This is a genomic window from Yersinia intermedia, assembly GCF_900635455.1.
Lineage (GTDB): Bacteria > Pseudomonadota > Gammaproteobacteria > Enterobacterales > Enterobacteriaceae > Yersinia > Yersinia intermedia.
In genome coordinates, this window is sequence record NZ_LR134116.1 from 1326446 (window position 1) to 1384116 (window position 57671).

A 57671-nucleotide genomic window follows, 5' to 3' on the forward strand; every position below is an offset into this window, starting at 1 on the left:
CATTGCGGATCTGGCGCTGGCTGAACAGAGCGATGTTGTGGCCTCCGCTTATGGTGAGCAAGATTTGTCCTTTGGCCCTGAGTACATAATTCCTAAACCATTTGACCCACGCCTGATTGTAAAAATTGCACCGGCAGTGGCTAAAGCGGCGATGGACTCTGGTGTGGCAACCCGGCCAATCGCAGATTTCAGTGCTTACATCGAAAAGCTGTCTGAATTTGTCTACAAAACTAACCTGTTTATGAAACCTATCTTCTCGCAGGCGAAGAAAGAGATGAAACGGGTGGTATTGGCGGAAGGGGAAGAAGAGCGGGTGCTGCATGCCACTCAGGAGTTGATCTCGCAGGGGTTGGCTTATCCTATTCTGATTGGTCGCCCGAGTGTGATTGAGACCCGACTGAAGAAGTTGGGCCTACAAATTACAGCGGGTAAAGACTTTGAAGTGGTTAACAACGAATCCGATCCGCGTTTTAACGAATACTGGCAAGAGTATTATCAAATCATGAAACGCCGTGGCGTTTCGCAAGAGCAAGCCCGCCGCGCCGTGATTGGTAATCCAACGTTGATTGGTTCGATCATGGTGCACCGTGGTGAAGCTGATGCGATGATTTGTGGCACTATCGGTACCTATCATGAACATTACGATGTGGTAGAGAAAGTGTTCGGTTTCCGTGAAGGTGCTCATGTGGCGGGTGCGATGAATGCACTGTTGCTACCCACCGGTAACACCTTTATTGCAGATACTTATGTCAACGATGATCCGACACCTGAGCAGTTGGCTGAGATTACCTTAATGGCTGCTGAAACCGTGCGTCGCTTCGGGATTGAACCGAAAGTGGCACTGTTATCTCATTCAAGTTTTGGCACCTCAGACTGCCCAGCCGCACGTAAAATGCGCCGCACGTTGGAGTTGGTTAATCAGATGGCGCCAGAGCTGGAAATTGACGGTGAAATGCACGGTGATGCCGCGCTGGTGGAAAGTATTCGCCATAACCTGATGCCAGACAGCCCATTGAAAGGTGCTGCCAACGTGTTGATTATGCCGAATATGGAAGCGGCCCGTATCAGTTACAACCTGCTGCGGGTGACATCATCTGAAGGGGTAACGGTTGGGCCAGTGCTGATGGGCGTGGCGAAACCGGTGCATATTTTGACGCCAATTGCTTCGGTGCGCCGGATCGTGAATATGGTGGCGTTAGCGGTGGTTGAAGCGCAGACCGAACCTTTATAAATACGCTTTTTCCTTAGCATTGCCGCGTTGTTAGCGGCAATGCTCACCCGAATTACTTACCTCAACCCGCTTCGGCGGGTTTTTGCTTATAGGCTTCTGGCCGCTTGCTGTAACCACTTATCCAGTTCGTTGGCAAATTGCTGGCGGTCACGCTGATTTAAAGTGTTAGGCCCACCGGTTTGAATACCGCTGGCGCGCATGGTATCCATAAAGTCACGCATATTCAGCCGTTCACGGATGGTATCTGGCGTATAGCGCTCACCCCGTGGATTCAGGGCGATACCGCCTTTTTCAATCACCTCTGCCGCCAACGGGATATCTGCGGTTATCACCAGATCATTTTTCTCCACCCGCTGCACAATTTCGTTATCGGCAACATCAAAACCGGAGGCGACTTGCAGGGTACGGATAAATTTTGATGGCGGGGTTTTCAATGGCTGATTAGCCACCAGCGTGACCATCATGCCGGTACGATCTGCGGCACGGAATAACACCTCTTTAATCACATTCGGACAGGCGTCCGCATCAACCCAAATTTGCATCAGTGTTGTTCTCCGATCGCTAGCCACTCTTTTACTGGCAGAAAATCGCGATACAACGCCGCTTCAGCGCTATCTTCTGCCGGCTGATAGTTATATTCCCAGCGCACCAATGGTGGCAGAGACATTAAAATAGATTCGGTGCGACCACCGGTTTGCAAACCGAACAAGGTGCCGCGGTCCCACACCAGATTAAATTCTACATAACGCCCACGGCGATAAAGCTGGAACTGGCGCTCCTGCTCACCCCAACTCAATGCTTTGCGCCGTGCAACAATTGGCATATAAGCGTCAAGGAAACCATCGCCCACTGCCTGAGTGAAGCGGAAACAGGTATCAAAATCAGGGCTATTCAAGTCATCGTAAAACAGGCCGCCAATGCCACGCGCTTCATTACGGTGCTTGATATAAAAGTAATCGTCACACCATTTTTTATAGCGCGGGTAGACTTCTTTGCCGAAAGGTTGGCATAACTGATGGGCGGTCTGATGCCAGTGAATAGCATCTTCTTCAAAGCCGTAGTAAGGGGTTAAATCGAAACCGCCACCAAACCACCATACTGGATCTTCGCCGGGTTTCTCAGCAATAAAGAAACGCACATTGGCATGGCTGGTGGGCAGATAAGGGCTTAGCGGATGAATCACCAGCGACACCCCCAATGCCTGAAAACTACGACCGGCCAATTCGGGGCGATGTGCGGTAGCGGATGCGGGTAATGCTGCACCTGACACATGAGAGAAATTCACCCCTGCCTGCTCAAATACTGCTCCATTAACCAATACTCGGCTGCGCCCACCGCCACCTTCTTCGCGGGTCCAGGTCTCTTCTGTGAAGGTCGCCCGGCCATCGGCATGTGTCAGTGCGGCACAGATTTTATCCTGCAAAGCCAGCAGGTAGGTTTTGATTTGAGCGATATCGGGTGAATTCATCAGCGGGGGTTCTATTAGCTTGCAAATATTTAGGGGCCAAGTATACCTCGATTCGCCGCCATTATTGTACTTTCTGTGTGGATTCGCGGGTATTAAGCCGCAAGATCGGCAAGATTTATCTGCTTCTTCTCAAATATCATTACTCACTATCACAGTGGGAAATATCACTTTAATATTGCGTGATATAATATTGCCACGATAATCAGAATATCCATATTACTCAAGGGTGCGAACATCCATGGAAATCCGCGTATTTCAGCAAGACGATTTTGAAGAAGTGATTCTGCTGTGGGAGCATTGCGACTTGCTGCGGCCTTGGAATGATCCAGAAATGGATATTGAGCGTAAGTTGAATCACTCGCCCGAACTGTTTTTAGTGGCGGAAGTGAGCGGTGCCATTGTGGGTTCAATCATGGGCGGTTACGACGGTCACCGTGGCTCGGCTTATTATCTGGGGGTCCATCCTGATTTCCGTGGTCGTGGCTTTGCCAATGCGCTGATCAGCCGTTTGGAAAAGAAACTCATCGCCCGTGGCTGCCCAAAGCTCAACATTATGGTGCGCGAAGACAATGATGCAGTGATCGGCATGTATGAAAAACTTGATTATGAAACCCAAGACAGCATCATGCTGGGCAAACGGCTGATTGTCGATCAGGAGTATTAAGGTTGGTCTTAACCTTAATATGACAATAACCCTATCCCCAAAAGCTGATAAAGCAGCAGAGGATAGGGTAAAGATTAATTACTTAATCTTGGTAATACTTTTCACATCAACTTCTACCGAATTCCAGTCTTTATCAACTTTCCCTTCGATTTGTATTTTATCTTGTGGCGTGATGGTTTGGCCGTTCCAGCGTTTGTTATCAATATCAACGGTGATGGTACCGGTGCTGTCGCGGAAAGTATAAGTATCGTGACCTAAACGCTCAACGATATTCCCTTGCAGAGTGACACGAGTGTCATCACGCATCGTTTTGACTTTGTCTACCGTGGTATTGGTTACACTTGGGCCAGAGAACCCACCCTGAGTTGCTGGCTGTGTCTGTGTTGCTGCCGGGCCGTCGAAGCCCCCTTGCGCGGTATTGGTCGCACTTTGCGCCAATAACGGCGTGCCGCATAACATAATTAAGGTTGCCGCTAAGGTTAATTTCTTCATTTTATTGCTCCTTCAATGAATGAATCATTACGTTTGAAAACAAAAACTGCACAAGCCTCTGTGGTACCCAATAGTAGACCAAATTTGCGTTAAGGCGTGCTGAAGTATTGCAATACCGTGGCCGCAAGTCTATTCGATTAGACCCGTCATACTTCAAGCTGCATGTGCGTTGGCTACACTAAATAACCCGAATCACTTACGACAGTAAGCTCATCGGGACTCTCTCGCTTGCCGCTTTCCTGCAACTCGAATTATTTAGGGTATAGACCTATTTACTGGTTATAACAATTAAAGCCGGTAGCGTTAGGGCACTTTTTTAACTGTGTGGACTCAAACCACTGGTTATCATTTTTAAACTGCGCATGTAGATGCCCTCTGTACCTTGTACAATGCAGAACAGCTTACCGGATGCGGTGGTTTTATAAGGAGCTTTAGATGAATATTCGCCCACGGTTGTCTGGGGTGAGATTGTTATTACTGGGTGCCCCTTTGTTGTTAGCCGGGTGCTCAACCATGTCAGGTTTTTCCTGGTCTAGTCTGTCGCCACTCAATTGGTTTGGCAGCAGCAGTATGCAGGTGACTGATCAGGGTGTCGGCGGCGTTACCGCCACTACTGCGTTGACTGAGAGTGACATCAAAGAAGGGCTAAAAGGCGATTATCGGTTGCGTAGTGGTATGGCGACCAAAGACGGTAAATTGATTTCCTTCTATCAGGCGATGAAAGAGGGCCAAATCAAGCTGGTTATCTCTGGGCAGCAGAAAGGCACGGTAGAACGCATTGATGTTATGGATAAGGCTATTCCCAGCCAGTGGGGGGTGACGGTTGGCACACCATTTAGCGAGCTATATAAAAAAGCCTTTGGTGTTTGCCGTAAAGGCAGTGGTGATGATAGCGCACAAATAGAGTGTGCGGCACCGGACAGCAAGCACGTCAGCTATTTGTTTGATGGCGACTGGCATGGTCCTGAAGGTTTAATGCCATCCGATGATACATTGCAAAGTTGGAAAGTGAGCAAGATTATCTGGCGAGCTAAAGGCGAGTAACCGCCTCTTCTTCCCTGGCGTTACAGCAGTGTTAGCGGCACGCATTACTCGGCCCATTGCCTGGGCCTGCTAAGGTGAGGCCGCTGCAAGCCACGTTCAAATCGGCTTCTGGCAGTTTTATCCTTCGTTTGCTGTCTTGCTGTAACGCCAATAATGTAGGGCGGTATTGTTTATCATTGCTTTGGTTCTCTTTTGTGAATTAGCTAATAATATTCCCACCTGTGGTATCACTTCCTCTGCCTAAATTTATTTTGCGTTGTCGCAAGGTAATCCTAATCGGTTCCGCTATTATATTCGCCATAATCAACACCGATATTTTGTGAGGAACCAAACATGACTCAAGTTCAGAGTGGCATTCTGCTGGAACATTGTCGTTTTGCCATCTTTATGGAAGCAAAAGTACAGGGCGAGCTAGATGCTATTCGTCAGGGATGCAAGCAATTCTGTCAATCATTGCAGGAATTACAGCAAGAATTTCCTAACGAGCATTTAGGCGCTGTCATTGCTTTTGGTTCTGATATTTGGCATGACCTATCCGGCGGTAAAGGGGCTAATGAGTTAAAACCCTTTGTGCCATTAGGCAAAGCGCCAATCGTCGCCCCCGCAACACAACGCGATTTGTTGATTCATATTCAGTCATTGCGTCAGGATATCAACTTTACTTTAGCGCAGGCTGCGGTGGCCGCTTTTGGTGATGCGATTACCGTTGAAGAAGAGACACATGGCTTCCGCTGGGTAGAAGAACGTGATCTTACTGGTTTTATTGATGGCACCGAAAACCCGCAAGGGGATAGCCGCCCGGAAGTGGCGGTGATTGCGGACGGTGAGGAAGATGCCGGTGGCAGCTATGTGCTGGTACAGCGTTATGAGCACGACCTGAAAAAATGGCAGCGCATTCCTGAACACAAGCAAGAGCAAATTATCGGGCGTACCAAACATGGCAGCGAGGAGTTGCCGTCGGATCAGCGCCCGGAAACTTCCCATGTCAGCCGCGTCGATTTAAAAGAAAATGGCAAAGGGCTGAAAATTTTGCGCCAAAGCTTGCCTTACGGTACCGCCAGTGGCAAACACGGGTTGTACTTTATTGCTTATTGCGCGCGCTTACATAATATCGAACAGCAATTATTAAGTATGTTTGGCTCAATAGACGATAAGCATGATCTGTTATTAGGTTTCAGTAAGCCGGTGACCGGCAGTTATTACTTCGCCCCGTCGCTGACTCAATTATTATCGCTGTAAGTACGTAAGGCTGGGCGTCAGGGGTTTGGCAACCGACAATATTTACCCATAAGTCTTTTCTATCACCCGGTGCAGGTTGGCCGGGTTTTCAATGGGCAAAAGGGAGTGGCTGGCGACCAGCGCGGTTGCTGGCTTAGAGCATTTGATACTTGAACATCACTAAACGGTATATAAAAGCATTATAGGTATGCACCTAGTTATAAATACACTGAACATATTACAGGCACTGCTCACATTTAATGACATGCCTGTCGGATGAACTCAGTGAATAAGGTGCAGCATGAAACAGACTTCAGTGAAGAGCGCTACGCATAAAGGATGGCACCGTGTTGCCTTATTAAGCGCGTTAATTTTCGGCAGTGCAACTGCCTCTGCCACTGAGTTACTTAACAGCTCTTATGATGTTTCCCGCGAGTTATTCACGGCACTCAATCCAGGCTTCCAGCAACAGTGGGAGCAGCAGAATCCCGGCGACAAGCTGACCATCAAACAATCTCATGCCGGGTCGTCTAAACAGGCTTTGGCTATCTTACAGGGCTTGAAAGCAGATGTAGTGACCTATAACCAGGTCACCGATGTGCAGATCCTACATGACCGCGGCAATCTGATCCCGGCAGACTGGCAGGCGCGTTTACCTAATAACAGCTCACCGTTCTATTCCACCATGGCGTTCCTGGTACGTAAGGGCAATCCAAAGAATATCCACAACTGGGATGATTTGGTGCGTGAAGACGTCAAACTGGTGTTCCCGAATCCAAAAACTTCTGGCAATGGCCGTTATACCTATCTGGCAGCCTGGGGCGCTACCCAACAAGCGAATGGCAAAGATGAGGCCAAAACCCGCGACTGGATGAAGCGTTTTCTGACCAATGTGGTGGTGTTTGATACCGGTGGCCGTGGTGCTACCACCACCTTCGTCGAACGCGGGTTGGGTGATGTGCTGATCAGTTTTGAATCGGAAGTTAACAATATCCGCAAAGAGTATGGCAGTGATAAATACGAAGTAATTGTCCCGCCGGTAGATATTCTGGCTGAATTCCCAGTGGCCTGGGTGGATAAGAATGTCGAGAAAAATGGCACTGAGAAAGCGGCTAAAGCTTATCTCAACTATCTCTACAGCCCGCCAGCGCAGCAAGTGATCACCAGCTTCAATTATCGGGTTTACGACAAAGCGGCAATGGAAGCAGCTAAGTCCCAATTCCCACAAACCAAACTATTCCGTGTTGAAGATCAATTCGGTAGCTGGCCGCAGGTGATGAGCACCCATTTTGTGACTGGCGGTGTGCTGGATAAATTGTTAGCGCAAGGGCATCAGTAATGTTGTCGGCATCCAGTAAACGGGTTCTGCCCGGATTTACCCTCAGTCTTGGGAGCAGCCTGCTTTACACCTGCCTGATCTTATTATTACCGCTCAGCGCGTTAGTCATGCAGGTTGCACAGATGAGTTGGGCCCAGTACTGGGAGGTGATTACTAACCCCCAAGTGGTCGCTGCTTATAAGGTGACCTTACTGGCCGCAGGCGTTGCCAGCATATTTAATGCGGTTTTTGGCATGTTGATGGCATGGATCTTGACCCGCTATCAGTTCCCTGGCCGCAGTTTGCTGGATGGTTTGATGGATTTACCGTTCGCCTTACCCACGGCAGTGGCGGGTTTGACACTGGCAACGCTGTTTTCTACTACGGGCTGGTACGGTGCCTGGTTAAACGAACTAGGGATTAAAGTTTCCTTTACCTGGTTGGGGATTGCCGTAGCGATGGCATTCACCAGTTTGCCGTTTGTGGTGCGCACCGTACAACCGGTGTTGGAAGAATTGGGTCCCGAATATGAAGAAGCCGCAGAAACTCTCGGTGCCAGCCGTTGGCAGAGCTTCCGGCTGGTGGTGATGCCAGAACTGGCTCCGGCGTTACTGGCAGGCACTGCTTTATCCTTTACCCGCAGTCTGGGGGAGTTTGGCGCAGTTATCTTTATCGCCGGTAACATTGCCTGGAAGACAGAAGTCACCTCGCTGATGATCTTCATCCGGCTACAAGAATTTGATTACCCGGCTGCCAGTGCCATTGCTTCCGTTATTCTGGCTGTTTCACTGGTATTGCTGTTTGGTATTAACACGTTACAAAGCCGCTTTGGTCGGCGGATAGGCGGGCACTGATGGCTGATATCACTGAATTTAACGGCGTGGCCCGCCCACCCATCAATTGGGGCAAATGGACCCTGATCGCCATTGGCGCGGTGTTCTCATTTTTACTGTTAGTGATCCCGATGGCGTGGATCTTTATCACCGCTTTTTCCAAAGGAATTGCGGTGGTTGGGCAAAATTTATTAGACCCAGACATGCTGCATGCCATTTGGCTGACTGTGCTGGTGGCACTGATTACGGTGCCGGTGAATTTGGTGTTTGGTGTAGTACTGGCATGGTTGGTGACGCGGTTTGTATTTCCCGGCCGCCAGTTATTGATGACCCTAATTGATATCCCGTTTGCGGTCTCACCGGTAGTTGCCGGCCTGATGTACCTGCTGTTTTACGGTTCAAATGGTGTGGTGGGCGGCTGGTTAGATTCTCACGATATTCAATTGATGTTCTCCTGGCCCGGTATGGTGCTGGTCACCATTTTTGTCACCTGCCCATTTGTGGTGCGTGAACTGGTGCCGGTAATGATGAGTCAGGGCAGCCAGGAAGATGAAGCCGCAGTATTACTTGGGGCATCTGGCTGGCAGATGTTCCGTCGGGTGACGTTACCGAACATTCGCTGGGCGTTGTTGTATGGCGTGGTGTTGACCAACGCCCGCGCTATTGGCGAGTTCGGGGCCGTCTCGGTGGTATCCGGTTCTATTCGTGGCGAAACCTACACCTTGCCACTGCAAGTTGAGTTGTTGCATCAGGATTACAACACCGCAGGGGCATTTACCGCCGCCGCGTTACTGACCCTGATGGCAATATTGACCCTTTTTCTGAAAAGTGGCCTGCAATGGCGCTTAGCGCGTCAGGTTGTTCGTCTCGAACAGGAGCAAAAGCATGAGCATTGAGATTGATAATATCAGCAAGTATTTTGGTCGTACCAAGGTACTGAATGACATCCGGCTTGATATTCCTTCTGGTCAGATGGTGGCCTTGCTTGGTCCTTCCGGTTCGGGGAAAACGACCCTGCTGCGCATTATCGCCGGGCTGGAGAACCAGAACGCCGGGCGTTTAAGTTTCCATGGCACTGACGTTAGCCGCCTGCATGCCCGTGATCGACGTGTCGGGTTTGTTTTCCAGCATTACGCCCTGTTCCGCCATATGACAGTGTTCGATAACATTGCATTCGGTTTGACAGTGTTACCGCGCCGCGAGCGGCCGAATGCGGCAGCCATCAAGCAGAAAGTAGAACAACTGTTAGAAATGGTGCAGTTAGGGCACCTTGCCAGCCGTTATCCATCACAACTTTCTGGTGGGCAGAAACAGCGTGTGGCCTTGGCGCGTGCGTTGGCCGTCGAACCCCAAATCCTGTTACTGGATGAGCCATTCGGTGCGCTGGATGCACAGGTGCGTAAAGAGTTACGTCGCTGGTTACGCCAGCTACACGAAGAACTGAAATTTACCAGCGTATTCGTTACCCACGATCAGGAAGAAGCAATGGAAGTTGCTGATCGGGTGGTAGTGATGAGCCAGGGTAATATCGAGCAGGTCGGGACACCAGATGAAGTGTGGCGCTACCCTGCGACCCGCTTTGTGTTGGAGTTTCTGGGTGAAGTTAATCGCTTGAGTGGGGAGATTCGAGGCTCACAACTCTATATTGGCGCGCACCACTGGCCGCTGGATTTGGCACCGATGCATCAGGGCAGTGTTGATTTATTCCTGCGACCGTGGGAGATGGAAGTCAATACACACGCCAGTGCTCGTTGCCCGCTACCGGTTCAGGTGCTTGAAGTCAGCCCGCGTGGGCATTTCTGGCAATTGACGGTGCAACCTATTGGTTGGCATCAGGATCCTATCAGTGTGGTACTGCCGGAAGGCGAAATTGACGCCCCGGTGCGCGGTAATCGTTATTATGTGGGCGGGTTAAATGCACGCTTATATTCTGGCGACCAATTATTACAACCCATTGCGTTAGCGCAAAGCGCCTGATAAGTTTTTCTTCTTTTGGTAAACATAGAATTATACCCAACGTCATTGGAGTGGCAGCAAGGCAGCTAACGAGCGATAAATTGGTTGTAAACCATTTTGAACAGCGCTTGCGCTGGCCCGTAGGGTGAGCCTCAATAAGGCTTATAATCCCGATGAGCTTACATAAGTAAGTGATTCGGGTTCGTGAGAGCAGTGAACATAGCTGCCGCTTCAAGGAGAAAGGGTATTGAATAGGTATTTACAGTGACAACCCTCGAACACTGCATTGGCAACACCCCACTCGTCAAACTGCAACGTTTAAGCCAAGGGCTGGATGCGCAGATTTGGGTCAAACTGGAAGGCAATAATCCGGCAGGCTCGGTCAAAGACCGCGCGGCACTGGCAATGATCCAACAGGCCGAATTACGTGGTGAAATAGCACCGGGTAATGTGTTGATCGAGGCAACCAGCGGTAATACCGGTATTGCGCTGGCGATGATCGCGGCCATGAAGGGCTATAAGCTAAAGCTGCTGATGCCAGAAAACATGAGCCAAGAGCGGCAGGCTGCAATGCGTGCCTACGGTGCGGAGCTAATTTTGGTTAGCCGTGAGCAAGGAATGGAAGGCGCGCGCGATGAAGCGCTGAGGATGCAGGCTCAGGGGTTGGGCAAAGTGTTGGATCAGTTTAATAATATCGACAACCCCTATGCACATTTCACCGGTACCGGGCCGGAAATCTGGCAACAAACTGCGGGGAAAGTGAGCCATTTTGTGTCCAGCATGGGAACGACAGGGACGATTACCGGCGTTAGCCAATATCTGAAAAGCCAAAACCCACAAGTTACCATTATCGGCCTGCAACCGGCGGAGGGCAGCAGTATTCCTGGTATTCGCCGTTGGTCACCGGAATACATGCCGGGGATTTTCCGCCCTGAGTTGGTTGATCAGGTACTGGATATCACGCAGCGTGAAGCCGAGGTAACGACACGAAGACTGGCCACGGAAGAGGGGATTTTTTGTGGTGTCAGTTCTGGTGGTGCGGTTGCTGGCGCGCTGCGGGTGGCTGCTGAGAATCCCGGTGCGGTGATCGTGGCGATTATCTGTGACCGTGGTGACCGATATTTATCGACAGGGGTTTTTGAGTAAACCGACTGCTGGTTACCCTAGCCTATCAAGCCCATCTGAACACACTGTCAGTTGGGCTTGATAGGATATTTGCGCCTCCCTTTCAATGCTTCAACTTTTATAGTCTTGAATCTATACCCGTCATCTTTCAAGTTGCAGGTGTGTTGGCCGCGTTCAACCACCCGAATCACTTACCGTCGTGCGCTCATCGGGATTATGAACTTCATCAGAGGCTCACTCTACGGGCCAGCGCAAGCGTTGTTCAAAATGGTTTACAACCAATTTGTCTTTCGCTTGCCGCCTTCCTGCATTTTGAAATCTATTGGGTTTATACGTTATAAAACTGAGCGGATTTTTGGCGCCAGAGATTTTGATTTATAACTAATCATATTTAAGCACATTAGAACTCTGTTGTTGTCCTTTCCCTCCAGCCAAATTGCCTGCTGATGTTATCTATTGGTAAATGATATTTATGCAATTAATTGTGGGCTATTAGAAAAACCTATTTTGTAAATATAGCCAATTCGCATCACATAGTTAAAATAAATATTGTAGGAATATTCATACAGTCAGCTTCATTGATTAGCCGTTTAATTTAAGTGGTCGTTATTTACTGCTATGAGTTGTAAGGGTATTTTAGTTTGTTTTTGAGAAAATTCTTATAAATCAACTTACTATGCCAGATTTATTTGGCTGCGTATTGTTACATTCTGTAACATTTAACCAATTGGTGTTGGTTGTCTATTCTTTCTATACTGCTGCTGTTCGTGTTGGTCTTATATTCTCTATTGAAAGTGCATATATATTTTATTTGATGCTCTATTTTTGTGAATGTTTATTTTCAATGACTTAAGTAAGTTAAAGGGTTGTAATATTTATTAAAATCCTTTAAGTGTAAAAAATATAATAATCAACAGTGTTGTAGCCGCAATTTTTATTGATTTACCCCTTCACTTAGAGTTTTGCTGGCAAAACGTCTGTATTTCAGCCCAACATGGGCTTATCCCTCTGGGCTAATCGTATGTTGCTACATCTGTTGATTGAACATAATACCTACTATCGGCGAGTTTAATTTACCTAAGCTGGGTAATGGTTATTTTATTACTCGAATTTTCCGCTGATATTTGCATTAGAAGTGATGGGGAAATGCCCGCGCAAATAACAAATGATGAAACCCATGTTTATTGAAAAAATAAAGTCGGCTTGGCCTGGTGATATGTTGAAGCGCGTGCGCATGTCACACTTAACTCTGTCCAAGGTACAGCGCCATTTAGGTAAGATTATGATTCTGATACCGATGTTGCTGCTGATTCTCTATTTATTGATTTTTAGCCAGCCACGCTATCTCAGTGAATCTAAAGTTGCCATCAAACATTCCAACGATCTCAATGGCAGTAATCTGAACGTAGCTTTGCTGATGGGCGCTGGTAACCCAAGTTCTGCCGAAGATGCCTTATATCTGAAAGAATATATTAATTCTCCTGATATGTTGGCGGTCTTGGATAAACAGCTCGATTTTCGTCAGGCTTTCGGTCACAGCGGTTGGGATTTTTTCTATCATTTGTCTGATAGCGCCACTCGTGAGCAATTCCTTAATTATTACCGTAACCGTATCTCTGTTTCTTACGATGATAAAACCGGTTTGCTCACCATTGGTACACAGGGGTTCTCACCTGAATTTGCCCAAAAATTCAATCAGGCTGTTTTGAAAGAATCCGAACGATTTATCAATGAGATCTCACACCGCATTGCCCGCGAGCAGTTGCTGTTTGCTGAAAACGAAATGCAGGACGCGCGCACGCGGTTAAATAGCAGCAAAACCGAGCTACTCACTTATCAGAACAGCAATAATATTCTTGACCCTGAAGCTCAGGCTTTGGCTGCGACCTCATTGATTAATACGTTGGTAAGCCAGCGCATCCAGATGGAAGCGGAATTGCGTAACCTACTGACTTTCTTGCGTGAAGATGCACCTCAGGTGGTCAGTGCACAAAACGCACTCAAGTCACTCGCCAGCCAGATTGATAATGAAAAAAGCAAAGTCACCGCACCCGATGGGCTCAAATTAAACCGTATGGCGGTGGATTTTGAAGAGATTAAAGCCAAGGTGCAGTTCGATACTGATATCTACAAATTGACCCTGACATCAATTGAGAAAACCCGCGTTGACGCGGCAAGAAAGCTGAAGATGTTATCGGTGATCAGCTCTCCTCAGTTACCGCAGGAATCAAAGTTCCCCAGCAGTTTGTATCTGCTTATCAGTTGGTTACTGGTTTGTTGCTTACTTTTTGGCACTGTCAAATTATTGCTGACGGTGATTGACGATCATAAAGATTGACGCTGTTTTAACGCTATTTCTAGCTTGTCGGAATGATACCGCAGGCAGTAACTCAGAGCATGCTATGAAATTATTGAAATCTGTTCTTCTGATTATTGCCATACAGGCAACATCCGCTCAGGCCGTTGATCTGAATGCCGATCCCAATATGACGGGGGCGGCACCGTTGCCGTCGATTATTTCTGGTCAAAGCCAGCGGTCTTATAACGACAGTCAGTTTGACGATACCCCCCCACCGGTGATCCCGGTGGTGATGAGCCGCATGTTTGGTGCGCAGCTCTTTACTTCGGTCTCTGCGGCGGATAGTGGTTCCAGTATCGGTTTTAATCCAAACTACGTGGTGAGTTTGGGGGATCAGATCCAGGTACGGTTATGGGGAGCATTTAACTTTGAAGGTGCGCTGAGTGTGGACCCGAAAGGTAATATCTTCTTGCCAAACGTTGGCCCGCTGAAAGTGGTTGGCATCCCAAATAGCCAGATAAACAGCGTGGTGACGGCCAAAGTCAAACAGGTCTATCAGTCGAATGTGAATGTCTACGCCTCTTTATTGCAGGCTCAACCGGTCAAGGTGTTTGTCACCGGTTATGTTAATAACCCTGGTTTGTACGGCGGGGTGGCATCTGACTCGTTACTCTCCTATCTCAGTAAAGCCGGTGGCGTCGATACCCAGAGCGGCAGCTATGTGGATATCAGCATCAAACGTGGTAACCGCGTGCGCTCACAGGTTAACTTGTACGATTTTCTCCTCAACGGCAACTTGGGGCTATCACAGTTTTCTGACGGCGATACTATCGTGGTCGGCCCACGCCAACACACTTTCAGTGTGGAAGGCGAAGTGTTCAACAGCTACGACTTTGAATTCCGCAATAGCACTATTCCGGTGAGTGAAGCGCTGAGTTGGGCACGCCCTAAGCCGGGGGCCACCCATATGACCATTATTCGCCAGCAAGGTACGATTAAGCGCAGTGAATACTATCCGCTTAGCTCTGCACCGGGGCGCTCATTACAAGATGGCGATAAGCTGATTATCAGTACGGATCGCTACTCAGGAACCATTCAGGTTCGGATCGAAGGTGCGCATTCTGGCGAGCATGCCATGGTACTGCCCTATGGTGCGACCATGCGTCAGGTTCTGACAAAAATCCGCCCAAATAGCATGTCGCAAATGGACTCGATCCAACTGTATCGCCGCTCGGTCGCGCTGCGTCAGAAAGAGATGCTTGACCTATCACTGCAAAAACTCGAAGAAGCCTCTTTATCTGCACAGTCTTCCACCTCAGAAGAGGCCCGCTTGCGGATGCAAGAAGCACAGCTTATCAGCCGCTTCGTTAACAAAGCCCGCAACGTGGTACCTAAAGGCGAAGTGGTGCTCAATGAAAGCAATCTTGATCAGGTGATTTTGGAAGACGGTGACGTGATTAAGATCCCTGAAAAGACCTCACTGGTCATGATCCATGGCGAAGTGATGTTCCCGAATGCGGTGAGCTGGCAGAAAGGGCTTAGCCCGGATGATTACATCACCAAGGTTGGCGGTTATACGCAAAAAGCCAGTAACACCAAAGTCATTCTGATTAAACAGAATGGTGAAGCGCTGAATGCTGAAGACGTTAAGACGCTGCAACCGGGTGACGAACTGATGGTATTACCGAAGTTTGAATCGAAAAACATCGAAGTAACGCGGGGGATTTCGACCATTCTTTACCAGTTGGCAGTTGCCGCTAAAGTGGTGCTAACACTCTGATGATAGGCATTTTTTCGGCAGGGATCTATCGCATCGAGCATCTGGAAAACTTTCTGGCTGAGCCATGCTGCAAGCTGTCATCGTTGCGATCAATTCCGCCGGGGATAAGTGCGGTGGCGGTGTGGGGCCATCGTCCGAGCGGTGATAAAGCTGTCGCGTTAGCGCGTGCTGCCAGCTTGCCTGTTGTGCGTCTGGAAGACGGCTTCATCCGGTCGCTGGGATTGGGTGTGTCCGGTTGCCCGCCGTTGTCGATGGTGGTGGATACTCAGGGTATCTATTACGACGCCAGTGGTGCCAGTTCACTGGAATCGCTGATTCTTGACCAGGCCGGTAACCAACCACTTTATGCCGACGCCCGAGAGGCAATGCAGTTAATTGTTGATGCTGACTTGTCGAAATATAACCTGGCACCGGCATTCAGCGGCGCGCCAGCGCAAGGTGATGCGGTATTGGTCGTGGACCAGACTTTTGGTGACATGGCTGTTAAGTACGGCAATGCCAGTGCGGCGGACTTTGAGGCTATGTTAGATGCCGCGCTGAATGAAAACCCACAGGCAGAGGTTTGGCTGAAAATTCATCCCGATGTTTTACAGGGTAAGAAAGCAGGCTACTTCAAGGCAATACCAAAAAATCCACGCATCAAGTTGCTGGCAGAAAATGTCAGCCCGCAGTCGTTATTGCGCCAGGTCAGCCGTGTGTATGTGGTGACTTCGCAATATGGTTTTGAAGCGTTGCTGGCGGGCAAATCTGTCACGGTATTTGGTCAGCCTTGGTATTCCGGTTGGGGATTGACTGACGATCGCCACCCACAGGCTGGTGGGTTATCGGCCCGGCGTGGGCAGGCCAGTTTGCTGGATTTATTCAGCGCCGCCTATCTGCGATACAGCCGTTATATCGATCCCTGTAGTGGGCAGTCGGGGACATTATTTGATGTGTTAGACGGCCTGTTGATGCAAAAAAATCATCAGCTACAACGCCAGGGGCAGTTATGGGCACCGGGATTAACACTCTGGAAACGCAGTATTTTTTTACTGTTTTTAAAGACCACACTGAACAACGTCTCTTTCAGAGAACGTAAAACATCGAACACGGCTTGTGTGGTATGGGGCAATAAAGGCGAACAGCGCTGGCAAGCAAAGGCTCAGGCGCAAAACGTGCCGGTATGGCGTATGGAAGATGGGTTTATACGCTCATCGGGGCTGGGTTCTGACTTGCATCCGCCGCTGTCGCTGGTACTGGATAAAAGCGGCATTTACTACGATGCCACCCGGCCGAGTGATCTTGAGTCGTTACTCAATAGCAGCCAGTTAACTGACCTACAGCGAGTGCGGGCCGCAAAACTTCGCCAGCGGTTGGTCAGCGCCAAAATCAGTAAATACAACATTGGCGCGCCATTCAGTCTGCCGCCGCAAGCCAGTGGCAAACGCATTCTGCTGGTATCCGGCCAGGTGGAAGACGATGCATCCATTTTGAGCGGAACAATCAGTATTCGTACCAATAGTGAACTGCTGAAAACGGTGCGCCAGCGTAACCCGGACGCTTTCATTATCTATAAGCCGCACCCGGACGTATTGGTTGGCAACCGGCAAGGGCATATCCCTGCCGCTGATATTGCGCGTTGGGCTAACACTCAGGCGCAGGATGCCGACATCATCCAATGCATTCAGGCTGCGGATGAGTTGCATACTTTGACGTCGCTTTCGGGCTTTGAAGCGCTGTTGCATGGGAAGCAGGTATTTTGCTACGGCATACCTTTTTATGCGGGTTGGGGGCTGACACAGGACGAACATCCAGCACCACGTCGGCAGCGCATATTGACGCTGGATGACTTGGTCTATCAGGCGTTGATCGCTTACCCGACGTATGTTGACCCTCTTCGGCGTGAAGCAATAACCGCAGAACGGGCGTTAGACATATTGGCGACTCAGCCACGTGCCGAAATGCAATTTAGTAAAAGAATATCGGACAGGATTATGCGTAATTATAGAAAACTGCTCATGCTAACTAAAGTAATTATAAATCAGTCTATTAAATAATAATGGTGGCGTGTTTATGCTTACAGATTGCCGTGCACTGACAACACTTCTTGCTGGGAAGAAATACCTGCTGTTACAAGGCCCGATGGGACCTTATTTCAGTGATACCGCTGAGTGGCTCGAATCTCAGGGGTGCGAAGCGATGAACGTGGTATTCAACGGTGGCGACAAGTTTTATTGCCGTAAGCGCGACTATTTGGTGTTCAGGCAGACGCCGAAAGAGTTCCCCACCTGGTTGAAAGATACCTGGCAAGATTACCACTTCGACACTATCTTGTGTTTTGGCGATTGCCGCCCGCTGCATCAGGTTGCCAGGCTTTGGGCGCAGACCAAAGGGGTGCGTTTTCTGGCGTTTGAGGAAGGCTACCTCCGCCCGCATTTTATTACCCTCGAAGAGGGCGGGGTGAATGCGTTTTCCGCCTTGCCACGTAATCCTGATTTCTACCGTAAGTTGCCAGAAATTAAAGCACCGGTCGCCAAAAAATTGACATCATGCTTTAGTCTGCGGGTGCGCCGTTGCATAGGTTATTATCTGGCGGGCTGGTTTTACCGCCACCAATTCCCACAATATCGTCACCATAAATCCTTTTCACCCTGGTATGAAGCCCGTTGCTGGATACGTGCTGCCGCGCGTAAACAGTGGTACCGATTCTTGCAACGAAAAGTGCTGAGCCAACTACAGGGTGAGCTTGACCAGCGCTACCATCTGGTGGTTTTACAGGTCTACAATGATAGCCAGATCCGCAACCACAGCCCATACAACGACGTGCGTGATTACATCAACGACGTAATGTATTCATTTTCAAAAAAAGCCTGTAGTGACCAGTGGTTAGTTATCAAACATCACCCTATGGACAGGGGGCATCGCCTGTACGGGCCATTAATCCGTAAACTCGGTAAGCAATACAACATCAGCGAGCGAGTAAAATATGTACACGATTTGCCGATGCCGGAACTGCTGACTCACGCCAGGGCGGTGGTCACGATTAACAGCACGGCTGGGTTATCAGCCCTTATTCATAACAAGCCGTTGATCGTTATGGGTAACGCGCTGTATGACATGAAAGGGTTAACGTTTCAGGGGCATCTTAATCAATTTTGGCAGTCTGATTTCAAGCCAGATATGAAGTTATTCAAAAAATTCCGGCTATATATACTGAGAAATACCCAGATTAATGCAGTTTATTATGGTGATAACCAGCTTGAACTGATACCTACGGTAAAGACTGAATATAAAGACGAATATTACCGGATCCCGGTTTAGTGAGTTTGAGGAATTAACCAGTTCACAACGACATAAAGGTTTTTATGAGTAAATTATAGGGTGAAGTATAGTCTTAAAATATTAAGTCAATGATTATTGATCACAACAAGTGTGATGTAAAATTAATGGGAGTAGGGGATTTTTAAAAATAACCATCTTTAAATATGCAACTAGTTAATGTGAGTTAGTGTTTAAAACTATAAATGGATAAATAATCATTCTAACAAGAAGAGCAATTTTGAATACTATAATTTCTAAGGTGCTTGTTATGTTGTCAGCATCAAAAAATTCTTATCAAATAAAAGTGTTGAAACTGGTGAAAATAACCTGACACAATAAAATATTAATCAAGTATATAAGTTACTGAGAAGTTTGGAAAATGCAACATTAATAAAAACTAGTAAAATATAATGATAGAGAATTCCCTTAGCGTGATAGATGCTAGAATATCCAAGTCAAACATGGTGTAATGAGATATAGCTTCAAGGAAGCCAGATTATTAATAGTGGCATCTATGAGATATTAGCTAAATATGATGGTGGTAATATTTCCGCAAGACATATCAAGATAAATTTTCTAGGGATATTTACTGGTATGCAACATCAGAAAGTGGAATTGATATTAATAATTGCAGGGCCGCTAGTAGGAGTTAGTTTGACTTATGGGAATATAATAGTGAAGTTAATATGGTGATATTTTATAAAGTGATTTCTTAACGCGAAAAAACAGGCGTTCTAAGTTAATTAAAAACGCCAGGATTTTAAAATGTAGTGAATCCTAATGGCTGTTCATTTAAAAAAGTTAACTTTCTTGAGTTCAGACAGTTCATAACTTAATATTGTTAATATTTCGTTCATTGAGTTTTTTACAACATTATTATGCCGCGTTACAAAATATTCATCATTATGAAAAACCTTCAATATACTATCCCCTCTGCTAGTAATAGAGTTAATTAATGGAGGGATATGGTCTGTATAGGTATCGTCATTATGCGATGTGATAATATATATTCTCTTGGGTGAGTGCATGGAGTTTTTAATTATGTCTTTTAGGTATTCAGAATATATTATTTTTTGACTTTCGGTTGCATCTTTAGGATATATATAAGAAAGATGTTTTTTGAATTTATCGATCCATTTAACTAAGTCGAACTGAGGAACAGCACAAATAACTGCGCCTACATTAATCTCATGACCAAATAATAAAGACGCATAGCCACCTTTGGATAACCCAAATAGAGTCACGTTTTCGGAAAGTATTTTATATTCTTTTATCTTGCTAGTTATAAATTCTACTACGGCCTCCTTTTTTTCAAATCCACCATTTGTACCAAGATAATAATCGCCTACTAATCCTTTATCATCTTTGACATAAATTTTACGACAGTTAAAATATCTTAGCCCAGCCAAAAGAGTATAAGGATATCTTTTAATTGGGTCTTCAGATTTCTCATCGCCTAAAGATTGGAATATTACTAGGAGCTTACTTTCCCCAACACTATTTTCAAATGGATATGGATCTTCAATATAAGTCAATTCAACACTATTACTGCATATAAATAACTTTTCTGAAAAACTCATTTTAAACCCTTATTGACTTAGTTCAATATTTTAATTATTTCATCATCTATTAGTAGTCAGATGAAAGTAAACTATAAGATCAATGGCTATAGTATTTATCAAGAAAGGCTATAAGCTCGAAATGATAGTTGTTATTGTTTTTGAAATCATTTGAGTTGAAATCATTAGCACAGAATGAATGCGGAGCGTTAGAGGTGTTTTTTACGGATAACAGATTTTTATAAAGTGACTTTGCATTGGGTGACCTTATATTAAAATAATAGCTTATATCTAAATGTGGAGTAGAAAGGCCATTGAGATATTGGACATAAGGAACTAAAAAAGTTGCCATATTTAAGTCGATCCTACTCCTAAACTTATTAGATGAGAATTTTTTAATATGGACTTCAAAAAGTTCAAATGTTTTGACATACATGCTCTTTTTCAATGGCACATAAGTATGAGTTAAAGGTTTATCAAATGAAATATTTAGCTTATTTAATAATAAACTGTTGCAATTATTCGAAGCTGTCAATGTTGCTGTCGATACACCTATTTTGTTCATGGTTTCTAAACTTTTACTGCTAATAAATAAACTACATAGTCCATTCGAACGAAAAAAATGAGATGGCATTATAGGCCTAGATACAAAAAAATCATCATTAAAATAAATGAAATTTTCACTTAAATTTGGAATTTTATAAAGATAACTTTCTATTACATGTGAATTAAATGTTGGTAGATATTCATCAGGAATTATTTGCTGATGGTCAATTATTATTACTTTGTCTTTTAATAAATTTGGTATTTCAGGTGTTTGTTTATCAGTGACAATGAATATATTTCTAACCCATGGCATAAAAACAGCCACACTTAATAAAGAATAATATATCTCATTATGGCTCTTAAACCTTGCTTCGTCAGTTGAAAAAAACTCTATATCTGAGTGGCATAGATTAACATGGGCATTTTTATTACCTTGCCATATTTTATCCTCAGAGTTTACCCAAGTGTAAACGATGTCAATTTCAAAGATTGGATTGAAATCTGATAATATAACCTCTTCATTATCTAACAAGATTTCTTCACTAAGGTATTTTATGTTATTCTGGTTGGTTACTATTGGGTATTTTTTTATTAAAATATCACGAAAGAAACAACCTGGATTTAAAAAAAATTTTTTTATTTTTCTCAGATTCATGTGAATTATTCCTACTTAGATAGCTGAGAGTACTGCTTCTCTATTACTAGAGTGTGGGAATAAACTTTCTAGAAATTCGAAATAAAGACTTTCATTAGATGTGCTTTCATCAAAGGTTATTGCTAGAGGGCAACGATTTGAACCATGCACTGATTGTATCCATACGAATTTCTCAATAAATCCATAGTCAAGACGAGCATATTGAATTGGTGACTCTAATATTGAGTTTTGCAACAAAATAGTTCCTGCTATAGGAAGGAATTTGAAAATATATTCATTGCTTGATAGTTTGTTTGTATTTTTCTTATCTAAATAAATCAGGCTAATTGTATTGCAAATACTGATGTTTTCCATTGGGGTAAAATTATAAGACACACCTTCCATTATATTATTTATATCTGAATCAAAATTAATTATTTTATTTTTATTCTTTTTGATATAATTTATTACTTTTCCATTATCACCAATGAAATCGGAATGGTTTATTTTTTTAAGGAAGAAGAAGTTTATATTAATAAATACAAAAACTTCATTTCTATGAGAGTTAGGTAATATTCTTTTTTTGAAAAAATCATCATAATTTTCATACGTAAGAATTTCTTTGTGGGCGATTTTTATATCCTTAGATATATAACTAACACTAGAGAAGTTACCATATTTTTCTATGCTCCTATATTGTAATTTTAGAATGTTATTTTTAATTTTGTATTCTTCTAATATGTTATCAATAATTACCAAATTGACTTTTATTTTTTTTATGTCAACTTTATATCTTTCAACATTCATTTGTACTATTTCTTTATGTTTAGGTTGTGCTTTTTTTATATTTATGCTTTTTTTATTTAGGCGTTTTTCAATGGCATCTTTTAAATACAAATTTGGTGTTTTTATTAGCTTTGATAGCTTGGACATTAGTTGCACTCCTGCAAAAATCTAGTCATTACCTTGGAAATTTCATAGTTATTTAAATACGTATTTCTAGCGTTTATTCCTAGTTTTTCTAATAAAACTTCATCAGTGATTAGTTTTTCTAAACACTCTGAAAAATGCTCTATTGAAAAACATTCTGCGACTAATGAGTTGTATCCATTGACTAAGAACTCTTTTGGCCCATAACCAATATCAAAACTTACTACAGGTTTTGCCATGCTAAAACTTTCAATATACACCATGCCAAAACCTTCCTTGAGTGTTGTCAATGCGCAGAATGAACTATTATAGATCTCTTCATAAACTAATGATGTTGCAGTATGAATTGATATTTGTGATGCCATATCGTTTTCATTTATTAGTGCAATAAGACTATCTTTTTCTTCACCATCACCATAAATATCCACATGCCATAGAGGGTGTTTTTTTGCAATAAGAGAGAATGACTTTATAAGTAAATCAAATTGTTTATCTTTAACAAGTCGCCCAAAAGAAACAATTCTATTGGGTTTGTGGTTAATTAATGCTCTCTGTAGGAGAGGGAGGCGATCTGGTATTCCATTCGGAATGTTGGTTACGTTGTTTATTCCTTTATCTCTATATTCTATATTTTGGAATTTTGTCAAGCCAATCACTTTATTAGCTTTATTATAGTGTTTAAGTATATCATTTTGAATTTCAAGACTATGGGAGCTAAATTCTTTGTGCTCTTGTAATATCAGAGTGTTATTATTATTCGCATATTTTATAATATTAACGCATAGCCCCGGGAAAGAACCGATAATCATTGTGTTATTAATTGTTTTTAATATTTTGTATAGCTTTATATCCGTAAGTAGAGAAAGTCCTTGATATAAGTCTTCTGTCTTTCTAAATAACTTAGATGGAAATTGTGCTAATGAATTCTCCCATTTTGATCTGTATTTTCCTTTACTTCTTACATCATTCAGATATTCAAGTCTTACACTAGGATCAAGGTGTGACTTAGGAGTATAATCTGTTCTGCGTAGCGATATAATTGTTACTTGATAGCCAATTGAAACTAAATAGTTTGCTTGGTTGATTATAGTTTGTACCGTACCACCTATGCCATAAGCATTATAGCAAAAGTAAGTTATTTTTTTTTGTCTATCTTTCAACTGATTATCTAAAATAGTATTTGTTTTATTAAAATTTTCATAGTCATGTCTAACAATTTTAAAGTTTTTTGTTGCTTCGCTTTTTAAAGAAGACCTGATTTTTTTTCTATTAAGTATTTTTTCTAACCCTGAAATACTGTTAACTGTAATTCCCAAAAAGTCACACGGCGAATTTAAATAATGTCCTCTCTCAAATTTATATTCGTCATAATCAAATTGTAAAAATACAACTGGAGTTTTTAATAAATTAAATTCAAAAGCTATGGATGAATAGTCAGTTATACAAAGTGCTGTTTCATTCAAAACAGTATCGAAATTATCTTGTCCAACAAATGCAACATTTCCGTTAAAAATGGTATCAATATTATTTTTCAAATGTAATAATTTTTCATGAAGATAAAATACTATCTTTAAATTTTCATTTTTAGCGTAATTAATAATTCCCTTGCTTTCGAATATTTCTTTAATAAGTTTGATAAATTTATTATCTGCCATTCCATTTATCCATTCATCTCGCCAGGTAAAGAAAAATAGAAGGTTATTCTTTCTAACTTTGCTACTACTTAAATTAGCATGTCTTGATAGTCCACTATTTATTACTCTGCAGTCCAAAAACCCAATATTAGTTATTAATCTTTTTAGTGTTTGCAAATCAGAAAAATCAACATCTCCATTTGAATTATAATAATTTGATAGCAAAGTTATATAGAAAGTCTCTAAGTCTTTTTTGGATGCATTGCTTTTTAAATGTGGGAAATTATATTTTTTTATTATTTTATAAGTATCTACCAAATCTTTTTTTTGTTGTAAAATATTACATACTATTTCTTTCTCGCTACTTAATGATGTATGGAAGAATCTTATCCTTCCATTATAGTGCCCTCTGTGGAAATGTACTCTTTTATAAGTTATAATACCGTGTTGAAGATATACAATCGATGCCCAACCCTTTGATAGTGGCTTGTTTTTGAATGATGGAAATACATCCATATATCCATCGTTTAGTAGCAGATAATCAGCTTTATAAAACTTCGATATGTGTTCTCTACTATCTTTTAGGATGATATTTTTTCCGTGGGATACTAGTTTCACTAAGTCTATATTGTCTTTGGTATATATGTAAAAAGTGTTCTTATATCCTTGATGCATTCTATGTTGAAAATAAGCAAAACCATTATCTCTGGCTTGCTTTCCGCCTTTCTCGCTTATGAGAATTGTTAGATCGCCCAGTGTATTTATTTTCATTTTATATTTTACTTTGTTTTTATTTGTATACTGTAAAATTCAAGTATTTTTACTATGAGATTTAATTTCTCTGAGATTATTTTATCTTTTTAAGATAAATACATTTTGAGTATATTGCTATTATAGATTTTCATCCTTTTTGTACATATCGATAGCTTCCTCGACTGATTCTATAAATTTAACTTTGTTATCACGTCCTATAAATAATGCTACATCACAAAATTCCTTAAGTGAACCGAGGCTATGCGATACCATCAAAAAACTAGCCTCTTCATGACGGGATTTGAATAGCTCCGCACATTTTTGCTTAAAGCGTGCATCACCTACGGCAGTGACCTCGTCCACCAGATAGTAATCAAACTTAAATGCCATGCTCAGGCCAAAACCCAGGCGGGATTTCATGCCGGAAGAGTAGGTTTTGATTGGCATATCAAAGTATTTGCCAAGCTCGGCGAATTCCTCAACAAAGGCTACTTTCTCTCGTAATTCACGGTCTGTTGCATACAGGCGGGCGACAAACTTAACGTTTTCACGCCCGGTTAAACTCCCTTGGAATCCACCCGCCAGCCCTACTGGCCAGGAGATCGTTTTATCGGTAATAACTTTGCCGCTATCAGGCCGATCGATACCACCGATAACCCGTAATAGCGTGGATTTACCGGACCCATTGCGTCCAATCAGGGCCACACTTTTATTAGTAGGGAACTCAACATTTAGATTTTTAAAAACGTAATGGCGGCCAGCCGGGGTACGGTAAGATTTGGTTAGATTTTCAATTCTGATCATGAGGTTAGCATCGCCTCTTCACCGTTACGGTACAGCACTAACCCGACAAACAGACTGACAAGTGCACATAATGTCAGATAACTCAAGCTTACTCCGTCACTGCTATAGCCTGGAACGATGGCTGCACGGCTTAACTCGACCACATGTACTATGGGATTCCACAGCAGATACGGCCAGTACTCTTTGGGAATCGTATGCAGTGAAAACATAATGCAGGAAATAAAGTAGAGCGGTTTTAACAGAATGGGTAGAAACTTCTCGGTTTCGGGGAAGGTCTTTCCTATAACCATAAAAATTAGGCCGATGCCACAGGAAAAAATGATTAGCATTAACCAAACCAGAACCAGTGAAATAAGGTTAACGACTTCAAACTCTTCGCCAAGCAAGCCGACGATCGCCATCAGTAAAACGTAAACTACCGCATAAATCAGTGCTTCTAAAATAGTGCGGGCAATGATGGTGTCTATCGGCCTTACCGGGCGATAGTTAAATAAGCCTTGGTTGGCTTCTATGGCACCAATTGAACGGTTAGTGATGTTACTGAACATAAAAAAGGGGACAATCCCGTTAATCAGAAAAACCGGGAAGGAGATGTCTGGCATGGTGCGCTGCATAATGTAGCCGAAAATGCCTAGCAAAATGAGCATGTGGGCCATAGGTTCTAGCGCCGCCCAAAGATAACCCAGCCGATACTTGCCAAATCTGGTTTTAATTTCCCTCAGAAACAAAGCATTAACGGCAGCTTTTTGTACTTCGAAACCACTACGAGCCATCTGTTGTTGTCCAAAAAGTTAATTTGGTTTGTCCACGCTACCGCCTCTGGTTTACAGCGCCCAGTATGCTGAAAAACAAAAATAGAGTATGGAATACCAATATGGCGAAAATAACTACGCCAAAAGGATAGAAGTATTTATAAGTGTATTATAAAAAATAGATAATACTTGCCATGTGCTGTCTGGATTTTAAACATGTATATCCACACATTACCGCAGGTAATTAGATGTGTAAAGGTTCTTCAGGTTATTGGCTTAATTTTAAGAATGTTATTTGTTATTTATAAGACCATTCTCATGAAAGCAAGAAAAGTCTTATAAATAACCGGTGGCACTCATTGGTATTATATGGCCTGTCTGTTGGGGTGTGATTTATTATATTCTAATAAATGTATGGTTGTTTATTTTATTATTTTATATTTTTTGATTAATAATATCGAGATTGTATTTTTGTTAGTCTATTTAAGGGGGGCATAGCGAATATAGATGATGATAATCCTATGCTTAAGCCCCCCGAATTATTCACTCCCGCTCTAAAGCCCTGATGGGGTCCATTTCGGCGGCCCGTTTGGCGGGGAAAAAACCAAAAATCACCCCAATCAAACTAGAACAAATAAACGCCATCATGATAGAGGTGGTTGAATAAACCATTGAAAAGTTACTGCTGAACTGACTGAATATCAGGCCGATTGCTAGCGATAATATTACCCCCAGGCAACCACCTAGCAGGCACACTAGCACCGCCTCAATCAAAAACTGCTGCATAATATCGCTGGCCCGTGCGCCGACCGCCATCCGCACACCAATTTCTTTGGTGCGCTCGGTGACTGATACCAACATGATATTCATCACCCCAATACCACCTACCACCAATGAAATAACGGCAATCATTGATACCAGCAAAGTCATGGTTGAGGTGGTCTTCTCAATGGTTTGACGGATACTGTCGGTATTCATCACGAAGAAATCCAGTGTCCCGTGACGTTGAGTGAGCAGTTTTGTTACACCTTGCTCAGCATTCGCCAGGTCAATATCATCATTCACCCGCACGGTAATACTCTTTAGATAAGATTGCCCGAGCATGCGCTTCATCGCGGTAGTATAAGGGATCCACACGTTGAGGTTCTCGTCACTACCAAAGCCACTTTGCTTCTTGGCGGCTATACCAATCACGCGGCAGGGCAAGGATCCGAGCAAGATAACTTTACCAATGGGATTTTCACCTTGGGCAAACAGCTTATCGCGGGTGTTTTCATCAATGACGGCTTCTTGCATCAGGCCATCGACACTGGTGCGGTTAAAGGCCATCCCTTGGTTAATACTGTAGCCGCGCACCAAAAAATATTGCTCACCGACCCCATTGACGGTGCCACTGACCGATTTATTGCCATAACGCAGCGTGGTACTGGTAGAAACCGCCGGGGTCACGCTGTGAATATAACCCTGCTGTGCCAGTGCATCGGCATCGGTCGCTCGTAGGGTATGGATCGCCGCTGAGCGCATATCACCAAAGTCCTTGCCGGGGAAAATCTCAAGCGTACTGGTTCCCATCGCGTTGATATTCGCCAAAACCTGTTGCTGCGAGCCTTTGCCTAATGCAACCACCGATACCACTGAGGCAATACCAATAATAATCCCCAGCATGGTCAGTACGGTGCGCAAACGTTGTGCCGCCATCGCCAGTATCGCCATTTTAAACGCCTCTTGTAGGCGGTCACGCTGCGCTTTCCATGCGGTGAGTGGTGGTTTGCTGGTAATGCTTGATTCTTGTTCAACCGTTGCTGTACTTACCGATTCCGCTGATTGCATTTGCCGGTCAGTAATGACTTCACCATCTCTCAATTCGACAATTCGCTGTGCATGTTCTGCAATCGACATATCGTGGGTGACAATCACCACCGTGTGGCCCTGTTGATGTAAGTCTTTCAGGATATTTAAGACGTCATTGCCACTGTGAGTATCAAGTGCCCCGGTGGGTTCGTCGGCCAGAATGACTTCACCGCCGTTCATTAGCGCCCTGGCAATACTGACCCGTTGCTGTTGCCCACCGGAAAGCTGACTGGGACGATAATCCAGCCGCTCGGCCAGACCAAGGCGAGACAACAGGCTGGCGGCGCGTTGCTTGCGCTCTTCTCGATTGATACCGGCGTAAATCGCCGGAATTTCCACATTTGCCTGCGCACTTAAATCATTTAGCAGATGGTAGCGTTGAAAGATAAAGCCAAAATGTTCACGGCGCAGTTCGGCGAGCGCATCGCTGTCCAAATGTCGCGGGATGCGTCCAGCGACCAGATATTCCCCTGAGCTGGGTTTATCCAAACAACCGAGGATATTCATCAGCGTTGATTTGCCGGAGCCTGATGCCCCAACAATCGCCACCATTTCGCCGCTGCAAATGGTTAGATTGATATTTTTCAGTACCTGAACCGTCTGTTCGCCATTTATAAATTCACGGCTGACATTATCAAGCTGAAGTAAGATCTTACTGTGGTTGAGGTCTGGCATCAGTTACATCCCCATCTGCGGCCCCATGCGTTGGGCCTTATTGTTGGTGGTGGTAGTGCTGCCTTGGCTGACGATCACCTGTTCTCCGGCTTGCAAGCCAGAGAGGATCTGCGCATCAACATTATTATTTAATCCAACAGCTACTTCACGCCAGCGGATGCTGCCGTTGTCGCTTACCACTTGAACCTGATACTTTCCTTTCACATTTTCTAATGCGGTCGCTGGGATAACGACGGCGTTCTCGGCTTTGTTGAGCACAATGTAGACCTGCGCGGTCATTGAAATACGTAAAGCGCCGTTCGGGTTAGCAACATCAAACAGGCCGTTATAATAAATGGCAGTGCTGCTGGTGCTGGAACTGGATGATGATGAGGTGGTGGTGGTGGTTTCATCGTTGATCGAATCAGGGGCCGGTTCTATTGCCCGCAGCGTGGCACTGAATCGTTGTTCCGGCTCACCTAAAATGGTGAAGTAAACGGGCATACCCGCTTTGACTTTCACCACATCAGCTTCAGAAATTTGGGCTTCTATCGTCATCGTATCGAGTTGAGCGACTTTGATAATCGTCGGTGCACTTTGTACTGCGTTGACGGTTTGCCCTTCTTCAACTGGGATAGCCACCACGGTGCCGGTGATTGGGGAACTGATTTTGGTGTATCCAAGATTGAGTTTGGCGGTATTGACGGCAATTTCTGCTTGTGCAATCTGGGCATCAAGCGCAGTAATTTCCGCCTGAGTACTTTCTAATGTGGCTTTGGCACTATCAAAATCAGCGCGCACGCCGAGACCTTTGGCCAGAATTTGCTGCTGCCGTTGGTAGGTTAATTGATTGTTTTTCTGCGTTGCCACTTTTGCCGCACGTTGGGCGAGCACATTTTTCAGCGCTTCCTCGGCATCTTTCAGGGCATTCTGCTGAGTTAGGTCATCAATTTCAGCCACTAATTGGCCTTTCTCAACCTGTTGTCCCAGAGTGACATGGAGCGCTTTGATTTGCCCTGAAACCTGAGCACCAACAGTGACTTGCTTTTGTGCTTTGATGGTGCCATCAGCCAGAACAGTTTGTTCCAGAGTGCGAGTTTCTGCGGCGGCGGCAATGTAAGCGGGTTTATCCGCCGGTGAAATCAATCTAAATAGTAGTACGCCGCCCGCTATCAGCAGCAGTACGGCCAGCCCGATAATGCGTCGTTTCGACCTTGTAACCTGTTGCATAATCAATCAAAGATCCTTGAACCACAATGAAGAAAATAGTGAAACCAAATGCAGGGGGGTAATTTACCGCCAACACCGCTGAGTGTGAGTTAAGTGAGATTCAAGAATATGTAAGGATTGAGTAAAACCGGCTGCGCGCGAGTCAAATAGGCATGAAAATAGCCGAAATCAGGCAGGAGAGTTAAAAATGAAGATTTTGTTAGTCGATGATGATGTGGAATTGGGCACGATGCTGAGGGAATACTTGGGCGGCGAGGGGTTTAATGCCGAATTGGTATTAACCGGCAAAGCAGGTATTGCCGCAGCCTTATCAGGAGACTATACCGCCTTAATTCTCGATATTATGTTGCCTGATATGAGTGGCATTGATGTCTTGCGGCAAGTGCGTAAAAAAAGTCGCTTACCGATCATTATGTTAACCGCCAAAGGGGATAATATTGACCGGGTTATCGGTCTGGAAATGGGGGCGGATGACTACATGCCTAAACCCTGTTACCCCCGCGAGCTGGTAGCCCGCTTGCGTGCGGTATTGCGCCGTTTTGATGAACATCCTGATGTATCGTCAGCCGATGACAGTATCATCAGCCATGGCGACCTCACGCTCAACCCGTCAACACGCAGCAGCGAATGGCAGGGTAAAGCGTTTGATCTGACTGCATCAGAATTTAATTTGTTAGAACTGCTGTTGCGTTCACCCGATCGCGTGGTCACCAAAGATGAATTATCCGATAAAGGATTAGGCCGACCACGGGAAGCCTATGACCGCAGTGTTGATGTGCATATCAGTAATATTCGTCAAAAACTTGCAGCCTTGGCGGGGAATAAGCTGAATATTGAAACGGTACGTAGTATTGGCTACCGCATCAGATAATAGCCTTGGGTGGAGTGACATTGCTTATGCGCGGACGGCTGTTCTGGAAAATCCTGCTAGGGTTTTGGTTTACCTTTATTTTAATGACTCAGATGTTGTGGGTGGTGTTTTCTTTTTACGGCAATCGCCATGAACCCCCTGAGCGTGAAATGGTGCGGCAAATTGCTAAATTGCAGGTTGCTTCGGCGGCATCGGTATTACAATCCGGTGGTTTGCCTGCGCTGAATACCATGACAGCGAACTGGTCAGCGGCAGACAAAACTCATTTTTCTGTATTACCGGTGGCGGCGCTGCCACCGCTGGCCGAAGAAGTGCCCACCACAAAGGCCGCTTCCCAAGGCAGTGAACCTGAATTTTACCGTCGTGAGGTGACCACTTGGGCCCAAGACCCGGATGGGCAAAACTACCGCGTTAGCTACGACATTGATGGTTTACGTCCCGTTAATCAGCGGGGTGGGCCGGATGAAAACCGCCATGAAATACTGAATATACCTATTCCTATGATTTGGATGGGAGTATTAGGCGGGTTGTTCTTCAGCGCGTTATTAGCCTGGAACCTAACGCGGCCAATGCGCCAGCTACGTGCCGGTTTTGAACGGGTGGCACAGGGGGATTTGTCGGTACGATTGCTGCCGGTAATGCGGCGGCGTCATGATGAGTTGACCGAAGTTGCGCGCGACTTTGACTCAATGGCCGAGCGCCTTGAAGCGCTGGTCAGTGCGCGGGAGCAATTACTGCATGATGTTTCCCATGAATTGCGCTCCCCGCTGGCGCGTTTGCAACTGGCGATTGGGTTAGCGCATCAGAATCCGGGCAATGTTGAAAGCTCATTACAGCGCATTGAACATGAGTCGGAGCGGCTGGATAAGATGATTGGCGAGCTGTTGGCGCTATCACGGGCTGAAAGCCACCATCTGGCTGATGATGATGAGTATTTCGATTTACACGAACTGGTCAACGTGGTGGTAAACGATGCCCGCTTTGAGGCGCAAGTTCCGGGGGTTGAAATCTTGCTACAGGTGTCACCACTAATTGAGTATACCGTTAGGGGTAATGCTGAGTTGATGCGGCGGGCTATTGATAACATTGTCCGTAACGCGCTGCGCTTCTCCGTTCATGGGCAACAGGTCAACGTCGCACTTTCACTGGTGGATAAGAGTTATCAGATTCAGGTTGCTGACCAAGGGCCAGGGGTTGAGGAGAGTCTGTTATCCAGTATTTTCGACCCGTTTGTGCGCGTTAAGTCTGCAATGTCTGGTAAAGGTTATGGTTTGGGATTAGCCATTACACGTAAAGTGATTCAGGCCCATGGCGGGCAGGTTGAAGCTCGCAATGGTGAGCAGGGGGGGTTGGTGATTACACTGCGGGTTCCACGTTGGCTTGCTGTGGCGTAGTTTTTTAGTCACGGCAATAGCGATAAGGTTATAGCAGAAAACAAAAACGGCACCCTTAGGCGCCGTTTATTTTATTCGTAGAAGATTACTTCTTGATACGAATAATCGGTGTTTCACCAACGATGACACTACCGGACAGCTTAATCAGTTCTTTGATCTCGTCCATATTGGAGATAACAACCGGCGTCAATGTAGACTTGGCTTTCTCTTCCAGCAGGGCCAGATTGAACTCAATAACCACATCACCTTTCTTGACGCGTTGGCCTTCTTCAGCGATGCGTTTAAAGCCTTCGCCTTTCAGTTCAACAGTGTCAATACCGAAGTGGACGAACAGCTCAATGCCGCTGTCTGATTCGATAGAAAAAGCATGGTTAGTCTCGAAAATTTTACCGATGGTGCCGTCAACAGGAGCAACCATTTTATTGCCTGAAGGCTTGATAGCAATACCATCACCAACGATTTTCTCTGCAAAAACAACATCAGGAACATCTTCAATGTTGACGATTTCACCAGACAATGGTGCAACGATTTCAATAGTACCGCTGTCTTTTTTATCATCTGAAACCAATGATTTCAGTTTATCGAACAAACCCATGATCTTCTCCTAAGTATTTATACTCGTCATACTTCAAGCTGCATGTGCGTTGGCTGCGTTCAATCACCCGAATCACTTACAACACAGTAAGCTCATCGGGACTCTCTCACTTGCCGCCTTCCCGCAACTCGAATTATTTAGAGTTTATATCGGGCAGCGTTCCAGTATCGTGGAATTAGCAGAGTGTTTTTTCTTCGATGAATGTGGTAATCAAATCCATCAATTCCTTCGCTGTTGGTTGAGCTAATGCCTGCTCTGCCAACACCTTCACATCTTCGAAATTCGTGTTACGGATAATTTTCTTGATGCGTGGGATCGAAATCGCACTCATGCTGAACTCATCCAGCCCCATGCCCAATAGCAACAGTGTAGCACGTTCATCACCAGCAAGTTCACCGCACATACCGGTCCACTTACCTTCAGCGTGAGACGCATCAATAACCTGTTTGATCAGGCCCAATACCGATGGCGACATTGGATTATAGAGATGAGAAATCAGCTCATTACCACGATCTACTGCCAGAGTATACTGAGTTAGGTCGTTTGTCCCAATACTAAAGAAGTCAACTTCCTTAGCTAAATGATGAGCGATGACTGCCGCTGCAGGTGTTTCAACCATTACGCCGACTTCGATCGTTTCATCGAAGGCCTTGTTTTCTTCACGTAATTGGCCTTTCAGCAGCTCAAGTTCAGCTTTCAGTTCACGTACTTCTTCAACCGAAATAATCATCGGGAACATGATACGCAATTTGCCAAATGCCGAGGCTCGCAAGATTGCGCGCAGTTGTGCGTGCAGAATCTCTTTACGATCCATCGCAATACGGATGGCGCGCCAGCCCAGGAATGGGTTTTCTTCTTTCGGCAGGTTCATGTACGGCAAATCTTTGTCGCCGCCGATGTCCATGGTACGCACGATAACGGCCTGAGAACCCATGGCTTCTGCAACGGCTTTATAAGCCTGGAACTGCTCTTCTTCCGTTGGCAAAGAATCGCGATCCATAAACAGGAATTCGGTACGATACAGGCCAACACCTTCAGCGCCATTACGTTCAGCACCGGCGATATCACGCACAGTACCGATGTTGGCAACCACTTCAACCTGATGACCATCAAGGGTGATAGCAGGCAGGTCTTTTAATTTGGCCAGATCATTTTTCTCGGTGATGTATTGAGTATTCACCGCTTTCAACTGCTCAATAATATCGGCAGTCGGGTTTAAATAGACTTTGTTGTTTACCGCATCGAGGATCAAATAGTCGCCATTCTGGACTTGTTTGGTCACATCAGAGGTACCGACAATCGCCGGGAGTTCCAACGAACGAGCCATAATCGAGGTGTGAGAGGTACGGCCACCTAAATCGGTGATAAACCCTAACACTTTATCCAGATTAAGCTGTGCGGTTTCTGACGGCGTCAAATCGGTGGCAACCAGAATAACTTCTTCCTGAATGGCACTCAGATCAACAATTGTCAGGCCGAGAATGTTCTTCAGCAGGCGTTTACCGATATCACGCACGTCAGCCGCGCGCTCTTTCAGGTATTCGTCATCCAGTTCTTCCAAGGCTTTTGCTTGCCCTTCAATCACTGAATAAGCGGCTGCATCAGCAGAGGCATGCTCATCTTTGATGAGGGCTATGATTTCCTGCTCAAGCTCTTCGTCTTCCAACAGCATGATATGCCCTTCGAAGATGGCAGCTTTCTCTTCGCCGAGGCTTGCTTCAGCTTTGGTCTTAATCGCTTCTAACTGCTCAGACGCTTTGGCCCGCCCAGATTTGAAACGTTCGACTTCCTGCTCCACTTGGTCAGCAGAGATCTTTTTCCGGTTGATGACAATCTCATCTTCTTTCAGCAAAAGTGCTTTACCAAAAGCGATACCCGGTGATACTAAAATGCCTGAAATCATAACCCTACCTTACTCTTGACTGGTGTTAACTAAAAAAGCGTGCGTGATTACTCAAGCTCAGCCATCAGTTTTACCAGATGCTCAACAGCTTTCTTCTCATCTTCGCCTTCGGCAGAGATCGTAACAACAGTACCTTGGGTCAGGCCCAGAGTTTGTAGTTTGAACAGGCTTTTGGCGCTGGCGCTTTTACCGTTAGAAATCACAGTAATTTCAGACGTAAAACCTTTTGCTTCTTTTACGAACTGGGCAGCAGGGCGGGTGTGCAGACCGTTTGGTGCAGTAATGGTAACTTCTTGCTGGAACATTGTATTTCCCCAACTTATTGGATTTATGTTGTGGAGCTAAAGTTTAGTGTAAAACCCAAACTTTAGCCTGTATTGGTGCGCGTGTAACAAGACGAATTAGACTTGCGCATGACTATGCCTCAACCACCGGCAAGTCACAAAGACAGTTTCTGATGCGACCCGAATTCGGGTCTAAAATCGCCACTGTCATATCTAACAATAATGCTCTCTTTGCGTTATGTCTTCAATCTGCGTTCAGTGATGACATTTTTTGCCGCATTGCATAATTGATAAATCGATTCAGCCAGAGATGCACTCAAGATACGATTAATTTCGCGTATCAAAATAATTGACCGGTTAAATACTAAACCCAGAGGGTAAAATCAATCTTTATGTAGTGAAAACTTTGAAGTAGGCCACAAAAAAAGCACCCACGGGGGTGCTTTTTTAGCATTTAGTGCGACAGCGTGACTATTGTTGCAGCTCTTGCTCTGTGAACAAATCTGCAAACAATGCTGTGCTTAAATAACGCTCACCCGAGGAAGGAAGAATAACCACAATTGTTTTGTCAGTAAAGCCATCTTCTTCGGAAAGTTTGACTGCTGCCGCAACGGCTGCACCGGAAGAAATACCGGCCAAAATACCTTCTTCGTCCATCAAACGACGCGCCATTGAGATAGCTTCGTCATTGGTTACCAACGCTACGCGGTCAACCAAACTCAGATCGAGGTTGCCGGGAATAAAGCCAGCACCGATACCCTGGATTTTATGCGGGCCGGGTTTGATTTCCTGCCCAGCCAAAGCTTGAGTGATAACGGGGGAATCGGTCGGTTCAACCGCCACCGTGGTAATCGCTTTGCCTTTGGTATTTTTAATATAGCGGCTAACACCTGTCAGGGTGCCACCGGTACCGACACCAGCGATAAAGACGTCTACTTCACCATCGGTATCTTCCCAGATTTCCGGGCCGGTGGTTTGCTCATGAATTGCCGGGTTTGCCGGGTTACTGAATTGCTGCAAAATCAGATAACGGTTAGGGTCAGTTGCTTGAATTTCTTCCGCTTTGGCAATGGCCCCTTTCATGCCTTTGGCCCCCTCGGTCAGTACCAGATTGGCCCCAAGCGCTTTCAATAACTTGCGGCGCTCAATGCTCATGGTTTCCGGCATAGTAAGGGTTAATTTATACCCGCGCGCGGCGGCAACAAATGCTAAAGCAATGCCGGTATTACCGCTGGTAGGCTCTACCAGTTCTTTGCCAGCGGTCAGAATACCGCGCTTTTCGGCATCCCAAATCATATTGGCACCGATACGGCATTTAACGCTGAAACTTGGATTGCGTGATTCAACCTTCGCCAAAATGCGCCCGTTACCGATACGGTTCAGACGAACCAGCGGCGTATGGCCGATTGTTAAAGAGTTGTCTTCATATATCTTGCTCATAGCCCGTCCTTTAACTCTATGAAAATGTGGGAAACGTTCAAAGCATACGCTAACAGTATGGCTATGGAAGTAAGTAATTAGTATATCGATATGTTATTAGGAAATAAGTTTTAATCCCAATAGCTTTTGATCTTAGTCACGAGGGCGTGACTGGCACGCCCAGAGGACACTAACGCGTTGGTTGAGTAAACTGGTCTCGATAGCGGTCTACCCACATTGCAGTGGCCCCGCAGACGGCAACCGGTAGAATCACCAGATTAAGGAATGGGATCATGGTAAACAAGCTCACCAGTGCGCCAAATTGCAGGTTATCGACTTTATTCTGGCGCAGCGCGCTGCGCATCTGCTGGAAACTCACCTTATGGTTATCAAAGGGATAATCGCAATATTGAATCGACAGCATCCAGGCGCTGAATAAGAACCACAATACCGGAGCAACCGTCTGACCAATGCCAGGGATAAAGTAGAGCAGCAGTAGTCCTAATGCCCGGGGCAGGTAGTAAGCCAGCTTCTGCCATTCGCGCGCCATAATGCGGGGCAAATCTTTAACTATTCCCCATATGCCCGTGTCTGGCAGTGGTTTACCCGTCAGGCTGGCCTCCAGTTGTTCAGCCAGCAAACCGCTAAAAGGGGCGGCGATAATATTGGCGAGGGTACTGAACAGGTAACTGAATACCAGTAGCACTGAGATAACCATTACTGGCCATAGCAAATAACTCAACCACTGCAACCAGTCGGGAACATGGCTCATCAACTGAGGCACCCAGTCGCCTATACGGTTGAATAACCACCAGAAAGCGCCCCCCATCAGCAGAATATTCACCAATAAAGGCAAAATAACAAATCGCCGGATACCCGGACGGGAAATTAATTGCCATCCTTGGGCAAAATAATGGACACCACTTACCTTTTTTACCGCTTTTTGCGTATACGCCATGCCATTCAGTTCTCTGTAAGTCTATTGACCCGCGTATCATATCGGTATGATTTCCCACTGCATAGTCACATATTGTGCAAAAAGTAAGCGAAACATCTAGCATAATCATCTTTCTTCGAAGAAAATTGAGCACGGACTTGCACTTGTGTTCGTTGGCAAATAGAGTTAAAGGGTGAATGTTTGCCGCGGTGGCAATGTATTGGAACAACAGAGATAGTAATGATGCAGGATTTGCGTCTGATATTAATCGTTGTTGGCGCGATCGCCATAATAGCGTTGTTATTGCATGGTTTATGGACCAGCCGTAAAGAACGCTCTTCACTTTTTCGCGATCGCCCAGTTAAACGTCCGAAACAAGAACGTGTTGAAACCCCGATCGAGAGTCTCGATGAAGGGGTAGGAGAAGTGCGCGTCCGCACTGCTCATCCACAGGAGAAGCCTTCGTTTAGTCATATTGATGACGACGACGGAGAAATGCCGGTTATTCAGCATACTGATACCAAACCGGCTCAGGTCAAGGCGGAACCTCGTCAGAAACCTTTTGCTTCAGTGCCAACAGACTATGACGACCCTCTTTTGGGTGGGCTATCGGCTGAGCAACCACCGCATGCATCACCGCGTGATCCTTTGCTTGGAACGGTTGACGAGTCTTATTCACAACCGCGACACGCAGAGTCACCGCATGTGGCAGAACCTGCACCTCGTGTGGCACCACAACATGTGGCATCACAACCAGAGCCTGTGGCTCCGGCATCCGAGGTGAAACCACAGAAACTGAAAGAAACCGTTCTGGTGTTGCATGTTGCCGCGCATCACGGTGGTGCTCTTGGTGGCGAGGTGCTGCTACAGAGTGTTCTTCAGTCTGGTTTCCAATTTGGTGAGATGGGTATTTTCCATCGTCATCTTAGCCCGGCAGGCAGTGGCCCAGTATTATTCAGTCTGGCGAATATGGTAAAACCGGGTTCTTTCGACCCTGATACCATGTCTGATTTCTCAACGCCGGGTGTTTCAATGTTTATGATGGTACCGTCTTATGGCGATGCAAATCAGAACTTTAAGTTAATGCTGCAATCTGCCCAACGCATTGCCGATGATGTCGGTGGTGTGGTGTTGGATGATGACCGCCGCATGATGACCCCGCAGAAGCTGGAAACGTATAAAGCGCGTATCCGCGAAGTGCTGGATGCAAACGCAAGCGCCTGATAACGTCGCCTCGCAATGAATCGAATTAACCCGAACCCCCGCATGCCGGGGGTTTTTTATCTTTGATGGTGAGCCATGGAATCGATAATTCAGCAAATTAATCAACTAAGAACCTCATTGCGCCATCATGAACATCTTTATCATGTGTTGGATGCCCCTGAGATCCCTGATGCTGAATATGACCGTTTGATGCAGCAATTACGTTCCCTGGAAGCACAACACCCCGAACTGATTACTCATGATTCACCGACGCAGCGAGTTGGTGCCGCGCCACTTGATGCATTTGAACAGGTTAGGCACGAAGTGCCGATGCTGTCTCTTGATAACGTCTTCGATGAAGATAGCTACCTGGCTTTTGACAAACGGGTGCACGATCGCCTGAAAAGCGCGGAGCCACTGACTTTCTGCTGTGAGCTGAAGCTGGATGGCCTGGCAGTCAGCCTATTGTATGAAAATGGTGAGTTAGTCAGGGCCGCCACCCGTGGTGACGGTACCACGGGTGAAAATATTACTGCAAATGTGCGTACCATCCGTGCCATTCCACTGCGCTTGCATGGGGAGAATATTCCGCAGCGGGTGGAAGTTCGTGGTGAGGTCTTTATGCCGCAAGCGGGTTTTGAGCAGCTTAACGAAGAGGCACGCCGCAAAGGCGGTAAAATTTTCGCCAATCCACGCAATGCTGCCGCCGGTTCATTACGTCAACTCGATCCCCGTATCACAGCTAAACGGCCATTAATGTTCTTCTGTTATGGTGTGGGTTTACTCGATGGCGGTGATCTTCCGCGTAGTCATATTCAGCGCCTGATGCAATTTAAAGCCTGGGGGCTGCCGGTCAGTAATCGAGTGAAATTATGTACTGGTAGCGATGAGGTGATTGCCTTCTACCGTCAGGTAGAGCAGGACCGTACCAGTTTGGGATTTGATATTGATGGCGTGGTTATCAAGGTTGATTCACTTGACTTGCAAGAGCAACTTGGTTTCGTGGCACGCGCGCCCCGTTGGGCTACAGCGTTTAAATTTCAGGCGCAGGAACAGATAACTCAAGTTCGTGACGTGGAATTTCAGGTAGGGCGCACCGGTGCTATCACTCCAGTGGCACGTCTGGAGCCTGTGCAGGTGGCGGGCGTGATCGTCAGTAATGCGACATTGCATAACGCCGATGAAATTGAGCGTCTTGGTATCCGTATTGGCGATACCGTCATTATTCGCCGTGCTGGAGATGTGATCCCGCAAGTGGTTGGTGTGGTGATGGAACAACGCCCGCAGGATACCAAAGAGATAGTTTTCCCGCAGCACTGCCCGGTATGTGGTTCTGATATCGAGCGGGTAGAAGGTGAGGCGGTTGCTCGCTGCACCGGTGGCCTGTTCTGTGCCGCACAGCGTAAAGAGGCGTTGAAGCATTTTGTTTCCCGCCGGGCGTTGGATGTGGACGGGATGGGTGACAAGATTATCGAACAACTGGTAGAGAAACAGTATGTCGAGAACCCGGCTGATTTATTTGAGTTGACCGCTGGCAAACTGACCGGTTTAGATCGGATGGGGCCAAAGTCGGCACAAAATCTGATTGCGGCGTTAGAGAAAGCGAAACAAACAACCTTCGCCCGCTTTCTGTATGCCCTGGGTATTCGTGAAGTCGGCGAGGCGACTGCGGCTAATTTAGCGGCTCACTTCTGTAATCTGGATAATCTGCGCGCGGCAGATATCGACGCATTAAAAAGTGTGCCGGATGTAGGGGAAGTGGTGGCCAGGCATGTGCGGAATTTCCTCAGCGAAGAACATAATCAGAAAGTGATCGCAGCGCTGGAGAAAGTGATCAGTTGGCCGGAACCTCAGCAAATTATTGCCGAAGAGATTGATAGCCCCTTTGCTGGGAAAACGGTAGTGCTGACGGGGTCACTGACCATACTCTCGCGGGACGAAGCGAAAGATCGTCTGGCCGCTTTAGGTGCCAAAGTGAGTGGCAGTGTTTCCAAAAAAACGGATCTGGTTATTGCTGGTGAGGCGGCGGGGTCAAAACTGGCGAAAGCGCAGGAACTTGGGATTACCGTCATTGATGAAGCGGAAATGATTCGTCTGCTGGGTGAGTAAAGCTAACGCCAGAGGGCGGTATGGAAAAAGAAAATTTGATTGAGATTGCCAATACCCGGATGCCGTTTGGTAAATACCAAGGGCGGGTATTAATCGATTTGCCGGAGGAGTATCTGCTCTGGTTCGCCCGTAAAGGGGAATTTCCGCCGGGCAAGTTGGGTATGCTGATGGAGCTGACGCTGACCATTAAAATCGAGGGATTGGATGGTTTGGTAAAACCCCTCAAGCGTGGTTAACTTTGCAGTCTAAAACAGGGCGATGGTCGTTATGCTGCCATCGCCCCATCAGTGTTTAACCAAATATCAATGTGATTAAATATAAACGTCAATCTGGTTCTGTGCGGAAGGGCGGTTTACTCCATCACCGGTGGGCGCAGTTGCCGCATTGTTGTCACCTTCTTTGCTTTTATCCGCTTCCTGTGCCTGAATACGGGCAAGCTCAGCTTGTAGCGCTGCAATTTGACTCTGAATCTGTTGTTGTTGCTTTTGCAGTTCATCGGCAGTCAAACCAGAATCTTTTAACGTACTTAATTTTTCGGTCAGTTTTTGGATCTGCTGACTAATGGATTTGATTTGTGCCGCCGCACTGCTGTCAGAAGAGCTACTGCTGCTCACTGACACCGATGCTGCAGAGATAGTATTCGACATCATTATTCCTCAGTAAAACGTGGGTGGAGTAATGCTTATCGACGAGAGGATATTAACCTTTAACGTTAAAGGGCTGCTTTACACAATCTTATCACTTGCTTATCACTTGGCTGTTTTTTGAACACAATAATATTATCCTGAGGCGTTAAATCACCAAACGTAGTTCAGGCCAATGTCGTTGCCAACCTTTGCTCTTTATCCGTTGGTAGTAGGTATCAACCTCACCGTTTTTTGGGTTCAAGGTGATCGTTCGGGTAAACAGTGCGCCCAAACCCAGCGGTGCCACCAGTTCAATATCGCCGCTAGCATTGAGCCTGGCACCGATTGCTGTTTCTACTTCAACCCAGTAGCTGATGGCATCGTCGGTACTGGTATAAGGTTGGCGACCACTACGCAGGTGCATTCTGGCTTGATTTTTTACTGACCAGGGGAAGGAGAGATGCTGAGCCGCACTCTTTTGCTGTAGCTGTGCTTCTCGCTGTAAGTCATGTTGTTCGTGGGCATGTTGCTTATCGAAATAGACTAAATCGATGTCATTGAGCGCGGTTGCTAACGGGTACCCATGCAATTGATCCCACACCAGATTACGCACAAATCCTGCCGCCAGACACCACTGGTTTAACCCGAGTTCTCGGGCAATCGATAAAGCCTGCATACGATAAGGGTCAGCCTGTAGCCATTGAATGATTTGTTGCTGCTGATTCATGCCTATTTCCACAGTAATCAATACCTTTGATTAGCTCGCAGGATAGCAGAGATAAATGACAAATAGTGAGGAGGGCTTACGCGAGAAAGCAAAAAACCGGCCATAGGCCGGTTTCTTAAAGAGTGGTGGAGCTAGACGGGATCGAACCGTCGACCTCTTGCATGCCATGCAAGCGCTCTCCCAGCTGAGCTATAGCCCCACAAATGTGGTTGTTCGTACTGACTTATCTATAATGCCACCCTTTTCCGGCCTGATATGCAATCAAACAAGAAAATTTGGTGGAGCTAGACGGGATCGAACCGTCGACCTCTTGCATGCCATGCAAGCGCTCTCCCAGCTGAGCTATAGCCCCAATGCGCACATAATAAATCGTGTGAACGGGGCGCATGATATGAAACCACTGAAACAGTGTCAACGGCTAATTCGATTTCTCGCGTTAAGCGCTGAAAAAGCCGCCAAATCAGCGGGTAAATAGCATTAAATATTAAATGTAGCTCACACTATCTAACGGGTAATAATAAAAAGGCGGCCTGAATAGCCGCCTGATTGAACGCGCAATAACCGTATTATTGCTGTGCTTCGCGCTCGCTGATAAAGGCTAATGCTTTATCAATACGTGCCAGTGAGCGTGCCTGACCGATAGCATGGACAGTGACATCCATTCCTGGCGATTGACCCGCACCGGTGACAGCGACACGCAGCGGCATACCCACTTTACCCATACCTACACCTAACTCATCAGCCGTGCCCTGAATCGCGTTGTGAACGTTTTCAGTGGTCCAGTCGGTGATGGCGGCGAGTTTGGCTTTAACCGCTTCAAGCGGCTGGCGGGCCACTGGACGCAAATGCTTTTTAGCCGCATCAGCATCGAACTCGTCAAACTCTTCGTAAAAGTAACGGCAGGACTCGGCCATCTCTTTCAGAGTTTTGTAGCGCTCACCCAACAATTTTACGATTTCAACTAACTCAGGGCCATTACGGGTATCAAGCCCCAGTTGCTCAACATGCCATGACAGGTGAACAGCAACATGCTCTGGTGGCAGGCTATTGATATAGTGATGATTCAGCCATTGTAGTTTTTCAGTATTAAATGCACTGGCTGACTTACTGACCGCATCGAGTGTAAACAACTCAGTCATTTCGGCCACCGAGAAAATCTCCTGATCACCATGAGACCAACCCAAACGTACCAAATAGTTCAGTAGTGCCTCTGGCAGATAGCCGTCATCGCGGTATTGCATAACACCAACAGCACCGTGGCGTTTCGACAGTTTTTTACCATCATCACCCAGAATCATTGAGACATGGGCATACTCAGGAACTGGCGCGCCTAATGCTTTCAGAATATTAATCTGACGCGGTGTATTGTTAATATGGTCTTCACCACGGATAACGTGGGTGATTTCCATATCCCAGTCATCAATGACCACACAGAAGTTATAGGTTGGTGAACCATCGGTACGGCGGATGATTAAATCATCCAGTTCCTGATTGCTGAATTCAATCGGGCCACGGATTTTGTCGTCGAAAATGACCGAGCCTTCCTGCGGGTTTCGAAAACGCACCACTGATGGCTCATCAGCGCCATGAGTACACTGGCTATCGCGACAGCGGCCATCGTAGCGAGGCTTCTCGCCATTGGCCATTTGGGTTTCACGCAACTCATCCAGGCGCTCTTTAGAGCAATAGCAGCGATAAGCGGTGCCCTTTTCCAACATTTGGTCGATCACGGCATTGTAGCGATCGAACCGTTTGGTTTGGAAATACGGGCCTTCATCCCAATCCAGATTCAACCAGTTCATACCGTCCATAATCGCGTCGATGGCTTCCTGAGTTGAGCGCTCAAGATCGGTATCTTCAATACGCAGAACAAACTCACCACCTAAATGACGGGTGAACAGCCAGGAATACAATGCGGTGCGCGCGCCACCTACATGGAGATAGCCGGTAGGGCTGGGTGCAAAACGGGTTTTGATTTTCATTGGAATCGATGCCTTATTACGCTACGCCGGCCAGCAAAAGCTGACAGTTGCTCGAAATTTGAAAAAGTAGGCGACATTCTACCACCCTGTAGTAATTCCTCAACGATGTTACCGGTATGCAATTGATGATCTCCCCGTCATCTTTCAAATTGCAGGTGTGTTGCCCGCACTCACTCACCCGAATCACTGACTGTGTAAGCTTATCGGGTTCATTTGCTTGCCATCTTCCTGCACCTTGAAATATTTTGTGGATAGTTTAATAAAGGTTCACAGCGGTGATAAATATCGCATCCTGTTTAAATTTGCGGCGAACGATTGTTTTCGTTTTAAAAACCGTTGACTCACTTCGAACTATCCCTATAATGCGACTCCAACAACACGGCGGGGCGATTAGCTCAGTTGGTAGAGCATCTCCTTTACACGGAGGGGGTCATCAGTTCGAATCTGGTATCGCCCACCAAACTCGACGTGTTATGAAGTAAAGCAATAAATGAGATAGATGAGGGCGATTAGCTCAGTTGGTAGAGCATCTCCTTTACACGGAGGGGGTCATCAGTTCGAATCTGGTATCGCCCACCACTCATCGCTCATTATTCAAAGCGTTAAGATTTAAAGTAGTAGAAGTGGGCGATTAGCTCAGTTGGTAGAGCATCTCCTTTACACGGAGGGGGTCATCAGTTCGAATCTGGTATCGCCCACCACTTCTTTTACTTCGCAGTATCCTACAATGGGTCGTTAGCTCAGTTGGCAAGATAGTAGCTTTTAATCAATTGGTTAGAGGTTCGAGCCGAGCGAAGCGAGACAGCAACGCGCAGCGTTGACCCGAAGGGCGAGTCCGCAGGATGAGTAATCCCGCATGAATCGCGTTAAAAATGTCGAATAAATCTATATAATGGGTCGTTAGCTCAGTTGGTAGAGCAGTTGACTTTTAATCAATTGGTCGCAGGTTCGAATCCCGCACGACCCACCATTATATCAAGTACCGCATTAATCCCCCGACACTAAAAACTCAAAAACTGCACGAAATCGTGTGGGTGAGACAAAACTGCATGTCAGTTTTGAACAACGCTTGCGTTGGCCCGAAGGGCGAGTATCAAAATGATACGAGTAACCTGCGTTCAGGTTCGAGCCGAGCGAAGCGAGACAGCAACGCGCAGCGTTGACCCGAAGGGCGAGGCCAGAGGCCGAGTAATCCCGCTCGACCCACCATTATATTCACTACCTCACTTACAACGCCATTTATTGCTTATTAACTGCCATATCACATCCATCCCAGTATTAAATTTACCCACTAAAGTCCCCCAACTTTTGATTACTCAAAGAATCATCATTCGTGTAAATAGCCCTGGCGTGAATCGTAGGCATAAAAAAAGGCGCCGTAGCGCCTCTTTAAGGATTTTTTTCTGCGACTTAGAGTACCAGGCCCGCAATAGAGGCGGACAGCACACTGACCAGCGTAGAGCCGTATAACAGCTTCAAGCCAAAGCGTGAAACCACATTCCCTTGGTGCTCATTCAAACCTTTAATCGCACCGGCTACGATACCAATAGAGGAGAAGTTAGCGAATGAAACCAGGAATACTGACAGGATACCCACGCTGCGTGGCGACAGTTCTGATGCCACTTTCTGCAAGTCCATCATTGCCACGAATTCGTTAGAAACCAGTTTGGTTGCCATGATGCCACCAACTTGTAAGGCTTCATGAGTTGGTACGCCCATCACCCAGGCAAACGGGAAGAAGACATAGCCCAAGATACCTTGGAAGCTGATACCGAACAGCAAGCTAAATAAGGCATTCATCGCAGAAATCAATGCGATAAAACCAATCAGCATGGCTGCAACGATGATAGCCACTTTGAAACCGGCCAGAATGTACTCACCCAGCATTTCAAAGAAGCTCTGGCCTTCGTGCAAGTTGCTCAGTTGCAACTCTTCTTCATCCTCTGCTTTATACGGGTTGATCAATGACAACACGATAAAGGTACTGAACATGTTAAGCACTAACGCTGCAACCACAAACTTCGCGTCCAGCATTGACATATATGCACCCACGATTGACATGGAAACTGTCGACATCGCGGTTGCTGCCATGGTGTACATGCGTTTTTCAGACATTTTGCCCAAAATGTCTTTATAGGCGATGAAGTTTTCAGATTGGCCCAGAATCAGTGAGCTGACGGCGTTGAATGATTCCAGCTTACCCATGCCGTTAACTTTAGACAGCAAAGTACCAATAATACGAATAACGACCGGCAGAACTTTAATGTATTGCAGAATACCAATCAGAGCAGAAATAAAGACGATTGGGCACAGCACTCTCAGGAAGAAGAACGCCAAACCTTTATCACCCATATTGCCAAAGACGAAGTCAGTACCGTTAGCGGCAAATCCAAGTAACTTGTCGAATAAACCGGCGAATCCTTTCACAAAACCCAATCCAGCTTCTGAATGGAGGAAGAAGTACGCCAACAACACTTCAATTACCAGCAATTGAATAACAAACCGAATGCGAATGCTTTTCCGATCCTTACAGATCACCAGAGCTAATATGGCCACCACGACTAAGGCCAACGCAAACTGCAGAATATGGGACATGTGTGCTCCAAATTTGAGGCAGGCTAGATTTCGGTGGACATTTTATGTAACGGCTACATTAAAAACGAGATGTAGACAGCAAATATAGAAATTCACTTGCACTAATGCAAACGAATTAGTGGGGTTGATCACAAAAAATAGGATGTTAATAATTTGCTACGAAAGTAGTTCAAATATGCTAGGTTGAACAATTGTAGTAACGCGCGACGAAAATAGCGATGGAATAGTTAACTCGCGTTTTCAGAAAGCAGTCACCGGTGATTGCTGCCGCCTGATTATACGTTGTTAGCTATTAGAGAGATAACTTTTACCACTCCAAATGCGCTTGATAATTATTATCATTTAGATATTATTGCTGGTAAGAAAGTAGACGTAAGTTTTCAAGGGTAATACTGAATGCTAAATAGCCGCGCTGTCGATACATCCCGCCGTACATCAAGGAGGATAAAACTCTCCCTGATGGGGCCTGCTTTTATCGCGGCCATCGGTTATATCGACCCCGGCAACTTCGCTACCAACATTCAGGCCGGGGCTTCTTTCGGTTATACCTTATTGTGGGTGGTGGTTTGGGCCAACATTATGGCTATGTTGATTCAATTGCTCTCCGCCAAGCTCGGTATTGCCACCGGCAAAAATCTGGCTGAGCATATCCGTGACCGTTTTCCACGGCCTGCGGTATGGGCTTACTGGGTACAGGCTGAAATTATTGCGATGGCGACAGATCTTGCCGAATTTATCGGGGCAGCCATCGGGTTTAAATTACTGCTAGGCGTGACACTCCTTGAAGGTGCTGTCCTGACCGGTATCGCCACTTTCCTGATTCTTATGCTGCAAAAACGTGGGCAAAAACCTCTTGAGCTGGTTATCGCTGGGTTGCTGATTTTTGTGGCTGCGGCTTATATCGTCGAACTTATTTTCTCCCAGCCGGAACTCGCGGCGTTGGGGCGCGGTATGTTGGTTCCTGAGCTACCTAATCGTGACGCGGTGTTTTTGGCCGCTGGGGTATTAGGTGCCACCATAATGCCACACGTTATTTATCTGCATTCATCCTTGACGCAAACGGCGGGAGATGACTCCAAGACATCCCGTTATGCTGCCACAAAATTGGATGTGGCGATTGCCATGACAATTGCCGGTTTTGTAAATCTGGCGATGATGGCAACGGCAGCAGCGGCTTTCCACTTCAATGGCTATGGCAGTATTGCTGAAATCGAGCAAGCATATCTAACACTACAACCTTTGTTAGGTAATGCCGCCGCCACTATTTTTGGCTTAAGTTTGGTTGCAGCCGGGTTGTCATCGACAGTGGTGGGGACATTGGCAGGGCAGGTCGTGATGCAAGGCTTTGTCCGGTTTTATATTCCTATCTGGGTGCGCCGCACGGTGACCATGTTGCCTTCATTTATTGTCATTTTGGCAGGGATGGATGCAACACGGATCTTAGTGATGAGTCAGGTACTGCTGAGTTTTGGTATTGCGTTGGCGTTAGTTCCATTGCTGGCTTTCACTGGCAATAAAGAATTGATGGGAGAGATGGTTAACTCAAAATTGATTCAAGTTTTGGGGAAGATAATTGTGTTAGTCGTGGTTGGATTAAATGCCTACCTGCTGATTAGCTTGCTCTAAGGTATTTATGGTGGCGGATCGATAGCCAATCATCCGCCTGAAGCCTTTGCTAATTAGTCATCATCATGATGGCGCTCATGCCCTTTACCACGATGATGTTTCTTGCCGTGGTTGTCATGATGTTTATCGTATTTCCAATAGCGCCCTTCACGGTAATAATAGTTCTTTTGCCATGAGTCTCTGTTTTGCCAGCGGTGCCCATCCCAGTAATGCCCATGGCGGTTTCGTTCGCCTAAATCCCGCCCCTGATGATCCTGCCACCATCGCTGATCGCGCCAGTCATAACCATCCCAATAATTGCCACGGCGATCTTGCTCACCTATCTGCAATGAAACACTGGGGAGTAGCTCAATACTCTCGGCATTTGCCATAGGAACGAGAGGAAACCAGGCTAATATCGTTACTAATAACAGTGGTCTTAACGAAATAGGTCTAAATATCGTCGGTTTCAAAACATCCACTTTTGACATGATTTATCCTTGCGCAGCTTTATTGGCTATGGCCTATCTTAAACTGCGGTTCGGCAACTGTGACTCAGATAAAACTGTAAAATAAAAAATTGAGATTTATCTGTAAAAGTGATGGATGGGGTACCTGAGTACCCCTATTGCTGCTTAGAGAGAGCGTTTACACCAGAATATCTTCAATACGTTTGATTTCTTCGGCGCTGAAGTCCGTGTTTGCCAACATACCGACAGCATCGTCAATCTGGCTGGTTTTGCTGGCACCAATCAGTGCTGAAGTCACCCGCCCGCCACGTAATACCCAGGCTAAAGACATCTGTGACAACTTCTGGCCGCGCTCGTGCGCCAACGTGTTCAACTGGCGCACTTTGACCAGTTTTTCTGCGGTAAGCTGCTCAGGATTAAGGAATTTGCTGCTACTGGCAGCCCTTGAGTCCTGCGGAATACCGGCCAAATAGCGATCTGTCAAAACGCCGCCCGCCAACGGTGAAAAGGCAATTGACCCCACGCCATACTCATCTAAGGTGTCTTGCAGATCGGCTTCAATCCAGCGTTCGAACATCGAATATTTAGGTTGATGGATCAGACAAGGCGTACCGAGACTCGCCAGAATGTCACAGGCCTGGCGGGCTTGCGCGGCTGGATAGTTAGACAAACCGATATACAGCGCTTTACCTTGGCGCACCAGCAGATCCAATGCAGCCATAGTTTCTGCCAATGGTGTGTTAGGGTCTGGGCGATGGTGGTAGAAAATATCAACATAATCCAGCCCCATGCGTTGCAGACTTTGGTTGATACTGGCCACCAGATATTTCTTCGAACCCCAGTCGCCATAAGGGCCAGGCCACATGGTGTATCCCGCTTTTGAAGAGATAATCAGTTCATCACGATAGGGGCGCAGGTCTTGTTGCAGGATGCGGCCAAAGTTCAGTTCGGCTGAACCGGGCGGCGGACCATAGTTATTGGCTAAGTCAAAATGAGTGATACCACGGTCAAAAGCACGATGAACCAAATTGCGGCTATTTTCGTACAGTGTACTGTCACCAAAGTTATGCCACAGGCCAAGAGAAATTGCCGGGAGCATTAATCCACTACGACCACAACGATGATATTTCATCTCTTGATAACGGGAGGACGTTGCCTGATAGACCATGATGATCCTTATTAGCGAGAGTAAACGACAGTTTAGTGTATGCGTTTTCACTGGCGACGTAAGCTAACAGGATCACAAGATAAAGCGGAGAAGGGAATGTTAGAAAATAATTACAGTAGTCACTAATTAGGCGTCTGGTTTATCGATACCATTACTACCGGTTAATTGGTCTAACAACCAATAGCCCGCTGGCCCCGGTGGGCTTTTTTTCGACCAAACCGCATCAATAGAGATCATTTTCGGCCAACCAATGGTGGGCAACGCGACCAGTTTTTTACGGCTGTATTGATCCACCAACCAGCGTGGCAAAATGGCCCAGCCGAAGCCTTGCTCCGCCATTTCTAATAACATTAAGTAGCTGGGGGCTGACCACATTAGCCCTTGTGACTGGTTGCGTTCAGTTCGATTGTAAGTATTGAGGCAAAGTTGTCGGGTGGTGGCCAATTGTTCGCGGTGAACCTGAGGGAGCTTTGCCAGCGGATGACCCTGCTGCACGAATATCGCCATTTCAGTCTGTGTGGCTAATCGGCGGGCCGCAATATCCGGTGGATAGTGCGACTGAACTTCTACTACACCGATATGTGCGCGCCGCAGTTGTAGCAGGTCAATAACGTCACCCTCTTCGGCAATCAGGCACTCAAATTCGATATCAGGGTAACGCTGCTCAAAACGGCGTAGTAAGACCTCATGATGTGTTGGTTGATAAGTATCAGAAAGGACAAAAGTCAGTCGAGTTTCAACCTGACCTGCCAGGCGAATTGATAGATTATCCAGCCGTTCGCTGGCCGCCAGAATTTCCTGCACATGGGATAACACCCGGCGGCCATGGTCAGTTAATACCGGCTGGCGCGCCTGGCGGTCAAATAAGGTCAACCCCAGATCGGCTTCCAGATTAGCGATGGCGGTGCTGATAGTTGATTGGCTTTTGCGCAACTTACGTGCCGCCGCGGAGAAGGACCCAAGGGCTGCGGCTTCAACAAATGCGATTAAGGCTTCGGGAGAATATTGCATAAACTATCTATTTTATCGATGGGTTCTATTTTTAATCTATCTTAAAAAACGATGATAATCACCTCCAACAATCTGTCATCAATTAATTTAAGTAGGTGTTTTATGCAAGTTCATCACCGATCTCTCTTGGAGCGGATTATTCATGCCGTTGGGTTTGAAGTGATTGCCGTCGCCATTTGTGCGCCCATTGGTGCATGGTTACTGGATCGTTCCATACTGCAAATGGGAACATTAGCCGTGATCCTCTCCTCGGTAGCGATGCTGTGGAATATTGTCTACAACAGTCTGTTTGACCACTTCTGGCCAGTCAGCCGGGTAGCAAAGACTTTGCTCGTGCGGGTACTCCATGCACTGGGCTTCGAGGGTGGTTTTATCCTGATAGGCTTACCTATCGCGGCTTTCACGTTGGGCGTGTCGCTGTTACAGGCATTTATGTTGGAGATCGGTTTCTTCTTGTTCTTCCTGCCTTACACCGTATGTTACAACTGGGCCTATGACAGCCTGCGGATGCGTGTTATTCGCTCGCGCCAGCTTGCGGCATTGCAACCGGTTTCTGAGAAAGGGCGCAATTCGCGCTAAATACTTACGTCATTTTTCACCTTCAGCAGCGGTATTTTGCCGTTGCTGAAACGTTTTTATGTGATCTTTGTCACAAAGCGAAAGGGTTTAGCGCATTGATATTGTTGTTTCTCCAACCTGATTTTACAGTGGGCGTAGTTGAAATTAAGCATCCCCCTGTAACGGAGAAGTTTCTGATGACGAGCTATGCCCTGGTGGGTGACGTTGGCGGCACTAATGCCCGTTTGGCGCTTTGCGCTGTGGCGACGGGCGAAATATCACAAGCAAAAACATATTCAGGGTTGGAATACGACAGCCTGGAAGATGTCATTAAGCAATATCTGTCAGAACATACAGTCACCGTAAAGGCTGCCTGTATCGCTATTGCTTGCCCGATTACCGGGGATTGGGTGGCGATGACCAATCATACTTGGGCATTCTCTATTGCAGCCATGCAGCAAAGCCTGGGGTTGGATCATCTGGAGGTGATCAACGATTTTACGGCGGTATCGATGGCGATCCCGGTGCTGTCCGAACAGGATGTGTTGCAGTTTGGCGGTACAACGCCTCAACCGGGTAAACCAGTGGCAGTTTATGGCGCAGGTACTGGGTTAGGTGTGGCCCATTTAGTTAATGTGGACCGCCGTTGGATTAGCTTGCCGGGAGAGGGCGGTCATGTGGACTTCGCCCCGAACAGTGAAGAAGAAGACGTTATTTTGGCGGTTTTGCGCCAGGAGCTGGGCCATGTCTCTGCTGAGCGGGTACTTTCCGGGCCGGGGCTGGTTAATTTATACCGGGCTATCGTGATATCTGACGCACGCCTGCCGGAGAATCTGGTACCGAAAGACATTACTGAACGCGCTCTGGCGGATAGCTGTACTGACTGCCGCCGCGCCTTATCACTATTTTGCGTGATTATGGGCCGTTTTGGCGGCAATCTGGCATTGAATCTCAGCACTTTTGGTGGCGTTTATATTGCTGGCGGTATCGTGCCGCGCTTTATGGAATTCTTTAAAGCCTCGGGCTTCCGTAGTGCTTTTGAAGATAAAGGCCGTTTCAAAGATTTCCTGCAAGATATTCCTGTTTATATGATTACCCATCAGCAACCGGGTTTGCTGGGGGCGGGCGCTTACTTGCGTCAGCGATTAGGGCATGAATTATAAGGTTTTTGTTCGCCATCGGTGAAATATGAAAGCAGAGCCAAGGCTCTGCTTTTTTTACATCATTGCTTTAAACCAGCCCCATACTTTACAAACTCTGGCTGAGTTGTATTAGTTATGGTTGGCTGCGTTACACTCTATTAGGCATGGCTACGGGCAGTCACGCCTGCTGTCGCGGTTGATGTGCTTTCAATCTCGGTTGCTGCACCTTTTGGCGGTTTGATTATCAACGTCAGCAGCAGAGAAAGCACTGACAGCACCGCGATAACCATAAATGTCGCCTGATATCCTCCCAGTTGTGCGGCAATAAACGAACCTGCCAGCGCACCCAGACCAAACCCTTGATAGATGACGCCGTAGTTTTTACTGTGATTTTTCAGACCGAAGAAGTCGCCCACAATCGCCGGGAACACGGTAATATTGCCGCCGAAGCAGAAGGCTATCGCCCCGACACACAGGAAGAACAGCGCATGAGTCAGTGGAGCAAAACTCAACACGGATACCGCTAATGTGGTGACCAGCAAGGTGAAGCTGATTACGCGCAAACGGCCCACTTTGTCTGATAGTGCACCAAGGATAATGCGCCCTGCGGTATTAAAGATAGCAATGGCCGACACGGTGTTAGCCGCCATCGCCAGGTCCATTCCTGCCAGTTGTACGCCTAAATCTTTCACGATACCAATCAGATATAAGCCACTCATACAGGCGGTGAAGAAGATGATGAATAAGAAGTAAGACTCTTTAACTGCCAGCATCTCTTTGACACTGAAATCACGCCCGTTACGGGCAGTTTGCAGGCTGTTGTTGGCCTGTGGTGCAACTGCTTTTTCTTGTAGCAAGAAAGAGCCGGCTCCCACTAATACCATCACGATGATGCCCCAGTAGAAAAATGCCAGCGACACCCCTTGGTTGGCAATCAGACTGGCATTTACATATTTGAACAATAAGCTGCCGGTACCAAATGCCCCCACCGAAATGCCGGAAATCAGCCCTTTACGTTCCGGGAACCATTTAATCAGATTTGACAGGGTGGTGATGTAGGCAGTGCCATCGGCGAAACCGACCACGATACCGGCCAACAGATAAATCATTCCCAATGATGTGGCAAAAGAGCTGGCGATCAGGCCCAAGCCAAGGATGATACCGGAAATCAACGTCAGTTTACGGATACCGATACGCTCTTGCAGGCGGCCAGCAAACAGAGTGGCAATAGCGAGAGAAAAACTGGTAATGGAAAATGTGGTTGCAACCGCCCCTAACGACCAACTGAACTTCTCTCCCAGTGGCTGATTAAATAAGCTCCAGGTATAGATAGTTCCCAACCCCATCTGAACGATGATGGTACCCGCAACAATTAGCCAACGATTTACCGGTTTACTGCTCATGCCGGACTCCTTAAACATCAATGCAATGTGGCCCGAATATGGCTATTGCGAACATAACAATCAGTTGCAATAGCGTCGGAAGCCAAAGATTACGCGCTGATGGAGCACCGGAAATCTTGTCTTGAGGTGTTATCAGCCCGCCGAATGAAACCAGTATACGGGCGGGCTAATCACTATAGATCGAAAGGGGAATGAGCTGCATTCCACGCGGAATGAAATGCATTTAAAGGCGCATCAGTTGCCTGAATTCTTTTATCTTGCTGCGGCTGACAGGGACTTCAAAGTCCAAATCGCTGAGCCGCAGAATATAGGTATTGTTAAACCACGGTACAATTTCACGGATTTTGGCTAAATTGACACAATAGGAGCGATGGCAGCGGAAGAAGTACTCCTCCGGCAGGCGGCTGAAAAATTCTGTAATATTCATCGGCATAATGAATTCTTCGCGTCGCGTATAGACCAACGTGACCTTTTCCTGCGCCGCTGCATAATAGATATCATTGATGTCGGTGACGATGATGCGCTCATCTTTCATCAAATTGATGGTATGTGCCGCAGAACGGTGGCTGGTACTGCTGGTCTGCTCCCTATTTTGGCGCTCACGCTTATGCAGCGCTTCGAGTTTTTGCAGCATAGTGACAATACGAGACTCATGGTAAGGCTTCAAAATATAGTCAAAGGCTTCAATTTCAAAGGCTTCTACCGCATGCTCTTTATAGGCAGTGATAAAGATAATATAAGGCTTATGGGCAAACTTGCTGATATTCTGAGCCAATAACACGCCATCCAACGACGGAATATTGATATCGAGAAAAATAGCATCAACCTGATGGTTTTGCAGGTATTTAAGCACATCCAGCCCATCGTCAAAGGTTGCCTCAATGGTTATGCCGCTGTGCTGGCGAATCAGGTAACTCAACTCTTCTTGAGCCAGAAACTCATCTTCAACAATGATTGCTTTCACGGGTTAAACTCCGGCTGGAATACGGGGTTCAGCATGGATTTTGCCGCCATTTTTGCTGATATAAAAAGAGATCTCGGTGCCCGGTTCCATGCGGCGTATCTGTAAACCTTCCCCATACAGTAATTTCACCCGATGATGCACATTGAGTAAACCAATTTTATTGCCCGGCATTTCATTATTCGCCACGCGCTCAATAGTCTCTGGGTTAATACCATTACCGGTGTCTTTCACTGAAATTTTTATTTGGTCGCCACTGTCTTTAACCGCAATGACCACGACACCTTTACCACGACACGGCTGAATGCCATGCACAATAGCATTTTCAACCAAAGGTTGAATTAACAGACTGGGTATTTTCAGCGCAATATCGTCGTCAATATCATAAATCACGGTTAACTTGCTGCCGAAGCGGGCCTGCTCGATGGCGATATAATCCTGAATTTGATGTAGTTCTTTGCGAATATCAATCTGTTCGTCATTCAGTTCAAGGTTATAACGCAGATAACGGGATAAATTGATGATCAATTGGCGCGCGGTATCTGGATTAATACGAATTGAGGACGAAATGGCATTCAAGGCATTAAACAAGAAGTGCGGGTTAATTTTACTTTGTAGTGCGCGCATTTCCGCTTTATTTGCCATTTCGCGCAGTTGTTCTATGCGGGAAACTTCAATCTGAGTTGAGATGATTTGTGATAAGCCTACCGCCATCACTTTTAATGAATAGGTGATTTTATGTGCATGGCAATAATAGATTTTTAGCGAGCCGGTGACCTCGCCTTTTTCCCATAACGGGATAATGATGAGGGAGTGAATTTGTGGTGTGCGATTGACTTCATCATTATTGCGGATGGTAATCTTCCCGCGCTGAATGCTCTCTTTGGTAATATCACTGATGATCTCATGGCCGATATTATAGGCTTCAACGCCCACCCCAACATAAGCCAAAATATGTTGGGTATCAGTAATGGCGACAGCGTCAGCCTTAATATCGGTGCGAATAATCTCACACACACTGCGCAGTGATTCGCCATTGATATTGCGAAAATACGGCAGGGTTTTGTTGGCGATATCCAGTGCCAGTTTCGCTTGCCGCGCGGCAATAACCTCTTTTTCATCTTCGACACTTTGTACCAGCAGAACAATTAATCCGATACAAACCGCACCTAAAATCATTGGAATGGCGATTTTAGACACAATATCAATACCTAATGCGGTCGGCCTGGCCCAAATAACCACCAATAGCATGGTGAGTGACTCACAAATCATGCCTGCCAGAATACCGACACTCCATTGCCGTTCTTTCTTTATTTTTAGATGGATATAGCCAGACATCAGGCCAGCAATAATACTGGTAATCAGACAGGGGATTGATGTAATTCCATCAATATCAATTAAATATCGGTGAGATCCGGCGATAAGCCCGGTAATGATACCTACCCACGGGCCAAACAAAATACCGCCAGACATGACGGCAATAACCCGAACATTCACTAACGAACCTTCGACGTTAATACCGGAATAAGTACCAAAAATAGCGAATAACGAGAAGATAGCGGTTACCGCTGCCAGCTCCAGTGGTGTGTGCTTCTCTTTTTGCAATAACTGACGAAACAGGTGGGTGCGAGTCAGAAAGAATAAGCAAATCAACATTAATGCGGCGCGGTCGAACACCGCCAGTAGCATTTCAAATATCTGGTGCACACTATTTTCTCTTGGCAACAGCCTTGGTCTTAGCTGGGGAACAATCAGGTTCTGAGGCGAATAAGCGGTTAACTATAAGGAAAATAGCCGTCGACTACCACTTTATCCGCGTTATCCGGTGAATGGCACTGCGGGGTGCAAGGGAATCTGCTGGCGGGTCGCGCCAGCAGAGATAACGTTGAGGAGATTATTTATATCGTCATTATTGGCAGAGAAACACGGGATTAATAGGTGCGTTATTCAGCCATACCTAACTGTTGTTTGCCGATGGCGGTTAGGTTATCGGCGGTAGCTCTGCCGCTGAAATCCACCTCGAAATCATCGGCGGCAAAGTCTGGTGGTGAGCGGCCATCAATAAAACTGGCTAACTGACGTGGCAGGTATGCGGCGTTCTTGTCACACCATGGCGCTGCCGCGATATACATGACGTTGCTATCAAACTCACCGTTATGCTCATTTTCCACTGAGTGAATTACGTCGCAATGCCAGAATACCGTATCACCCGCTTCCAAATCTGGAATAGGGGAAATGGCTTCCATTAAAAGAGGATGCCATTGCTCAGAGGCGGATAAGGCGCGCCCCGGTGCCGCACCGCACAGATCATCGTCAGCAACATCATCTTGTAATGCGCGCAGCAGGATATAGGCCATGGCATTAGCGATCGGGATAACATTCAGCGTCCCTGCATGGGTTCGTTGCGGTGTCAGTGCCGTCCAGCCTTGAAAGGTGCGGAACATCGAACACACTGCCGGCGAGGGGAATTCGCGCACTTGTGGGCGGCCTTCAGCGGCAAATGGGTCATACTTCTGCCAGTCACCTGAGAATACGTGGCGGTATACGTGGCGGAAGTTCTCATCCAACCAGCGCTCGATGGAGCCACCATCAACGTGAGGTGATAAGCCCAGTGATGATGATTTTGGTGGGCG

Annotated in this window: 48 protein-coding genes, 6 tRNA genes and 2 other RNA genes (2 of these 56 running past the window's edge); 27 read left to right on the top strand and 29 right to left on the bottom strand. The window is 46.2% G+C overall.

Going from position 1 to position 57671, the window contains the following annotated elements:
• Positions 1-1231: the 3' portion of an NADP-dependent oxaloacetate-decarboxylating malate dehydrogenase gene (gene maeB, locus EL015_RS06165; protein WP_005183822.1), read on the top strand. The gene continues 1049 nt to the left of window position 1, outside the view; the window shows 1231 of its 2280 coding nt (coding positions 1050-2280); the start codon falls outside the window, past its left edge; the stop codon is at positions 1229-1231.
• Positions 1232-1317: 86 nt separating this feature from the next.
• On the opposite strand, the gene EL015_RS06170 is transcribed toward maeB, so the two are convergent.
• Together EL015_RS06170 and hemF are read right to left on the bottom strand one after the other, a co-directional pair.
• The gene (locus tag EL015_RS06170) at positions 1318-1773 is read right to left on the bottom strand and encodes a YaiI/YqxD family protein (protein ID WP_032905970.1); all 456 of its coding nucleotides are present in this window, start codon (positions 1771-1773) and stop codon (positions 1318-1320) included.
• Positions 1773-2699, bottom strand: a complete 927-nt coding sequence (hemF, locus tag EL015_RS06175) for an oxygen-dependent coproporphyrinogen oxidase (protein ID WP_005183819.1) — start codon at positions 2697-2699, stop codon at positions 1773-1775. Before hemF ends, EL015_RS06170 begins: the two co-directional genes overlap by 1 nt.
• A 238-nt stretch (positions 2700-2937) precedes the next feature.
• Between hemF and EL015_RS06180 the strand changes: the two genes are divergently transcribed.
• Positions 2938-3363: a GNAT family acetyltransferase gene (locus EL015_RS06180; protein WP_005183815.1), complete on the top strand. Its 426-nt coding sequence runs from the start codon at positions 2938-2940 to the stop codon at positions 3361-3363.
• Between the two features lie 78 nt (positions 3364-3441).
• Here EL015_RS06180 and EL015_RS06185 read toward each other — a convergent pair whose 3' ends face one another.
• Positions 3442-3855, bottom strand: coding sequence for a YgiW/YdeI family stress tolerance OB fold protein (locus EL015_RS06185; RefSeq protein WP_005183812.1), 414 nt, complete (start codon positions 3853-3855; stop codon positions 3442-3444).
• A 435-nt stretch (positions 3856-4290) separates the two neighbouring features.
• Between EL015_RS06185 and EL015_RS06190 the strand changes: the two genes are divergently transcribed.
• The 11 genes from EL015_RS06190 (at position 4291) to EL015_RS06240 (ending at position 18728) form a co-directional block, all read left to right on the top strand.
• Complete coding sequence (locus EL015_RS06190) at positions 4291-4899, top strand: RpoE-regulated lipoprotein (protein WP_005183809.1); 609 nt, start codon at positions 4291-4293, stop codon at positions 4897-4899.
• Positions 4900-5232: 333 nt separating this feature from the next.
• Positions 5233-6138 carry a Dyp-type peroxidase gene (locus EL015_RS06195; protein ID WP_005183803.1) on the top strand — a complete coding sequence of 302 codons (906 nt, stop codon included), beginning with the start codon at positions 5233-5235 and terminating at the stop codon, positions 6136-6138.
• A 280-nt stretch (positions 6139-6418) separates the two neighbouring features.
• Positions 6419-7456, top strand: coding sequence for a sulfate ABC transporter substrate-binding protein (locus tag EL015_RS06200; RefSeq protein WP_005183800.1), 1038 nt, complete (start codon positions 6419-6421; stop codon positions 7454-7456).
• Complete coding sequence (gene cysT, locus EL015_RS06205) at positions 7456-8289, top strand: sulfate/thiosulfate ABC transporter permease CysT (RefSeq protein ID WP_032905969.1); 834 nt, start codon at positions 7456-7458, stop codon at positions 8287-8289. The genes EL015_RS06200 and cysT overlap by 1 nt, the downstream gene beginning before the upstream one ends.
• Positions 8289-9164, top strand: a complete 876-nt coding sequence (cysW, locus tag EL015_RS06210; RefSeq protein ID WP_005183797.1) for a sulfate/thiosulfate ABC transporter permease CysW — start codon at positions 8289-8291, stop codon at positions 9162-9164. Before cysT ends, cysW begins: the two co-directional genes overlap by 1 nt.
• Complete coding sequence (gene cysA, locus EL015_RS06215; protein WP_032905968.1) at positions 9154-10245, top strand: sulfate/thiosulfate ABC transporter ATP-binding protein CysA; 1092 nt, start codon at positions 9154-9156, stop codon at positions 10243-10245. Before cysW ends, cysA begins: the two co-directional genes overlap by 11 nt.
• A gap of 243 nt (positions 10246-10488) precedes the next feature.
• Entirely contained in the window at positions 10489-11370 is an 882-nt protein-coding gene (cysM, locus tag EL015_RS06220) for a cysteine synthase CysM (RefSeq protein ID WP_005183790.1), read from the top strand.
• A 1144-nt stretch (positions 11371-12514) separates the two neighbouring features.
• Positions 12515-13687 carry a capsule polysaccharide transporter gene (locus EL015_RS06225; protein WP_005183784.1) on the top strand — a complete coding sequence of 391 codons (1173 nt, stop codon included), beginning with the start codon at positions 12515-12517 and terminating at the stop codon, positions 13685-13687.
• Positions 13688-13751: 64 nt separating this feature from the next.
• Positions 13752-15428 (top strand): polysaccharide biosynthesis/export family protein, encoded by a 1677-nt coding sequence (locus EL015_RS06230; protein ID WP_032905966.1) that lies wholly within the window; start codon positions 13752-13754, stop codon positions 15426-15428.
• Positions 15428-17464, top strand: a complete 2037-nt coding sequence (locus tag EL015_RS06235; RefSeq protein WP_005183782.1) for a capsular polysaccharide biosynthesis protein — start codon at positions 15428-15430, stop codon at positions 17462-17464. Before EL015_RS06230 ends, EL015_RS06235 begins: the two co-directional genes overlap by 1 nt.
• 16 nt (positions 17465-17480) lie before the next feature.
• On the top strand, positions 17481-18728 hold the full coding sequence (locus EL015_RS06240; RefSeq protein ID WP_005183781.1) for a capsule biosynthesis protein: 1248 nt from the start codon (positions 17481-17483) through the stop codon (positions 18726-18728).
• 788 nt (positions 18729-19516) lie between these two features.
• Here the strand turns inward: EL015_RS06240 and EL015_RS06245 are convergent.
• The 8 genes from EL015_RS06245 to EL015_RS06280 all read right to left on the bottom strand — a co-directional run bounded on the left by EL015_RS06245 (position 19517) and on the right by EL015_RS06280 (position 30075).
• Positions 19517-20308, bottom strand: coding sequence for a hypothetical protein (locus tag EL015_RS06245; RefSeq protein WP_005183780.1), 792 nt, complete (start codon positions 20306-20308; stop codon positions 19517-19519).
• 79 nt (positions 20309-20387) lie between these two features.
• Positions 20388-21488 (bottom strand): Capsular polysaccharide phosphotransferase, encoded by a 1101-nt coding sequence (locus EL015_RS06250; RefSeq protein WP_005183779.1) that lies wholly within the window; start codon positions 21486-21488, stop codon positions 20388-20390.
• 15 nt (positions 21489-21503) lie between these two features.
• Positions 21504-22400: a hypothetical protein gene (locus tag EL015_RS06255; protein WP_032905965.1), complete on the bottom strand. Its 897-nt coding sequence runs from the start codon at positions 22398-22400 to the stop codon at positions 21504-21506.
• On the bottom strand, positions 22400-24802 hold the full coding sequence (locus EL015_RS06260) for a glycosyltransferase (RefSeq protein ID WP_005183777.1): 2403 nt from the start codon (positions 24800-24802) through the stop codon (positions 22400-22402). Before EL015_RS06260 ends, EL015_RS06255 begins: the two co-directional genes overlap by 1 nt.
• 120 nt (positions 24803-24922) lie before the next feature.
• Positions 24923-25588, bottom strand: a complete 666-nt coding sequence (locus tag EL015_RS06265) for an ABC transporter ATP-binding protein (protein WP_032905964.1) — start codon at positions 25586-25588, stop codon at positions 24923-24925.
• Positions 25585-26361, bottom strand: coding sequence for an ABC transporter permease (locus EL015_RS06270; RefSeq protein WP_005183775.1), 777 nt, complete (start codon positions 26359-26361; stop codon positions 25585-25587). Before EL015_RS06270 ends, EL015_RS06265 begins: the two co-directional genes overlap by 4 nt.
• 522 nt (positions 26362-26883) lie before the next feature.
• A complete protein-coding gene (locus tag EL015_RS06275) occupies positions 26884-28866 on the bottom strand; it encodes a MacB family efflux pump subunit (protein WP_005183773.1) in 1983 nt (660 codons plus the stop codon).
• A 3-nt stretch (positions 28867-28869) separates the two neighbouring features.
• On the bottom strand, positions 28870-30075 hold the full coding sequence (locus EL015_RS06280; RefSeq protein ID WP_032905963.1) for an efflux RND transporter periplasmic adaptor subunit: 1206 nt from the start codon (positions 30073-30075) through the stop codon (positions 28870-28872).
• 187 nt (positions 30076-30262) lie between these two features.
• On the opposite strand from EL015_RS06280, the gene EL015_RS06285 reads away from it, so the two are divergent.
• Positions 30263-30946, top strand: a complete 684-nt coding sequence (locus tag EL015_RS06285) for a response regulator transcription factor (protein WP_005183766.1) — start codon at positions 30263-30265, stop codon at positions 30944-30946.
• Positions 30947-30972: 26 nt separating this feature from the next.
• Positions 30973-32340, top strand: coding sequence for an ATP-binding protein (locus EL015_RS06290; protein WP_005183764.1), 1368 nt, complete (start codon positions 30973-30975; stop codon positions 32338-32340).
• An 85-nt stretch (positions 32341-32425) separates the two neighbouring features.
• Here the strand turns inward: EL015_RS06290 and crr are convergent, their stop codons facing one another.
• From crr to cysZ, 5 genes are all read right to left on the bottom strand, one after another.
• Positions 32426-32935, bottom strand: a complete 510-nt coding sequence (crr, locus tag EL015_RS06295; RefSeq protein ID WP_005183761.1) for a PTS glucose transporter subunit IIA — start codon at positions 32933-32935, stop codon at positions 32426-32428.
• A 175-nt stretch (positions 32936-33110) separates the two neighbouring features.
• A complete protein-coding gene (gene ptsI / locus EL015_RS06300; protein WP_005183755.1) occupies positions 33111-34838 on the bottom strand; it encodes a phosphoenolpyruvate-protein phosphotransferase PtsI in 1728 nt (575 codons plus the stop codon).
• Between the two features lie 47 nt (positions 34839-34885).
• Positions 34886-35143 (bottom strand): phosphocarrier protein Hpr, encoded by a 258-nt coding sequence (gene ptsH, locus EL015_RS06305; RefSeq protein ID WP_005183751.1) that lies wholly within the window; start codon positions 35141-35143, stop codon positions 34886-34888.
• 450 nt (positions 35144-35593) lie between these two features.
• Positions 35594-36562 (bottom strand): cysteine synthase A, encoded by a 969-nt coding sequence (gene cysK, locus EL015_RS06310; RefSeq protein WP_005183749.1) that lies wholly within the window; start codon positions 36560-36562, stop codon positions 35594-35596.
• A 169-nt stretch (positions 36563-36731) separates the two neighbouring features.
• Positions 36732-37499: a sulfate transporter CysZ gene (gene cysZ, locus EL015_RS06315; RefSeq protein WP_005183746.1), complete on the bottom strand. Its 768-nt coding sequence runs from the start codon at positions 37497-37499 to the stop codon at positions 36732-36734.
• A gap of 219 nt (positions 37500-37718) precedes the next feature.
• Between cysZ and zipA the strand changes: the two genes are divergently transcribed.
• From zipA to EL015_RS06330, 3 genes are all read left to right on the top strand, one after another.
• Positions 37719-38702 carry a cell division protein ZipA gene (zipA, locus tag EL015_RS06320; RefSeq protein ID WP_032905962.1) on the top strand — a complete coding sequence of 328 codons (984 nt, stop codon included), beginning with the start codon at positions 37719-37721 and terminating at the stop codon, positions 38700-38702.
• A gap of 75 nt (positions 38703-38777) precedes the next feature.
• On the top strand, positions 38778-40790 hold the full coding sequence (gene ligA / locus EL015_RS06325; RefSeq protein ID WP_005183738.1) for an NAD-dependent DNA ligase LigA: 2013 nt from the start codon (positions 38778-38780) through the stop codon (positions 40788-40790).
• A gap of 20 nt (positions 40791-40810) precedes the next feature.
• Positions 40811-41026: a DUF3820 family protein gene (locus tag EL015_RS06330; RefSeq protein ID WP_005183737.1), complete on the top strand. Its 216-nt coding sequence runs from the start codon at positions 40811-40813 to the stop codon at positions 41024-41026.
• Positions 41027-41101: 75 nt separating this feature from the next.
• Here the strand turns inward: EL015_RS06330 and EL015_RS06335 are convergent, their stop codons facing one another.
• The 5 genes from EL015_RS06335 to gltX all read right to left on the bottom strand — a co-directional run bounded on the left by EL015_RS06335 (position 41102) and on the right by gltX (position 44125).
• Positions 41102-41437 (bottom strand): FlxA-like family protein, encoded by a 336-nt coding sequence (locus EL015_RS06335; RefSeq protein ID WP_032905961.1) that lies wholly within the window; start codon positions 41435-41437, stop codon positions 41102-41104.
• Between the two features lie 145 nt (positions 41438-41582).
• The gene (locus EL015_RS06340; RefSeq protein WP_005183731.1) at positions 41583-42143 is read right to left on the bottom strand and encodes a nucleotidyltransferase family protein; all 561 of its coding nucleotides are present in this window, start codon (positions 42141-42143) and stop codon (positions 41583-41585) included.
• A 123-nt stretch (positions 42144-42266) separates the two neighbouring features.
• Positions 42267-42342, bottom strand: a tRNA-Ala gene (locus EL015_RS06345).
• Positions 42343-42419: 77 nt separating this feature from the next.
• Positions 42420-42495 (bottom strand) — tRNA-Ala (locus EL015_RS06350).
• Positions 42496-42709: 214 nt separating this feature from the next.
• The gene (gene gltX, locus EL015_RS06360) at positions 42710-44125 is read right to left on the bottom strand and encodes a glutamate--tRNA ligase (protein ID WP_005183730.1); all 1416 of its coding nucleotides are present in this window, start codon (positions 44123-44125) and stop codon (positions 42710-42712) included.
• 384 nt (positions 44126-44509) lie between these two features.
• Between gltX and EL015_RS06365 the strand changes: the two genes are divergently transcribed.
• The 6 genes from EL015_RS06365 (at position 44510) to EL015_RS06390 (ending at position 45334) form a co-directional block, all read left to right on the top strand.
• Positions 44510-44585, top strand: a tRNA-Val gene (locus EL015_RS06365).
• A 43-nt stretch (positions 44586-44628) separates the two neighbouring features.
• Positions 44629-44704: transfer RNA gene (locus EL015_RS06370), tRNA-Val, on the top strand.
• Positions 44705-44750: 46 nt separating this feature from the next.
• Positions 44751-44826: transfer RNA gene (locus EL015_RS06375), tRNA-Val, on the top strand.
• Between the two features lie 38 nt (positions 44827-44864).
• Positions 44865-44992, top strand: a non-coding RNA gene (locus EL015_RS06380) — RtT sRNA.
• Between the two features lie 27 nt (positions 44993-45019).
• Positions 45020-45095, top strand: a tRNA-Lys gene (locus tag EL015_RS06385).
• A 100-nt stretch (positions 45096-45195) separates the two neighbouring features.
• Positions 45196-45334, top strand: a non-coding RNA gene (locus EL015_RS06390) — RtT sRNA.
• A gap of 201 nt (positions 45335-45535) precedes the next feature.
• On the opposite strand, the gene EL015_RS06395 is transcribed toward EL015_RS06390, so the two are convergent.
• On the bottom strand, positions 45536-46720 hold the full coding sequence (locus EL015_RS06395; RefSeq protein WP_005183720.1) for a NupC/NupG family nucleoside CNT transporter: 1185 nt from the start codon (positions 46718-46720) through the stop codon (positions 45536-45538).
• Positions 46721-47116: 396 nt separating this feature from the next.
• Here EL015_RS06395 and EL015_RS06400 point away from each other — a divergent pair, with 396 nt between their 5' ends.
• Positions 47117-48346 (top strand): Nramp family divalent metal transporter, encoded by a 1230-nt coding sequence (locus tag EL015_RS06400; RefSeq protein ID WP_032905960.1) that lies wholly within the window; start codon positions 47117-47119, stop codon positions 48344-48346.
• A 53-nt stretch (positions 48347-48399) separates the two neighbouring features.
• Here EL015_RS06400 and EL015_RS06405 read toward each other — a convergent pair whose 3' ends face one another.
• The 3 genes from EL015_RS06405 to EL015_RS06415 all read right to left on the bottom strand — a co-directional run bounded on the left by EL015_RS06405 (position 48400) and on the right by EL015_RS06415 (position 50974).
• A complete protein-coding gene (locus EL015_RS06405; RefSeq protein WP_072088813.1) occupies positions 48400-48816 on the bottom strand; it encodes a DUF2502 domain-containing protein in 417 nt (138 codons plus the stop codon).
• A 157-nt stretch (positions 48817-48973) separates the two neighbouring features.
• Complete coding sequence (locus tag EL015_RS06410) at positions 48974-49963, bottom strand: aldo/keto reductase (RefSeq protein WP_005183708.1); 990 nt, start codon at positions 49961-49963, stop codon at positions 48974-48976.
• A gap of 126 nt (positions 49964-50089) precedes the next feature.
• Complete coding sequence (locus EL015_RS06415) at positions 50090-50974, bottom strand: LysR family transcriptional regulator (protein WP_005183706.1); 885 nt, start codon at positions 50972-50974, stop codon at positions 50090-50092.
• A 102-nt stretch (positions 50975-51076) separates the two neighbouring features.
• On the opposite strand from EL015_RS06415, the gene EL015_RS06420 reads away from it, so the two are divergent.
• Together EL015_RS06420 and glk are read left to right on the top strand one after the other, a co-directional pair.
• A complete protein-coding gene (locus EL015_RS06420) occupies positions 51077-51553 on the top strand; it encodes a multidrug/biocide efflux PACE transporter (protein ID WP_032905959.1) in 477 nt (158 codons plus the stop codon).
• Between the two features lie 176 nt (positions 51554-51729).
• Entirely contained in the window at positions 51730-52695 is a 966-nt protein-coding gene (gene glk, locus EL015_RS06425; RefSeq protein ID WP_032905958.1) for a glucokinase, read from the top strand.
• A 137-nt stretch (positions 52696-52832) separates the two neighbouring features.
• On the opposite strand, the gene EL015_RS06430 is transcribed toward glk, so the two are convergent.
• The 4 genes from EL015_RS06430 to EL015_RS06445 form a co-directional block, all read right to left on the bottom strand.
• Positions 52833-54077, bottom strand: coding sequence for an L-lactate MFS transporter (locus EL015_RS06430; protein ID WP_032905957.1), 1245 nt, complete (start codon positions 54075-54077; stop codon positions 52833-52835).
• Between the two features lie 223 nt (positions 54078-54300).
• Positions 54301-55041, bottom strand: coding sequence for a LytR/AlgR family response regulator transcription factor (locus tag EL015_RS06435; protein ID WP_005183695.1), 741 nt, complete (start codon positions 55039-55041; stop codon positions 54301-54303).
• A gap of 3 nt (positions 55042-55044) precedes the next feature.
• Positions 55045-56745: a sensor histidine kinase gene (locus tag EL015_RS06440; protein ID WP_005183692.1), complete on the bottom strand. Its 1701-nt coding sequence runs from the start codon at positions 56743-56745 to the stop codon at positions 55045-55047.
• Positions 56746-56981: 236 nt separating this feature from the next.
• A protein-coding gene (locus tag EL015_RS06445) for a DUF1479 domain-containing protein (protein WP_032905956.1) crosses the window boundary here: on the bottom strand, positions 56982-57671 show its 3' portion. It continues 558 nt past the right edge of the window; only the last 690 of its 1248 coding nucleotides appear in the window; its start codon lies beyond the right edge, outside the window; the stop codon is at positions 56982-56984.

Excerpts from the sequence above, each read along its gene's own strand:
- EL015_RS06170 (WP_032905970.1), bottom strand. The coding sequence starts at position 1,773 with ATGCAAATTTGGGTTGATGCGGACGCCTGTCCGAATGTGATTAAAGAG.
- hemF (WP_005183819.1), bottom strand. The coding sequence starts at position 2,699 with ATGAATTCACCCGATATCGCTCAAATCAAAACCTACCTGCTGGCTTTG.
- EL015_RS06180 (WP_005183815.1), top strand. The coding sequence starts at position 2,938 with ATGGAAATCCGCGTATTTCAGCAAGACGATTTTGAAGAAGTGATTCTG.
- EL015_RS06185 (WP_005183812.1), bottom strand. The coding sequence starts at position 3,855 with ATGAAGAAATTAACCTTAGCGGCAACCTTAATTATGTTATGCGGCACG.
- EL015_RS06190 (WP_005183809.1), top strand. The coding sequence starts at position 4,291 with ATGAATATTCGCCCACGGTTGTCTGGGGTGAGATTGTTATTACTGGGT.
- EL015_RS06195 (WP_005183803.1), top strand. The coding sequence starts at position 5,233 with ATGACTCAAGTTCAGAGTGGCATTCTGCTGGAACATTGTCGTTTTGCC.
- EL015_RS06200 (WP_005183800.1), top strand. The coding sequence starts at position 6,419 with ATGAAACAGACTTCAGTGAAGAGCGCTACGCATAAAGGATGGCACCGT.
- cysT (WP_032905969.1), top strand. The coding sequence starts at position 7,456 with ATGTTGTCGGCATCCAGTAAACGGGTTCTGCCCGGATTTACCCTCAGT.
- cysW (WP_005183797.1), top strand. The coding sequence starts at position 8,289 with ATGGCTGATATCACTGAATTTAACGGCGTGGCCCGCCCACCCATCAAT.
- cysA (WP_032905968.1), top strand. The coding sequence starts at position 9,154 with ATGAGCATTGAGATTGATAATATCAGCAAGTATTTTGGTCGTACCAAG.
- EL015_RS06225 (WP_005183784.1), top strand. The coding sequence starts at position 12,515 with ATGATGAAACCCATGTTTATTGAAAAAATAAAGTCGGCTTGGCCTGGT.
- EL015_RS06230 (WP_032905966.1), top strand. The coding sequence starts at position 13,752 with ATGAAATTATTGAAATCTGTTCTTCTGATTATTGCCATACAGGCAACA.
- EL015_RS06235 (WP_005183782.1), top strand. The coding sequence starts at position 15,428 with ATGATAGGCATTTTTTCGGCAGGGATCTATCGCATCGAGCATCTGGAA.
- EL015_RS06240 (WP_005183781.1), top strand. The coding sequence starts at position 17,481 with ATGCTTACAGATTGCCGTGCACTGACAACACTTCTTGCTGGGAAGAAA.
- EL015_RS06245 (WP_005183780.1), bottom strand. The coding sequence starts at position 20,308 with ATGAGTTTTTCAGAAAAGTTATTTATATGCAGTAATAGTGTTGAATTG.
- EL015_RS06250 (WP_005183779.1), bottom strand. The coding sequence starts at position 21,488 with ATGAATCTGAGAAAAATAAAAAAATTTTTTTTAAATCCAGGTTGTTTC.
- EL015_RS06255 (WP_032905965.1), bottom strand. The coding sequence starts at position 22,400 with ATGTCCAAGCTATCAAAGCTAATAAAAACACCAAATTTGTATTTAAAA.
- EL015_RS06260 (WP_005183777.1), bottom strand. The coding sequence starts at position 24,802 with ATGAAAATAAATACACTGGGCGATCTAACAATTCTCATAAGCGAGAAA.
- EL015_RS06265 (WP_032905964.1), bottom strand. The coding sequence starts at position 25,588 with ATGATCAGAATTGAAAATCTAACCAAATCTTACCGTACCCCGGCTGGC.
- EL015_RS06270 (WP_005183775.1), bottom strand. The coding sequence starts at position 26,361 with ATGGCTCGTAGTGGTTTCGAAGTACAAAAAGCTGCCGTTAATGCTTTG.
- EL015_RS06275 (WP_005183773.1), bottom strand. The coding sequence starts at position 28,866 with ATGCCAGACCTCAACCACAGTAAGATCTTACTTCAGCTTGATAATGTC.
- EL015_RS06280 (WP_032905963.1), bottom strand. The coding sequence starts at position 30,075 with ATGCAACAGGTTACAAGGTCGAAACGACGCATTATCGGGCTGGCCGTA.
- EL015_RS06285 (WP_005183766.1), top strand. The coding sequence starts at position 30,263 with ATGAAGATTTTGTTAGTCGATGATGATGTGGAATTGGGCACGATGCTG.
- EL015_RS06290 (WP_005183764.1), top strand. The coding sequence starts at position 30,973 with ATGCGCGGACGGCTGTTCTGGAAAATCCTGCTAGGGTTTTGGTTTACC.
- crr (WP_005183761.1), bottom strand. The coding sequence starts at position 32,935 with ATGGGTTTGTTCGATAAACTGAAATCATTGGTTTCAGATGATAAAAAA.
- ptsI (WP_005183755.1), bottom strand. The coding sequence starts at position 34,838 with ATGATTTCAGGCATTTTAGTATCACCGGGTATCGCTTTTGGTAAAGCA.
- ptsH (WP_005183751.1), bottom strand. The coding sequence starts at position 35,143 with ATGTTCCAGCAAGAAGTTACCATTACTGCACCAAACGGTCTGCACACC.
- cysK (WP_005183749.1), bottom strand. The coding sequence starts at position 36,562 with ATGAGCAAGATATATGAAGACAACTCTTTAACAATCGGCCATACGCCG.
- cysZ (WP_005183746.1), bottom strand. The coding sequence starts at position 37,499 with ATGGCGTATACGCAAAAAGCGGTAAAAAAGGTAAGTGGTGTCCATTAT.
- zipA (WP_032905962.1), top strand. The coding sequence starts at position 37,719 with ATGATGCAGGATTTGCGTCTGATATTAATCGTTGTTGGCGCGATCGCC.
- ligA (WP_005183738.1), top strand. The coding sequence starts at position 38,778 with ATGGAATCGATAATTCAGCAAATTAATCAACTAAGAACCTCATTGCGC.
- EL015_RS06330 (WP_005183737.1), top strand. The coding sequence starts at position 40,811 with ATGGAAAAAGAAAATTTGATTGAGATTGCCAATACCCGGATGCCGTTT.
- EL015_RS06335 (WP_032905961.1), bottom strand. The coding sequence starts at position 41,437 with ATGTCGAATACTATCTCTGCAGCATCGGTGTCAGTGAGCAGCAGTAGC.
- EL015_RS06340 (WP_005183731.1), bottom strand. The coding sequence starts at position 42,143 with ATGAATCAGCAGCAACAAATCATTCAATGGCTACAGGCTGACCCTTAT.
- gltX (WP_005183730.1), bottom strand. The coding sequence starts at position 44,125 with ATGAAAATCAAAACCCGTTTTGCACCCAGCCCTACCGGCTATCTCCAT.
- EL015_RS06395 (WP_005183720.1), bottom strand. The coding sequence starts at position 46,720 with ATGTCCCATATTCTGCAGTTTGCGTTGGCCTTAGTCGTGGTGGCCATA.
- EL015_RS06400 (WP_032905960.1), top strand. The coding sequence starts at position 47,117 with ATGCTAAATAGCCGCGCTGTCGATACATCCCGCCGTACATCAAGGAGG.
- EL015_RS06405 (WP_072088813.1), bottom strand. The coding sequence starts at position 48,816 with ATGTCAAAAGTGGATGTTTTGAAACCGACGATATTTAGACCTATTTCG.
- EL015_RS06410 (WP_005183708.1), bottom strand. The coding sequence starts at position 49,963 with ATGGTCTATCAGGCAACGTCCTCCCGTTATCAAGAGATGAAATATCAT.
- EL015_RS06415 (WP_005183706.1), bottom strand. The coding sequence starts at position 50,974 with ATGCAATATTCTCCCGAAGCCTTAATCGCATTTGTTGAAGCCGCAGCC.
- EL015_RS06420 (WP_032905959.1), top strand. The coding sequence starts at position 51,077 with ATGCAAGTTCATCACCGATCTCTCTTGGAGCGGATTATTCATGCCGTT.
- glk (WP_032905958.1), top strand. The coding sequence starts at position 51,730 with ATGACGAGCTATGCCCTGGTGGGTGACGTTGGCGGCACTAATGCCCGT.
- EL015_RS06430 (WP_032905957.1), bottom strand. The coding sequence starts at position 54,077 with ATGAGCAGTAAACCGGTAAATCGTTGGCTAATTGTTGCGGGTACCATC.